This is a genomic window from Arthrobacter sp. 01T419, from assembly GCF_056398865.1.
In genome coordinates, this window is sequence record NZ_JBFTQF010000018.1 from 1 (window position 1) to 55646 (window position 55646).

The 55646-nt window shown below is 64.1% G+C and carries 58 protein-coding genes (1 of these 58 running past the window's edge); 34 read left to right on the forward strand and 24 right to left on the reverse strand.

Features of this window, described 5'->3' with window-relative positions:
- The 4 genes from AC1DLO_RS19925 to AC1DLO_RS19940 form a co-directional block, all read right to left on the reverse strand.
- On the reverse strand, positions 1 to 833 hold an 833-nt coding region (locus AC1DLO_RS19925; RefSeq protein ID WP_476914577.1), incomplete at its 3' end, for a DUF222 domain-containing protein.
- A 101-nt stretch (positions 834 to 934) separates the two neighbouring features.
- Entirely contained in the window at positions 935 to 1336 is a 402-nt protein-coding gene (locus AC1DLO_RS19930) for a VOC family protein (RefSeq protein WP_184740767.1), read from the reverse strand.
- A 9-nt stretch (positions 1337 to 1345) separates the two neighbouring features.
- A complete protein-coding gene (locus AC1DLO_RS19935) occupies positions 1346 to 2713 on the reverse strand; it encodes a sensor histidine kinase (RefSeq protein ID WP_476891508.1) in 1368 nt (455 codons plus the stop codon).
- Entirely contained in the window at positions 2710 to 3408 is a 699-nt protein-coding gene (locus tag AC1DLO_RS19940; RefSeq protein WP_476891509.1) for a response regulator transcription factor, read from the reverse strand. Before AC1DLO_RS19940 ends, AC1DLO_RS19935 begins: the two co-directional genes overlap by 4 nt.
- Positions 3409 to 3576: 168 nt before the next feature.
- On the opposite strand from AC1DLO_RS19940, the gene AC1DLO_RS19945 reads away from it, so the two are divergent.
- Positions 3577 to 4089 carry a hypothetical protein gene (locus tag AC1DLO_RS19945; RefSeq protein ID WP_476891510.1) on the forward strand — a complete coding sequence of 171 codons (513 nt, stop codon included), beginning with the start codon at positions 3577 to 3579 and terminating at the stop codon, positions 4087 to 4089.
- Positions 4090 to 4097: 8 nt separating this feature from the next.
- On the opposite strand, the gene AC1DLO_RS19950 is transcribed toward AC1DLO_RS19945, so the two are convergent.
- Positions 4098 to 5699, reverse strand: coding sequence for an MFS transporter (locus tag AC1DLO_RS19950; protein WP_476891511.1), 1602 nt, complete (start codon positions 5697 to 5699; stop codon positions 4098 to 4100).
- A gap of 270 nt (positions 5700 to 5969) precedes the next feature.
- The gene (locus AC1DLO_RS19955) at positions 5970 to 6758 is read right to left on the reverse strand and encodes a putative protein N(5)-glutamine methyltransferase (RefSeq protein ID WP_476891512.1); all 789 of its coding nucleotides are present in this window, start codon (positions 6756 to 6758) and stop codon (positions 5970 to 5972) included.
- A gap of 371 nt (positions 6759 to 7129) precedes the next feature.
- Between AC1DLO_RS19955 and AC1DLO_RS19960 the strand changes: the two genes are divergently transcribed.
- Positions 7130 to 7372, forward strand: coding sequence for a hypothetical protein (locus tag AC1DLO_RS19960; protein ID WP_221451586.1), 243 nt, complete (start codon positions 7130 to 7132; stop codon positions 7370 to 7372).
- An 87-nt stretch (positions 7373 to 7459) separates the two neighbouring features.
- Positions 7460 to 7720, forward strand: coding sequence for a hypothetical protein (locus tag AC1DLO_RS19965; RefSeq protein WP_184740773.1), 261 nt, complete (start codon positions 7460 to 7462; stop codon positions 7718 to 7720).
- A gap of 76 nt (positions 7721 to 7796) precedes the next feature.
- Here the strand turns inward: AC1DLO_RS19965 and AC1DLO_RS19970 are convergent, their stop codons facing one another.
- A complete protein-coding gene (locus AC1DLO_RS19970; protein WP_476891513.1) occupies positions 7797 to 10436 on the reverse strand; it encodes an ATP-dependent DNA ligase in 2640 nt (879 codons plus the stop codon).
- A gap of 38 nt (positions 10437 to 10474) precedes the next feature.
- Between AC1DLO_RS19970 and ku the strand changes: the two genes are divergently transcribed.
- The gene (ku, locus tag AC1DLO_RS19975) at positions 10475 to 11353 is read left to right on the forward strand and encodes a non-homologous end joining protein Ku (protein ID WP_476891514.1); all 879 of its coding nucleotides are present in this window, start codon (positions 10475 to 10477) and stop codon (positions 11351 to 11353) included.
- 314 nt (positions 11354 to 11667) lie between these two features.
- On the opposite strand, the gene AC1DLO_RS19980 is transcribed toward ku, so the two are convergent.
- The 4 genes from AC1DLO_RS19980 to AC1DLO_RS19995 form a co-directional block, all read right to left on the reverse strand.
- Entirely contained in the window at positions 11668 to 11934 is a 267-nt protein-coding gene (locus tag AC1DLO_RS19980) for a DUF7218 family protein (RefSeq protein WP_476891515.1), read from the reverse strand.
- 26 nt (positions 11935 to 11960) lie between these two features.
- Positions 11961 to 12296, reverse strand: a complete 336-nt coding sequence (locus tag AC1DLO_RS19985; RefSeq protein ID WP_476891516.1) for a hypothetical protein — start codon at positions 12294 to 12296, stop codon at positions 11961 to 11963.
- 158 nt (positions 12297 to 12454) lie between these two features.
- Entirely contained in the window at positions 12455 to 12631 is a 177-nt protein-coding gene (locus AC1DLO_RS19990; protein WP_476891517.1) for a CsbD family protein, read from the reverse strand.
- A gap of 84 nt (positions 12632 to 12715) precedes the next feature.
- Positions 12716 to 12886, reverse strand: a complete 171-nt coding sequence (locus tag AC1DLO_RS19995; RefSeq protein ID WP_184740779.1) for a hypothetical protein — start codon at positions 12884 to 12886, stop codon at positions 12716 to 12718.
- 339 nt (positions 12887 to 13225) lie between these two features.
- On the opposite strand from AC1DLO_RS19995, the gene AC1DLO_RS20000 reads away from it, so the two are divergent.
- Positions 13226 to 13705 (forward strand): Dps family protein, encoded by a 480-nt coding sequence (locus tag AC1DLO_RS20000; protein ID WP_476891518.1) that lies wholly within the window; start codon positions 13226 to 13228, stop codon positions 13703 to 13705.
- A gap of 16 nt (positions 13706 to 13721) precedes the next feature.
- Entirely contained in the window at positions 13722 to 14672 is a 951-nt protein-coding gene (locus AC1DLO_RS20005; protein WP_476891519.1) for a DNA topoisomerase IB, read from the forward strand.
- A 93-nt stretch (positions 14673 to 14765) separates the two neighbouring features.
- On the opposite strand, the gene AC1DLO_RS20010 is transcribed toward AC1DLO_RS20005, so the two are convergent.
- From AC1DLO_RS20010 to AC1DLO_RS20035, 6 genes are all read right to left on the reverse strand, one after another.
- Positions 14766 to 15044: an HPr family phosphocarrier protein gene (locus tag AC1DLO_RS20010; RefSeq protein ID WP_269994103.1), complete on the reverse strand. Its 279-nt coding sequence runs from the start codon at positions 15042 to 15044 to the stop codon at positions 14766 to 14768.
- Positions 15045 to 15077: 33 nt separating this feature from the next.
- Positions 15078 to 16787, reverse strand: a complete 1710-nt coding sequence (gene ptsP / locus AC1DLO_RS20015) for a phosphoenolpyruvate--protein phosphotransferase (protein ID WP_476891520.1) — start codon at positions 16785 to 16787, stop codon at positions 15078 to 15080.
- A gap of 35 nt (positions 16788 to 16822) precedes the next feature.
- Entirely contained in the window at positions 16823 to 18874 is a 2052-nt protein-coding gene (locus AC1DLO_RS20020; protein ID WP_476891521.1) for a PTS fructose transporter subunit IIABC, read from the reverse strand.
- A gap of 11 nt (positions 18875 to 18885) precedes the next feature.
- Positions 18886 to 19872 carry a 1-phosphofructokinase family hexose kinase gene (locus AC1DLO_RS20025; RefSeq protein ID WP_476891522.1) on the reverse strand — a complete coding sequence of 329 codons (987 nt, stop codon included), beginning with the start codon at positions 19870 to 19872 and terminating at the stop codon, positions 18886 to 18888.
- Positions 19869 to 20681 carry a DeoR/GlpR family DNA-binding transcription regulator gene (locus tag AC1DLO_RS20030; RefSeq protein WP_184740786.1) on the reverse strand — a complete coding sequence of 271 codons (813 nt, stop codon included), beginning with the start codon at positions 20679 to 20681 and terminating at the stop codon, positions 19869 to 19871. Before AC1DLO_RS20030 ends, AC1DLO_RS20025 begins: the two co-directional genes overlap by 4 nt.
- A gap of 301 nt (positions 20682 to 20982) precedes the next feature.
- Positions 20983 to 21171: a hypothetical protein gene (locus tag AC1DLO_RS20035; RefSeq protein WP_476891523.1), complete on the reverse strand. Its 189-nt coding sequence runs from the start codon at positions 21169 to 21171 to the stop codon at positions 20983 to 20985.
- A 625-nt stretch (positions 21172 to 21796) separates the two neighbouring features.
- Between AC1DLO_RS20035 and AC1DLO_RS20040 the strand changes: the two genes are divergently transcribed.
- A complete protein-coding gene (locus AC1DLO_RS20040; protein WP_476914578.1) occupies positions 21797 to 22534 on the forward strand; it encodes a GAF and ANTAR domain-containing protein in 738 nt (245 codons plus the stop codon).
- Between the two features lie 26 nt (positions 22535 to 22560).
- Here the strand turns inward: AC1DLO_RS20040 and AC1DLO_RS20045 are convergent, their stop codons facing one another.
- Complete coding sequence (locus AC1DLO_RS20045) at positions 22561 to 22992, reverse strand: SRPBCC domain-containing protein (protein WP_476891525.1); 432 nt, start codon at positions 22990 to 22992, stop codon at positions 22561 to 22563.
- Positions 22993 to 23310: 318 nt separating this feature from the next.
- Here AC1DLO_RS20045 and AC1DLO_RS20050 point away from each other — a divergent pair, with 318 nt between their 5' ends.
- The 15 genes from AC1DLO_RS20050 (at position 23311) to AC1DLO_RS20120 (ending at position 42460) form a co-directional block, all read left to right on the forward strand.
- Positions 23311 to 25362: a hydantoinase/oxoprolinase family protein gene (locus AC1DLO_RS20050; RefSeq protein ID WP_476914579.1), complete on the forward strand. Its 2052-nt coding sequence runs from the start codon at positions 23311 to 23313 to the stop codon at positions 25360 to 25362.
- Positions 25363 to 25372: 10 nt separating this feature from the next.
- Positions 25373 to 27046 (forward strand): hydantoinase B/oxoprolinase family protein, encoded by a 1674-nt coding sequence (locus AC1DLO_RS20055; protein WP_476891527.1) that lies wholly within the window; start codon positions 25373 to 25375, stop codon positions 27044 to 27046.
- Between the two features lie 24 nt (positions 27047 to 27070).
- Entirely contained in the window at positions 27071 to 28093 is a 1023-nt protein-coding gene (locus AC1DLO_RS20060) for a sugar ABC transporter substrate-binding protein (RefSeq protein ID WP_476891528.1), read from the forward strand.
- A gap of 89 nt (positions 28094 to 28182) precedes the next feature.
- A complete protein-coding gene (locus AC1DLO_RS20065) occupies positions 28183 to 29709 on the forward strand; it encodes a sugar ABC transporter ATP-binding protein (RefSeq protein ID WP_476891529.1) in 1527 nt (508 codons plus the stop codon).
- 9 nt (positions 29710 to 29718) lie between these two features.
- A complete protein-coding gene (locus tag AC1DLO_RS20070) occupies positions 29719 to 30702 on the forward strand; it encodes an ABC transporter permease (protein ID WP_476891530.1) in 984 nt (327 codons plus the stop codon).
- Between the two features lie 84 nt (positions 30703 to 30786).
- Positions 30787 to 32139 carry a hydantoinase/oxoprolinase N-terminal domain-containing protein gene (locus AC1DLO_RS20075; protein ID WP_476891531.1) on the forward strand — a complete coding sequence of 451 codons (1353 nt, stop codon included), beginning with the start codon at positions 30787 to 30789 and terminating at the stop codon, positions 32137 to 32139.
- Complete coding sequence (locus tag AC1DLO_RS20080) at positions 32136 to 33218, forward strand: DUF917 domain-containing protein (RefSeq protein ID WP_476891532.1); 1083 nt, start codon at positions 32136 to 32138, stop codon at positions 33216 to 33218. The genes AC1DLO_RS20075 and AC1DLO_RS20080 overlap by 4 nt, the downstream gene beginning before the upstream one ends.
- Positions 33211 to 34746: a helix-turn-helix domain-containing protein gene (locus tag AC1DLO_RS20085; protein ID WP_476891533.1), complete on the forward strand. Its 1536-nt coding sequence runs from the start codon at positions 33211 to 33213 to the stop codon at positions 34744 to 34746. The genes AC1DLO_RS20080 and AC1DLO_RS20085 overlap by 8 nt, the downstream gene beginning before the upstream one ends.
- Positions 34743 to 35198 (forward strand): GAF domain-containing protein, encoded by a 456-nt coding sequence (locus AC1DLO_RS20090; RefSeq protein ID WP_476891534.1) that lies wholly within the window; start codon positions 34743 to 34745, stop codon positions 35196 to 35198. The genes AC1DLO_RS20085 and AC1DLO_RS20090 overlap by 4 nt, the downstream gene beginning before the upstream one ends.
- 62 nt (positions 35199 to 35260) lie before the next feature.
- A complete protein-coding gene (locus tag AC1DLO_RS20095) occupies positions 35261 to 36469 on the forward strand; it encodes a metal-dependent hydrolase family protein (RefSeq protein ID WP_476891535.1) in 1209 nt (402 codons plus the stop codon).
- 76 nt (positions 36470 to 36545) lie between these two features.
- Complete coding sequence (locus AC1DLO_RS20100) at positions 36546 to 37160, forward strand: alpha/beta hydrolase (RefSeq protein ID WP_476891536.1); 615 nt, start codon at positions 36546 to 36548, stop codon at positions 37158 to 37160.
- A gap of 154 nt (positions 37161 to 37314) precedes the next feature.
- A complete protein-coding gene (locus AC1DLO_RS20105) occupies positions 37315 to 38325 on the forward strand; it encodes a LacI family DNA-binding transcriptional regulator (protein ID WP_311770596.1) in 1011 nt (336 codons plus the stop codon).
- 17 nt (positions 38326 to 38342) lie between these two features.
- Positions 38343 to 39080, forward strand: a complete 738-nt coding sequence (locus tag AC1DLO_RS20110) for an HAD family hydrolase (RefSeq protein ID WP_476914580.1) — start codon at positions 38343 to 38345, stop codon at positions 39078 to 39080.
- A gap of 39 nt (positions 39081 to 39119) precedes the next feature.
- On the forward strand, positions 39120 to 41537 hold the full coding sequence (locus tag AC1DLO_RS20115) for a glycoside hydrolase family 65 protein (RefSeq protein ID WP_476891538.1): 2418 nt from the start codon (positions 39120 to 39122) through the stop codon (positions 41535 to 41537).
- A 149-nt stretch (positions 41538 to 41686) separates the two neighbouring features.
- Positions 41687 to 42460, forward strand: a complete 774-nt coding sequence (locus AC1DLO_RS20120) for a hypothetical protein (protein ID WP_476914581.1) — start codon at positions 41687 to 41689, stop codon at positions 42458 to 42460.
- Positions 42461 to 42631: 171 nt separating this feature from the next.
- On the opposite strand, the gene AC1DLO_RS20125 is transcribed toward AC1DLO_RS20120, so the two are convergent.
- Complete coding sequence (locus AC1DLO_RS20125; protein WP_476891540.1) at positions 42632 to 43345, reverse strand: DNA alkylation repair protein; 714 nt, start codon at positions 43343 to 43345, stop codon at positions 42632 to 42634.
- Between the two features lie 33 nt (positions 43346 to 43378).
- Positions 43379 to 43525, reverse strand: a complete 147-nt coding sequence (locus tag AC1DLO_RS20130) for a hypothetical protein (RefSeq protein WP_476891541.1) — start codon at positions 43523 to 43525, stop codon at positions 43379 to 43381.
- A gap of 132 nt (positions 43526 to 43657) precedes the next feature.
- On the opposite strand from AC1DLO_RS20130, the gene AC1DLO_RS20135 reads away from it, so the two are divergent.
- The 4 genes from AC1DLO_RS20135 to AC1DLO_RS20150 are packed head-to-tail and all read left to right on the forward strand — an operon-like array spanning position 43658 to position 46706.
- Positions 43658 to 44461, forward strand: a complete 804-nt coding sequence (locus AC1DLO_RS20135) for a hypothetical protein (RefSeq protein WP_476914582.1) — start codon at positions 43658 to 43660, stop codon at positions 44459 to 44461.
- Positions 44445 to 45194 (forward strand): LamB/YcsF family protein, encoded by a 750-nt coding sequence (locus AC1DLO_RS20140; protein ID WP_476891543.1) that lies wholly within the window; start codon positions 44445 to 44447, stop codon positions 45192 to 45194. Before AC1DLO_RS20135 ends, AC1DLO_RS20140 begins: the two co-directional genes overlap by 17 nt.
- Complete coding sequence (gene pxpB / locus AC1DLO_RS20145; RefSeq protein ID WP_476891544.1) at positions 45178 to 45819, forward strand: 5-oxoprolinase subunit PxpB; 642 nt, start codon at positions 45178 to 45180, stop codon at positions 45817 to 45819. Before AC1DLO_RS20140 ends, pxpB begins: the two co-directional genes overlap by 17 nt.
- Positions 45819 to 46706, forward strand: coding sequence for a 5-oxoprolinase subunit C family protein (locus AC1DLO_RS20150; RefSeq protein WP_476891545.1), 888 nt, complete (start codon positions 45819 to 45821; stop codon positions 46704 to 46706). The genes pxpB and AC1DLO_RS20150 overlap by 1 nt, the downstream gene beginning before the upstream one ends.
- A gap of 353 nt (positions 46707 to 47059) precedes the next feature.
- Here the strand turns inward: AC1DLO_RS20150 and AC1DLO_RS20155 are convergent, their stop codons facing one another.
- On the reverse strand, positions 47060 to 48265 hold the full coding sequence (locus AC1DLO_RS20155; protein WP_476891564.1) for a DUF445 domain-containing protein: 1206 nt from the start codon (positions 48263 to 48265) through the stop codon (positions 47060 to 47062).
- Positions 48266 to 48471: 206 nt separating this feature from the next.
- Between AC1DLO_RS20155 and AC1DLO_RS20160 the strand changes: the two genes are divergently transcribed.
- Entirely contained in the window at positions 48472 to 49371 is a 900-nt protein-coding gene (locus AC1DLO_RS20160; protein ID WP_476914583.1) for a glycerophosphodiester phosphodiesterase, read from the forward strand.
- Positions 49372 to 49429: 58 nt separating this feature from the next.
- On the opposite strand, the gene AC1DLO_RS20165 is transcribed toward AC1DLO_RS20160, so the two are convergent.
- Entirely contained in the window at positions 49430 to 50167 is a 738-nt protein-coding gene (locus AC1DLO_RS20165) for a fumarylacetoacetate hydrolase family protein (RefSeq protein WP_476891547.1), read from the reverse strand.
- Positions 50168 to 50329: 162 nt separating this feature from the next.
- Between AC1DLO_RS20165 and AC1DLO_RS20170 the strand changes: the two genes are divergently transcribed.
- Genes AC1DLO_RS20170 through AC1DLO_RS20180 form a run of 3 tightly spaced genes read left to right on the forward strand, consistent with a single transcriptional unit; the run spans position 50330 to position 51872 of the window.
- On the forward strand, positions 50330 to 50806 hold the full coding sequence (locus AC1DLO_RS20170; protein WP_476891548.1) for a DoxX family protein: 477 nt from the start codon (positions 50330 to 50332) through the stop codon (positions 50804 to 50806).
- Positions 50803 to 51564: an AzlC family ABC transporter permease gene (locus tag AC1DLO_RS20175; RefSeq protein WP_476891549.1), complete on the forward strand. Its 762-nt coding sequence runs from the start codon at positions 50803 to 50805 to the stop codon at positions 51562 to 51564. The genes AC1DLO_RS20170 and AC1DLO_RS20175 overlap by 4 nt, the downstream gene beginning before the upstream one ends.
- A complete protein-coding gene (locus AC1DLO_RS20180) occupies positions 51561 to 51872 on the forward strand; it encodes an AzlD domain-containing protein (protein ID WP_184740813.1) in 312 nt (103 codons plus the stop codon). Before AC1DLO_RS20175 ends, AC1DLO_RS20180 begins: the two co-directional genes overlap by 4 nt.
- Before the next feature lie 15 nt (positions 51873 to 51887).
- Here the strand turns inward: AC1DLO_RS20180 and AC1DLO_RS20185 are convergent, their stop codons facing one another.
- A complete protein-coding gene (locus AC1DLO_RS20185) occupies positions 51888 to 52547 on the reverse strand; it encodes a TetR/AcrR family transcriptional regulator (protein WP_184740814.1) in 660 nt (219 codons plus the stop codon).
- Positions 52548 to 52617: 70 nt separating this feature from the next.
- Between AC1DLO_RS20185 and AC1DLO_RS20190 the strand changes: the two genes are divergently transcribed.
- The 4 genes from AC1DLO_RS20190 (at position 52618) to AC1DLO_RS20205 (ending at position 55167) form a co-directional block, all read left to right on the forward strand.
- Positions 52618 to 52941 (forward strand): thiamine-binding protein, encoded by a 324-nt coding sequence (locus AC1DLO_RS20190; RefSeq protein ID WP_184740815.1) that lies wholly within the window; start codon positions 52618 to 52620, stop codon positions 52939 to 52941.
- A 42-nt stretch (positions 52942 to 52983) separates the two neighbouring features.
- Positions 52984 to 53667, forward strand: coding sequence for an O-methyltransferase (locus AC1DLO_RS20195; protein ID WP_476891550.1), 684 nt, complete (start codon positions 52984 to 52986; stop codon positions 53665 to 53667).
- Positions 53668 to 53682: 15 nt separating this feature from the next.
- Positions 53683 to 54186 (forward strand): N-acetyltransferase family protein, encoded by a 504-nt coding sequence (locus AC1DLO_RS20200; RefSeq protein ID WP_476891551.1) that lies wholly within the window; start codon positions 53683 to 53685, stop codon positions 54184 to 54186.
- Between the two features lie 90 nt (positions 54187 to 54276).
- Positions 54277 to 55167 (forward strand): spermidine synthase, encoded by an 891-nt coding sequence (locus tag AC1DLO_RS20205; protein ID WP_476891552.1) that lies wholly within the window; start codon positions 54277 to 54279, stop codon positions 55165 to 55167.
- Between the two features lie 123 nt (positions 55168 to 55290).
- Here AC1DLO_RS20205 and AC1DLO_RS20210 read toward each other — a convergent pair whose 3' ends face one another.
- On the reverse strand, positions 55291 to 55646 hold the final stretch of the coding sequence (locus AC1DLO_RS20210) for a LysR family transcriptional regulator (RefSeq protein WP_476891553.1). It continues 541 nt past the right edge of the window; the window shows 356 of its 897 coding nt (coding positions 542-897); its start codon lies beyond the right edge, outside the window; the stop codon is at positions 55291 to 55293.

Here is a 55646-nt window from a genome sequence, read left to right on the forward strand (position 1 = left end):
CCGCTGATTCCGCCGGGGGTGCCGGTGGTGCGTTCGACGAGGGTGTCGGCCATGATCTGGGCCCGGGACCGGGTTTCCCCGGAAGAGGAGCGGAGGGTGTCGGCGTGCCGGGACAGGGCCGCGTGCACGGCCACGCCCTGCGCGACGGGGAGCAGGGCGGTCAGATATGTCATGGTGTCCGGTGCCGGGCGGAGGCTGACGTGCCGTTCCGCCGCCGCGTGGCTGGCGCGCTGGGTGACCGAGCGCGGGTCCCGGCGGTAGGCCGCGGTCCGGGCCGCGGCGATGATCGCCCGGTCCCCGGCGCCGTCGAAGGTCCCGGTGTCGGCGGCGAGTTCCTCGTCCACCGCGGAGCGGTCCTCGGCGGCCAGGCAGGCTGTTTCCTTCACGAGCAGGGTCGCGCGCCATTCGTTCAGCCGGCCGGTGTCSAGKGCGGCGAGGGTGTGCGGCATCTCGGTCACGAGGGCCTTCGCGAGGCCGAAGAGCCGGGATCCGCGGGCGGGGGATTCCCGCCGGGCCAAGGCGACCTGCGCTCCGACGCCGCGTCCCTGTTCGTCAGCCGGGACGCCCAGGTCTTTCTCGGCGCTGCGCTGGGCGGCATCGAACGCGACGGCGATCCGGGCCTGCGCGGCGGCGGCCGCCGACTTCAAATCCTCAAGGGCACGCAACTGGTTTATCAGTTCAGTATTGTCGGTGCTTGGCCGGAGGGACGTAACGGCGCCGAGTAGTTCCTGTATTTGGACGCGCGGGACGGCACCATCCGGGCCGGCCTCCGGACGCGCGCCGCCTGAAGGCGCGGCTGATCCGATCAGCTGTGTTCCCCGAATCCCGGCCATAACCAAAGCATTCCGGAGGGGTACGACAGTAAGAGGCCGAAGAACATCTGCCCGCCGATAGACCCGCAAATCGGCAGAACGCCCCCGGCCTCCAGCGAAAGCTATCCCGCCACCAACTCAACCTCGTAACCGTCGGTGTTCACCAGATAGGCGGCGTAGTGGTCGGGGCCGCCGGCGTGGGGGTATTTGCTTTCGAACATCTCGTACCAGCCGCAATCGGCGCCGAGCTCCCGGAGCCGGTCCACGTTCTCCTTCGTGCCTGCGTGGAAGGCGAGGTGGTTGAGGCCGGGTTCCGTCCTGCGGTGCGTGCTTCCGGTGATCGCCGCGGATTGTTCGATCACAATGTATGTGGCTCCGAGTTTCCAACTGCAGCCGTCTGGCCACTCTTGGAATTGTTCGTAGCCGAGTTCGGCCAGCAGCCAGCCCCATTCCTCTTGTGCACGGGCGATGTGCGGCACCCAAATCTCGACGTGGTGCAGCGAACCCACTGGAACTTCAGCCATGCCGTGAGTCTACGTTTGCCTGAGGCCCGCCGGAATGCCCGGCAACTCCACTACGAATGCCGCGCCTCCCTCAGCAGCCGTGCGAACGCTGATGCGCCCACCCAGCCGCTGCACGATCCTCGCGGCGATCGACAAGCCCAGTCCGCTGCCCACGGGCCGTTCGCCGCTGTACCTGGCAAAGAGCGCACCGCGTTCAAACGCGACGGCGGCATCCGCCTCCGTGAGCCCAGGTCCGCCGTCGCGCACTTCCACGGTGAGCCCGCCGCCGGAAGGATACGCCGCGAGCACCACGGGAGAGTCCTCCGGCGTCACGCGCAGCGCGTTTTCCAGCAAACCGTCCACCACTTGGCGCAGCCGTTGGCCATCGCTACGGATGGGCAATGCTCCAGCAGGCAGCTCGAGCCGCCCCACGATCCCGCTTTGAACGCACACGGCCTGCCAGGCCTGCCAGCTCTCCTGCAGGATCAAAGATGCATCCACGGGCTGAAGTTCTACGCGGAAATCGTCGGACTCAAGCCGCGCCAATTCCAAGAGATCGCGGACGAATCTGTCCAGCCGATTGGTTTCAGCCACGAGGGTCTGCCCGACGCCGCTCACCTCGGCTCCGCTGATCACGCCGTCGGCCAAGGCCTCGGCGTAGCCCCGCAGCGCCGTGAGGGGTGTCCGGATTTCGTGCGAAATGGAGAGCAGGAATTCGCGTTGGCGCCCTTCGCTGGTCCGGAGGGCGGCGTCGAGGGCGGCCAGCGCCTGCGAAACCTCCACCACCTCGGCTGGTCCGCCGGGCACCACCGCGACGGCTCGTTCTCCGGCCGCGAGCCGGTGCGCTGATTGCGCGGTGCGCACCAACGGCCGGCTGAGCCATTGCGCCAACAAGCCGCCAGCCACGATGGAGAACACGAGGCCGGCCGCGAGGGCGATCAGCATGCGGCTCAGCAGGGGAGCGGCGGCCGCGCGGATCTCGGACACAGGCTGCGCCAGCACCACGCCACCACCTGCCGCAACGGGCCGGGCTTCGAGGACCACCGTGTTTTGCGGACCGTCCACGGTCCTGGATACCGACTTTCCGGCCAACACATCCGCCACGGTCTTCGCATCCACCAACCTGGCGCCGCCACCTGTCACGCGGCCGTCAGCGCTGATCGCAGCGAGCCTCGCGCCGTGGGTCAGCAGATCGGCGCGGAGGTCCTGGAGGCTTCCGAGGCTGGTTTGTTTGCTGAGGGAATCGGCCTCGACTGCGAGATACTTCTTCGCTTCGTCAACCGCCGTGGCGTTCACCAGTTGGGCGGCCAAAAGGCCGGCGAGCACGACGGCGACAGTCGCGACGGCGGCAATCACCGCCGTCGTGCGCCCTGCCAGTGTGCCGAACCAGCGCCTCACGCTGAATCCCCGGAGGACGACGCAACCGCCGAGTACCCGACGCCGCGGCTCGTCGCGATGGGGGAGTGCTCGCCGAGTTTGGCGCGGAGCTGTGCGATGTGCACATCAACGGTCCGTCCCGCGGCATAACTTGCCTGGCCCCACACAGCCGAAAGCAGCTGCTCGCGCGAAAAGACGCGGCCAGGATGGGCCATGAGATAGGCGAGGAGGTCGAACTCGGTGGCGGTCAGCGTGATTTCGGCCGTGCCCGCGCATGCGGTGCGGTTCAGCGGATCCAGTTCGACGCTGCCCAGCACAAGCGGTTTGGGCCGCGGCGTCCCTTCGGTCCGGCGCAGCACCGCCTTGACCCGCGCGACCAGTTCAGAGGGCGAAAACGGCTTGGTGAGATAGTCGTCGGCGCCCAACTCCAAGCCAAGGACGCGGTCAACTTCCTCATCACGGGCAGTCACGAATAGGACAGGAGTCCAGTCCTCCGCCTGCCGCAATTGCCTGCAGAGTTCGATCCCATCCATGCCCGGCAATCCGACGTCGAGAATCACCGCGACCGGTTTGAGCCGCCTGATCTGTGCCAGCGCGGAAATCCCGTCGCGCTCCACATGTACGCCGAAACCGGCGCGGCTCAGGTACAGGCGCTGGATATCGGCGATTGCCTGTTCGTCCTCGGCAATCAGCACCAATCCGCGGCTGTCTTCCATGCGTCCATTCAACAGCAAGGACGGACGCCCCGGAGCATCCGTGGCCGGTGACAGGGACGGTTTTACATTCCTCGAACATTCGCCGAACAATCAGTTCATGCGGCCGGACGAGAGTGTTGTGAAGAGAGCTGGCGGACGGGCCGCCAGCCGGAACAAAGGACACTGACCATGGACAACACCGCCCCGAACTCCAGTACCCCAACTCAGCGGCGCAAGGGCAGCAAGGCCCGCACCGCCGTCGTCGGCGTTCTTGCCGCCAGCCTCCTGCTGGGCGGTGGGGTGCTTGCCGCCAATGCGGCGAGCTCGCCCAGCGCTACAAGTACGACGGCGGCTGCCACCTCCCAGCCCACGGCGACGGCTGCCGCGGCCAAGTCTGCCCTGGCACGGCATCCGCTCGCGGCCGCCCTGCGGTTCTTCGTGAACGGTGACAGCAGCAAGCCCAACTACGGCCAACGCGCCGCGAAGATCGCCACCTTCATCCTGGACAAGCGCCCGAAGCTGGCCGCAAAGCTTCCAGCGGCGTTGCAGGCCGACCTGAAGGCGCTGAAGGACGCGGCGGACGGCGACCGCGTGGCGAAAGCAACCCACATCAAGGACACCGCACTGAATGGCGGCTATGGGCCGAAGATCCAAGCGCAAGCCAAGCGGATGCAAGAGCAGAAAGCGGACCGCAAGGCCTGAGGCGCTGCCTAGGCCGGGACTTCCGAAAGGTCCCGGCTAGGCTCCGCTTCCGCAGGCGTGCCGAGAGGCTCGCTGTCGAACGGCATCTCGTCGAGGTCGATCAACGGGTTGGTGTCCTGGGTGGCCACCAGCTCGCGAGCCTCCGCCTGGGTGTCCACGCTGGGCATGGAACCCGGGAGCGGGCGCTGCGCGGATTCACGCAGGAAGTAGATGGCGACGGCGCCCACGATCGAGGTTGCCATGAGGTAATACGCGGGCATCATGTCGTTGCCGGTGCCCTGGATCAAGGCAGCGACGATGAACGGCGTGGTGCCGCCGAAGATCGCTACGGAGAAGTTGTAGGCGATCCCCATTCCCCCGTAACGGCTTGAGGTCGGGAAGAGTGCCGGCAGCGCAGAGGCGAGGTTGGCTATGTAGAACGTGACCGGGAAGGCGATCAGGGCCAAACCGGCAAGCGTGGACCAAATATCGCCGATGCCGATCAGCAGGAATGCCGGAATGGCGAACACAATGGTGCTGATGGCGCCGATCCACAGGACGGGCCGGCGGCCGATCCGGTCGGAGAGCTTGCCCGTCAGCGGGATGCAGACTGCCATGATGACCAACACGGGGATGGTCAGAAGGGTGCCGTGAACGGGGTCGTAGCCCTTGGACTCGGTGAGGTAGGTGGGCATGTAGGAAGTCAGCATATAGCCCACGGTGTTGGCGGCCGCAGCAAGGATCATGGCGAGGATGATCTGGCGCCAGTAAGCCTTGACGATGCCGATGGGGCCCTTGGCTACTGCGGCATCGCCCGCTGCGGCGTCCGCGGCGAGTGCTTCCTGGGCATCCAAAGTGGCCTGGAACTGGGGTGATTCCTCGATCTTGCTACGGAAGTACACGGCGATGACGCCGAGCGGCCCCGCGATGAGGAACGGCAGCCGCCAGCCCCAGTCCTCCATGGCCGATTGGCCGAGGGTGAGCTGCAGGATGGACACGAGGGCCGCACCAAGGGCAAAACCGATGTACGAGCCCATATCCAGGAAGCTCGCGAAGAAGCCGCGGCGCTTGTCCGGAGCGTATTCGCTCACAAACGTGGTGGCGCCGGCGTATTCACCGCCCGTGGAGAAACCCTGGATGAGTTTCAAAATGACCAGCAGTGCCGCCGCCCAGATGCCGATCTGTGCGTATCCCGGTAGGAGCCCGACGGCGAAGGTACTCGCCGCCATCAGCAGGAGTGTTGTGGCGAGCACCTTTTGGCGACCCACCTTGTCGCCCAGCCAGCCGAAGATTACACCGCCGAGCGGCCGTGCCACGAAGGTTGCGGCGAAGGTTCCCAGCATGAACAGGGTCTGCACGGACTTGTCGGCCTCGGGCAGGAAGACAGGACCCATCGTGGTGATGAGGTAGCCGAAAACGCCGACGTCGTACCATTCCATGGTGTTTCCGACGATCGTGCCGCCAAGGGCTTTTTTCAGCATGGGCTGGTCTACGACGTTGACGTCGGATACTTTGAGTCGACGGCGTGTTGGAAGTTTCAATTTTGAGGTACCGCGTGGTGCGGTTTTGCTCCTTCCAGCGGCGTTCCTAGCGCCTGCTGGAGAGTCAGTGATGCTTTGGTCTATGGGCATTTGGGCCGCTCCTAGGGGGGTCATTTGCTTGCGACGTTTAGCTGCCGCGCTCTGGGCAGGGTTTCAATTTTACGCGAGTTTCGCCGAAACTAAGAGTCGGACTCCCAATTTTGGGCGCTCGAAGGCGCCTTTCGGGCCCAAATGTCTGACATCCAAATGCCGCCCACAGCCCCGGAATCACGCGGATTTTGGGGCGTTTCGTGGCTGCGTTACCAAATTTTTTGGTTCAGGACCACGAAACGCACAGTTTGCTGATCATTTTCGGTGGGTTTACCGTAGTTTTCCGAGCACCATCGTGGCATCGAATTCTTCGGAATGGACCACCCTCGCGGAAAGCCCGGCGAGCTCGAACAAGGCGGCCGTCGTTGGGGCCTGGCGGACGCTCGTTTCGATCAGCAGATGACCCCCTGGAGCCAGCCATAACGGCGCCTCCCCAGCTATCCGGCGGTGCACGTCCAGGCCGTCCGCGCCGCCGTCGAGCGCTATGAGCGGTTCATGCAGACGCGCCTCCGGCGGCATCATTCCGATCGAGTCCGTGGGCACGTACGGGGCGTTGGCTACCAGTACTTCCACGCGGCCGCGAAGGGTCTCCGGGAGGGCCGAGTACAGATCGCCTTCATGCACTTGTCCGCCAGCAGGCCCGATGTTGCGAGCGGCGCAGCGGATCGCGACTGGATCGACGTCGGCAGCGTGCAGCTCGATGCCGCCCACTGCGGCCGCCAGTGCGGTGCCGACGGCACCCGAACCACAGCAAAGATCGACGACGACGGCGCCCGGCCGGGCGATGCGGGCCGCCTCCTGGACGAGGTACTCCGTGCGGCGGCGGGGGACGAACACACCCTGGTCTACGGCAATGTGCTGGCCGCAGAACTCAGCCCAGCCAAGGAGGTGTTCGAGGGGCAGCCCCGAGACGCGCAGTTCGACCATCCGGTCGAGTTCCCCGGGAGCGTGCGCCGCAGCGATCAGGAGCTCGGCCTCGTCTTCGGCGAAGACGCAACCGACCGAACGGAGCCGGGCCGTGATGGCGGAATGGGAAGGCTGGAACGTGCGTGCTGACATGGGAGAGCCTTTCGGGATACCGAGGGGTGCTCTCCGGGCCATGCTAGCCGAGAGCGGACGTGGAGGCGACGCCCGAAGCGCGCTCCGGGAAAGTCAGGGTTCACAAACACGGTCTGGAGTGTCTAGGGTGGGTTCATGGGAACACTGATTTTTGAATAGACCAGCGGGTCCTGGTTCGTCGCAGATGCTGGCTACGCCACTGCTGACGTTGATCCGACGCCGTTGAGTTTGAACCGACAAAAATCCATGCCTGTTGAGGCTTCGCCTCCGCGCTGTTCCTGTTGCTGCTATTTGGACCCTGGGTCTCGCAGAGGACGTCGCAGTCCCGAGGACCTCCTCCGGCAAATCAAGAACTTTAAGGAGTCCACTGCATGACACCGAACGCACCCGAAACCAACGCCGAGCAGGAACCCGCAGAGCAAGCGGCGGCCGTGCAGGAAACTGACGCCCTGGCTGCAGGCATCAAATCGAAACTGACTGACGCCCAGAAGGAAATGCTGGCCCGCAAGTCCAGGGGTGGCGCCGGGGCAGGCTGGCAAAGCACCGGAAAAGGACACAAGCCAACCCAAGCGAGTGGCAAGCAGGCCAAGTCCGAGAAGAAGGTCCGCTGGTAGATCCTGCTGAGGAAGTTCCTACAGACAAGCGGACCGCTCCCACCTAGTATGGAAAATCCCTTCGTTTCACTGCAGAAAGGAAGAACAATGGCTGCGAAGCACGTTGCGCAACAAATCGACTCCGAGGTCGCAAGCCACTTGGTCGAGTCCATGGATAAGACAACCATGCCGGCCCCGGAAACTGTGGCCATGACGCTGGCGTCGAACCAAGGACCATCCTGGCCGGACGGCAGCGGCAAGGCCAAACACCCCAAGGACCGCGGTGCCAATCATGGCCGCGTCGGGCAGCAGGCTGCGGTCACCGCGGTCCACCGCACCAGCCGTCCTCAGATGCCGCACTCGTCCTAGAAATATTCGACACAGAAAATGCCCTGCGCCCCGGGAATTCCGGGGTCGCAGGGCATTTTCCGTGTCGCAGGTCCGTTCAGGGAGCGCGCTCGACGTCGTCGGGGGACTTGTCCGGCCGCCACCCGCGCCAGACGGGATGGCGCATCCTCTCGGTGCCGGTCCAATCGCCGAACGTCACCTCTCCCACGAGCTCGGGGGAAACCCAGTGGGCGCCGCGCGCGTCCTCGGCGGGGATGTCGTGGAAGGGAGAGTCCGGGCGATCGAGCCCCTCCAGGCGCTTCAGGATGTCCCGCAGCTGCCAGTCCTTGAAGCCAGTGCCTACCCTGCCCGCATAGCGCAACTTGTCGCCGTCGGGGATCCCCACGAGCAACGCGCCAATGGTCCCGAGCCTCGCGCCGGAGCCCGGCCGCCAACCACCTACCACCACCTCCTGCATGCGTTCCAACTTGAGCTTGATCCAGGACCTGCTGCGCCGCCCCGGCTGGTACCGGCTGTCGGCGCGCTTGGCCATGACGCCCTCCAAGCCAAGCTCGGCGGCGCTGGCCAAGAGGTCGTCCAGATCATGCTCCAGCACTTCGGAGATATGAATGGGGGAGCCTTCGGCCGGCATATCGGCATGGAAGTCTGCCAGCCGGTCTCGGCGCTCGCTGAGGGGCAGGGAGGTGAGGTCGGCGCTGCCGTCTTTTTCGGTAGTGTGGCGGGATCCGGCGTCGTACAGGAGATCGAACAGCATCAGCTGCACGGGGACCCCGGCCCGGGCGCGCTCGACGTCGCCTGGCTTGTAGAGGTTCATCCGCTTCTGGAGCAACTCGAAGCTGGGCCGGCCGTTCTTGCTGAGCGCCACGATCTCGCCATCCGCCACAAAATCGTGGTGCGGCCAGTAACGCGGATCCGCCAGCTCGGGGTAGGTGGGCGTCATGTCGATCCCGGAGCGGCTCGTCAGCCTGATCTTGCCACGCGATCCTGAAACGATGGCCCGGAAGCCGTCCCACTTGAGCTCGAACAGCCAGTCCCCGTCCGCCACATCGGCGGTGGTCCCGGACGTCGCGAGCATGGGCGCGTAGCTGGGTGTCCCGTTCGATTGGTGCGCGGCCTCAGGCAACAGCACCGTCCTGTGGCCCGGTTTGTCCTTCATCAGGTGGATCAGCCACTGCGACGGCGACTCTCCCGTGTGGATGAGTGCGAAACGGCGGGTGCCGTGCAATCCGCCGCCGGGCTTGCCGGTGAGGGTGGCGATGACTTCCTTGCCGTCGCGCCATTTTTCGCACTCGAACTCTCCGCTGTCCCAGATGCTGACAGTCCCGGCGCCGTATTCGCCCTTCGGAATGATGCCAGTGAACTCCGCGTACTCCATCGGGTGGTCTTCGGTCCGTACGGCCAAGTGGTTCTTTGCCGGGGTGTCCGGCACTCCCCTGGGCAGCGCCCAGGACGCCAGGACGCCATTGTGCTCCAGCCTGAAATCAAGGTGGAATCGGCGGGCATGATGCTCCTGGATGACAAAGATTCCGCCGGGAGGGTTGGGCTCTGCATCAGGCTGGAGTGGGCGCGCACCGGGTTGATGCCCGATGGCGGGAAACGGTTCGGGCGTCCGTTGCGGGTCGCGCTTGTCCACATAGCTCGCCAGCCGCGGGTTCACGGCGGTGGCCTCGCCGCCCGAGGTGCCCCCGACGGCGGTGGCCTCGCCGCCCGAGGTGCCCCCGACGGCGGTGCTTCCGGCCGGGGTGCGCTGGCCTCCCGGGCCGGAGGCGCCGTCGTCGTTCTTGCTTTGCGTGCCGCCGGAGCGCTTGGAGCCGTTGCCTGTGTGCGCGGGCGTATGCCCGGACTGCCGGGCGGCCACCACGGCGAAGGGGTCTTTCCCGTCTTTGACGCGCTTCATGACGGCCGTGAAGTCCAGATGTTCAAGCTTGGGGGAGGCGAGTTCCCGCCACGTCCTGGGAGCAGCCACCATGGGGTGGGCGCGACCGCGAAGGGAGTACGGGACGATGGTGGTCTTGTTCCCGCTGTTCTGGCTCCAGTCCACCAAGACCTTGCCGTTGCGCAGGGTCTTCTTCATGTCGCTGACCACAAGGTCCGGGTGGTCAGCCTCGAGGGAGCGCGCCAATTCGTGGGCAAACGCGGAGACCTGCTCCCATTTGCGGGTGCCATCCAGCCCGGCGTAGAGGTGGATCCCCTTGCTGCCGCTTGTCACAGGGACGGGATCAAGGCCGATGTCCTGCAGAATGCTGCGCGCCAGCTTGGCGACTTCAACGCATTCGGGGAGGCCCGTGCCCGGGCCGGGGTCAAGGTCCAGGACCAAGCGGTCGGGCGGCAACATGGTTCCGTCGGCGTCCACTTGCCATTGCGGCACGTGGATTTCCAAGGCGGCGATCTGGGCCAACCAGGTGAGCGTAGCGAGGTTGTTGACGAGCGGGTAAACGTTGCTGTGGTCCCTGTGCTGGATGGTGACCCGGGGAACCCACGACGGCGTCGAGTCGTCCAGGTTCTTCTGGAAGAACATCTGCCCGGGACTCTCCGTGGTCCCTACTCCATGTACCCAACGCTTGCGGGTGGCGGGTCGGTTAGCGGCGGCCGGGATCAGGAATGGTGCCACGGCGGCATAGTACTCGAGCACTTCGGCCTTGGTGGTGCCAGTCTCCGGGTAGATGATTTTGCCCAGGTTGGTGAGCGTCAGCTCGTGGCCCTCGACGTTGACGCGTTCCTTTTGGCTGGTTGCCACCTCTTCACCTCCGCCTTGTTGTGATGTTCACTTAGTGCATGAGGGCCATATGGAAGGGTTCTATCGCGTTCGGGCTGGTCAACGTGCCTGTCAAGCTCTACAGCGCCACCGAGGACCACGATGTCAGTCTTCACCAGGTCCACAACAAAGACGGAGGCCGCATCCGCTATCAACGGAGGTGCGAAATCTGCGCCTCTGTTGTGGATTACGAGGATATCGACAAGGCCTACGAAGAGGAAGGCCGCACTGTGGTGCTGTCCGCCGCGGATTTGAAGTCGCTGCCCGCGGAGAACAGCCGTGAAATCGAGGTAGTGGAGTTCGTTCCGGCCGAGCAGTTGGACCCCATCATGTACGAGCGGCCCTACTACCTGGAGCCCGATTCCAAGTCGCCCAAGGCCTACATGCTGCTCCTGCGGACCCTGCAGGACACCGAGCGCGTGGCCATTGTGCAGTACGCCCTCCGGCAGAAGACCAGGCTCGCTGCGCTGCGGGTGCGGGGGGACGTGCTGATGCTGCAATCCCTGCTCTGGGACGACGAAGTCCGCGAGGCCAACTTCCCGTCGCTGGAGACCGACGTCAAGATTTCGGACAAGGAGCTCGAGATGTCCTCTGCGCTGGTGGACTCCATGGCGCGCGACTTCGAGCCCGAGCAATACACCGACAACTACCAAGTGCAGTTGCGCCAACTCATTGCGGCCAAGTTCGAAAAAGGCGACTCCATCGACACCGAGGAGACCTTCGGCGTCACGGCAAGCGAAGGCGAGGGCGGCGAGGTCATCGACCTCATGGAGGCCCTCAAGCGGAGCCTCGACAAGAAGCGCGGCAAAGCGTCTGCTGGATCGGCCGCTGAGGAGCCCGACGACGGCGCCACCGCCAAGGCGGCCAGCAAGCCCAGGGCGAGGGTCAAGAAAGCCTGACGCGCCGCCGTCGTGCTCCCCGAAAACTGGACATGTCCCTTGCACGAACRCCGTTCCCACGAACGCCGCTCCCACGAACAAGGGACATGTCCCTTGTTCTGGGCGAGGGGTGGGCATAATCCCAATATGTCCACTCGTGGGCCCGGGCGGAGGGCATGTCCCTCCGGGATTCCCGGAGCGAGGACTGGACATGTCCCTTGCACGAACGCCGCTCCCACGAACAAGGGACATGTTCCTTGTTCTGGGCRAGGGGTGGGCATAATCCCAATATGTCCACTCGTGGGCCCGGGCGGAGGGCATGTCCGGTGGGTGGTCTAGTGGTTTCGCAGCGCTGAGATCAGCTCGGCCTTCTTCTTGCTCGAATACCCTGTGACGCCCAGTTCCTTGGCTCTGGACTTGAGTTGCGGCACGGTCCAGTCCTCATAGTCGCCCGAGGTGCCGCCACGCCGGCCGATTTCCTTGCGGCCTTCCTTGGCAGCGGCATTCGAGATCCTGGCGGCCTTTTCCTTGGATGCGCCATCCTCGCGGAGGGTTTCGTAGAGCTCGGGATCTTTGAGGCTGGGATTTTTCTTATTTGGCATGGGTTCCTCCTTCGGTCTAGGTCCAACTATGAGGGGAGCTCCATCCGGAATCCGCAGCGGCACTGCAACACCTTTGTCGCCAGGTACACGTCGAGCAGATCCACTGCGGGGTCCTCGGTGGACATGGGCGCATACACGCTGTGGAATCCGGTTCCAGAAATTTTCATGGGTTCGCCGCAATGGATGTATTCGCCGCCGAATTGCAGCACACCCGATACTGTTCCACGCTGGTTCAGGATCGCAGCGACGTCCTGGAAAGTCGCAGCATGGGCATAAAAGGTATCGCATTCCACGCAGGTGTAGGCGATATCCACGAGTTCTGCCATCGGCGGCTTGAGGGGCTCGATGGAATCAAGAATCACGTGCTCATTGGTGCCGCAAAAGCCGCACCAGATTCGTTCAGCCCCGGGACGCGGTGCGCCGGCGGGGAGAATCGGGTCAGAGATAGTCGGCATTGACTTAACCCCTTGGACCGGGAAGTGCGGCTCCCGCCCACAGCAGAAGCCGCACTTCGAGTGGACTAGTCCTTCTTGAAAGCGTCCTTTACCTTTTCGCCGGCCGCTTTCAGGTCGCTCTTGGCTTGATCCGTCTTGCCTTCGGCTTCGAGCCTTTCGTTACCCGTCAGCTTTCCGGCCGCCTCCTTGGATTTGCCCGCAAGCTTTTCGCCGGCGTTCTGGATCTTGTCATCTGCACCCATGGACGTACTCCTTTGGTGGTAGTTGTTTTACTTCTTCTCGCCAAATGGTGGAAGGCAGGCCACTGTGGGGCCAGCTGCCGTCGCTCAGACTCCGTGCGATCTCCGGCCGGAAACAAAGCTGAGAAGCCAGCCGATGGCCGCGACGATCAGGAGGACCAAGCCGACCCAGAGGAGCCAGCTCACGGCCTGCGAGAACCCGCCAACGAGCAAAAGGACAATTGCCACAACGCCTGCAATGATCAGAAGAGTGTTCATCGTCACACATTCCTTACTTTGAGTGGGGCCGCCGGCAAGATGCCCGGCCCCTCGCGGTGTATTCGGTTGTCAGTTCGAGTGCGAACCGTGGTTCCTCACCGGCCCCCCGGATTCCATGCGAGGTCTTGCTGTAGCGGATGCCGCCCCGTTTTTCGGAGTTTTCGTCCGGGACGGGCTGCTTCCGACTTCCTCTATGGTACTACTAAGCACACTTATCAAATCAAGTGCTAAGTACGCTTACAAAAAATTCTGAGTATCGTCGTAGGGTGAATGCAGGGTCATGCGCCGGCTTCTGGGGCTGATCCAACCCATTGTCAGCAGTCGTCTTGGAGGGGAACCATGAAAGCATCGCAAACTCTGGCAGACAATCTTCAGCTTGTCCTGACGGACCTTATCGAACTCCAGTTACAGGGCAAACAGGCCCACTGGAACATTGTTGGCGCCAATTTCAGGGACCTGCATCTGCAACTCGATGAACTCGTGGCAGCGGCGCGTGAGTTCGCTGACGAAACAGCCGAAAGGATGCGGGCGCTTCATGCGCTCCCGGATGGCAGAAGCAGCACCATCGCTGCCTCAACCCGCCTAGAGCAGTTCCCCACGGGGCTGACGGAGACCAAGGACGCCGTGAAGTTGATCACCGATCGCCTCGAGCGGACTGTCCAGACCATGCGCGATGTCCACGACCAAGTGGACGAAGAAGACCCCACGACGGCGGACCTCCTGCATGCTTTCATCGCGCGTTTGGAGCAACTCGCGTGGATGATCAGTGCCGAGACCATGTCTGCCAGTGCGTCCGTGGCAGACCCACAGGAAGCCTAGGAGTCGGAGCCACGGCATGCCACGGCTCCGACGCAGTCATCCCGGCACGCCTGGTATTTCCCGGCGAAGGTCCGGCCGCGGTTTCAGCTATCACCGTCCGGACGGATCCCTTGTCGTGGGCGATGAACGAAGGCGTCTTGAGGCGCTCGCAATTCCCCCCGCGTGGGCCGAGGTCTGGATATGTCCCTTCGAAAACGGGCATATCCAGGCAATGGGAGTGGACGACGCCGGCCGGAGCCAATACATCTACCACCCCGGGTGGCGGGCCCGGCAGGACGCTGAAAAATTTATCCGGGCTGCGCGCCTCGGCGTCGCCTTGCCCAATGCGCGGCATACGGCCTCGCGCCATCTGCGCGAGTCACCTTCGGAAAAGACCGGAACCCTGGCCGCAGCCGTGCGGCTCATGGATCTGGGGGCCTTGCGCGTTGGATCGGAGGGCTATGCCCGGCGAAATGGATCGTACGGCCTCACGACCCTGAGGTGTAAGCACGTGACGGTCAGCGGAGACACCGTTTCCCTGCATTTCCCTGGGAAGAGCGGTCAAGCGTGGGAATCCGCTATCGAGGATCCCGTGCTGGCCCGGTTCCTCAAGCCCCTGGCGGACAGGCCCGGCAGGCAGCCCTTGTTGGCTTTCAACGAAGGCGATGGCTGGGTCTCCCTGAATGCCACGATGGTCAACGAGTACCTTCGCCACATCACAGGCGGCGGCTACACGGCCAAGGACTTCCGGACCTGGAAAGGGACCGCGGCGGCCGGCATGGCGCTCGCAGGCAGATCGAATGTACCGGCCCGCCAGCGAGTCCTTGCGGCCATCAAGCAAACCGCCGAACTCCTCGGCAACACGCCAACCGTGGCGAGGGCATCCTACGTTGATCCCCGCATCGTGGAGGGTTTCCTGGCCGGCGACCTCGAAAAGCTCAAGGCCACGGAGTCCGACATTGCGGACTATCTGGCATCTTTGCCGTGAACACAAAAGAGCATGCTCCCCGTTGGCTGCGAGGAACGGACATAGCGCCAATATGTCCATCCTTCAACGCCAAGGGAGAGCATGCTCGGTGGGTTACTCGGCGTCGTGGTCCGTTTCAAGAATCTTCACGAGGCGGTCCAGGGCTTCGTCGGCTCCGGCGCCCTCGGCGCGGAGCACCACGACATCGCCGAAGGAAGCTCCCAGGCTCATAAGGGACAGGATGCTCGCGGCGTCCATGGCGTCGTCGGCGGGCTCGCCTTCGCGGGCGATGGTGACCTCGAGGTCCAGTTCGCCGGCGGCTTCGGCAAAGATGGCTGCCGGGCGGGCGTGCAGGCCGACGCGGCTGGCGATGGTGGCGGTACGTTCGGACATTGTTGCTCCTTCGATTGTGGGCTTGGGGAAAGTCTAAAGACCCAGCTCGTCCAAAATGGGCAGTTGGGCGCGAACAGTTTGGCGTGCGGCTGATGCACTCGGAGCGGACAACGCCGCCGCTGCGAGCTTTTGGGCATGCGCCACGGTGACGGTTGCCAGCACGGCTGAAACGGCAGCCAGTGCGCGAGAACTCATCGAAAGCGTCGCGACGCCCAGTCCAACGAGTACGACGGCGAGGGCCGGGTCCGCTGCTGCCTCGCCGCAGACTCCCACCGGCCGAGCCGTGCCGCCCACGCTGGCGGCAGCAGCGCCGTCGGCGGTCAACTTCACGAGCTGCAGCACGGCAGGCTGCCACGGATCATTGAGCGTGGCGAGCGGACCGAGTTGGCGGTCCGCGGCCATGGCGTATTGGGTGAGGTCGTTGGTTCCGAGCGATGCGAAGCTGACTTCGCGCAGCACGGTGGCGGCGGTCAGGGCAGCAGACGGGACCTCCACCATGACGCCGGGCACTTTCAAGCCGGCTGCGGAACAGAGGGATGCGAAATGCGCGGCTTCCTCGGCCGTGGAGATCATGGGTGCCATGACCCACACCTCGGCTTGGTTGGCGGCCTCTGCAGCGGCGATCGCCTTGAGCTGGCGCTCGAGTACGCCCGGGGACGTCAAGTCGGTGCGGTAACCGCGGACGCCCAATGCGGGGTTGGGTTCATCCGCGTTGGTGAGGAACGGCAGGGGCTTGTCCGCGCCGGCGTCGAGGGTTCGGACCACCACCTTCTTGCCCGGGAACGCGGCAAACACGGCGCCGTAGGCGGCGATCTGCTCCTCGACGGTGGGTTCGTCGTCGCGATCCAGGAAACAGAATTCGGTGCGCAGCAACCCGACGCCCTCGGCACCGGCGTCGGCGGCTTTGACCGCGTCGGCGCCCGTACCGACGTTGGCGAGCAGCGGAACCCGGAACCCGTCGGCCATCATGTTGCTGCCGCTGAAGGCGGCAACGGTAGACGCCTGGGTAGCCCAAGCCTTGGCCGCAAGGCGCAGTTCCTCGCCCGGATCTACCGTGATGGTGCCGGCAGCGCCATCGACGTAGATCTCGGTGCCGTCCCCGATCTCGTCGACCCCCGGGGCCGCGACGATCGCCGGCAGGCCCAGGGCGCGGGCCAGGATGGCGGTGTGGGACTGCGGTCCGCCGCTCGAGGTGATCAGGGCGATCACCTTGGCGGGGTCCAAAGTGGCGGTGTCTGCCGGGGCAAGGTCCTCGGCGGCCAGGATGAACGGAACGTCCGACGCCGGGATGCCCGGCGCAGGCAGACCGCGCAGTTCTGAAACGATGCGGGCGCGGACGTCCAGGACGTCGGCCACGCGCTCTGCCATGTAGCCGCCGAGGGCCTTCAACGAGTCCGCAACCGTGGCACCTGCCTCCCAGATGGCCCGCTCGGCAGTACGTGCGCCGCCCGGGGCATCGGGGGAGAGGAGCTTGATGGCCGATTTCACCAGCATCGGATCGGCGGCCATCAAGGCGGTTGCTTCCAAGACCTCTTTGCCTTCGCCGGACGCGGTGGCGGCTCGGGCACGGAGTTCCGCCTGCACGGCCTTGGCGGCATCCTTGATGCGCTGGCCTTGCGATTCGACGGTAACGTCCGCAGGAATGTTGACGTTCGGGTGCGGTTCCTGCACCGGCTTCGGCATTTGCCGAACCGGCCCCAGAACGCGCCCTGGAGCAACGCCTACGCCTGAAAAGGTCTGCATGGATTTAGTCCTCTACTTGCTTGCTGGGGGCTGGTTCAGGCTGCTACGGCGACCGGAGCCTGCTCTGCCTCAACGGGCTTCCGGACTGCCCAGCGCTTGAGTGCGAGCAGGAGGAAAGCTGTGATGACAGCGCCGACTGCGATCGAGCCGAAGAACAACAGGAAGTTGTTCATTGCGAAGAAGACGAAGATTCCGCCGTGTGGAGCCTGCGAGGTGACCCCGAACGCCATGCTCAAGGCACCTGTCACTGCGCCGCCCACCATGCTGGCCGGGATCACGCGGAGCGGGTCGGCAGCTGCGAACGGGATAGCGCCTTCGGAGATGAAGGAGGCGCCCAGCAGCCAGGCGGCCTTGCCGTTTTCACGCTCGGCCAGGCTGAAGCCCTTCTTGTTGAGCACGGTTGCCAGTGCCATGGCCAGCGGCGGCACCATGCCGGCCGCCATAACGGCAGCCATGATCTGCCAAGGAGCCTGGTTGGCCGCACTTCCGGCCCCAAGGCCGGCCACGGCAAAGGAGTAGGCAACCTTGTTGACGGGACCGCCCAGGTCGAAGCACATCATGAGGCCCAGGATGATGCCGAGAACGATGGCAGAAACGCCGGTCATGCCAGAGAGCCATGTGTTGAGGCCCTTGGTGATGGCAGCGATGGGGCCGCCGAGAACCAGGAACATGAGCCCAGATGCAACGATCGAGGCCGCTAGCGGGATGATGACCACGGGCATGAGGCCGCGCAGCCAGCGGGGAACCTTGAAAGTGCCGATCCAATGTGCCGTGACGCCGGCCAGCAGACCGCCTACAAGGCCGCCCAGGAAGCCTGCGCCCATGTAGCCTGCAACAGCGCCGGAGACGAAGCCAGGAGCGATGCCGGGCCGGTCCGCGATGCCGTAGGCGATGTAGCCCGCCAAGGCAGGGACGAGGAAGCCAAGCGACAATGCGCCGATCTTGAACAGCACGGCGCCTAGGTAAGCGCCCAGTGGGCCCCAAGCGTGCGCGGGGAACTCGGTGGGCAGGCTGCCAAGGGTGTTGGCGCCAAGAATCTTGTCGGCCGCACCGGCGATCTCATAGCCGCCTAGCAGGAAGCCCAAAGCAATGAGCAGGCCGCCACCGGCGACGAACGGGATCATGTAGCTGACACCGGTCAGCAGGACCTTCTTGACCTTGGTGCCGAGGTGTTCGCTGGCGGCTTCGGATGCGTGTTCGGCGCTCTCTTCAGCGCCGAAGTGTGGAACCCGGTGGGCGTGGGGATCGGAGGCGGCGGCGATGGCTTCCTGCACCATCTTGGCCGGCTCGTCGATACCGCGCTTTACGGGCGCGTTGATGACCGGCTTGCCGGCGAAGCGCTCCTTGCCGCGTACATCGACGTCTACTGCGAAGATCACAGCGTCTGCGGCGGCAATGACAGCCGGGTCCAGCGCGGTGAATCCGCCCGAACCCTGCGTCTCCACCTGCAGGTCCACGCCGGCTTCCTTGCCCGCAGCCACGAGGGAGTCGGCTGCCATGTAGGTGTGGGCGATGCCGGTGGGGCAGGCCGTGACAGCGACGATGCGCTTGGGCGCCATCGCAGAAGCGGCACGGGCCGAAGCCGGCGCAGGCTCTGCAGCGGGCGCTGCCGAGTCGGCCGCGTGCGCAGCCGGCTTGTCGGCCAGTGCGCCGTCAACCAAGTCAACGATGTCCTGCTCAGTGGCGGCTGCGCGCAGCCCCGCAGTGAAGTCCTTCTTGATGAGGGAACGGGCCAGCTTGGAGAGCAGCTTCAAGTGCTCCTGGTCCGCTCCTTCCGGGGCTGCAATGAAGAAGATGATGTCCGCGGGGCCGTCCTTGGCACCGAAGTCCACCTTGTGTGAAAGCCGGGCCATTGCCAGGGTCGGCTCAGTCACAGCAGCGGAGCGGCAGTGCGGGATGGCGATGCCGCCGGGCACGCCCGTGGCAGTCTTTTGCTCGCGGGCGAAGGCGTCCGCGAAGAGCCCTTCAACCTCGGAGGCGCGTCCCGCTGCGGCAACTTTGCCTGCCAGGAAGCGGATGACGTCGGCGGGAGAATCGCCGAGGTTCTGGTCAAGGGAGACCAGTTGGGGGGTGATGAGCTGGGTCACTGTTAGTCCTTCTAGAGGGCCGTGATGGTTACGGCGTCGGGAGTTGTTTGGTGTACCGCCGGGACAGTGGAGCCCGGCAGCGAAGCAGCGGCGGCACCGTGTGCCACAGCCTGACGGAGGCAGTCCTGTGCGGAACCGCCGCGAGTGGCGGCCAGCAGATAGCCAGCAAGGGAAGAATCGCCGGCACCAACTGTGCTGACGGCTTGGATCGGCGGATGCGTGGCGAGCCACGCGCCGTCGGCGGTTACCAGGACGGCGCCCTTGGAACCGAGTGTTGCGAGTACTGCACCCACACCGCTGCCGACGACGGCGGCAGCAGCCCTGGCGGCGAGGCCCGGGTCCGCTTCCAGTTCGTCAGCCGTGTGGACGTCTGTGAAGCCGGCCGCGGCGGCCAATTCGGCCAGTTCTTCGGCGTTGGGCTTGAGGAGATCGGGCTTGCCGTTGATGGTGCCCTTTGAATCGCTACTGATAGCGGCCGCCAGCGGGGCGCCGGAGGAGTCAATCGCTATAAGAGGCGGTTCGCCGTCGTTCCCGGAACGGAGACGACGGGCGACAGTGGCGTAAAAATCTGCCGGAACTCCTGGTGGGAGCGATCCGGCCAGTACCACCCAGCTCGCGCCACGGGAGCGGTCAAGCAGCAGCCCGATCAGGGCTTCCTGCTCGTCCAGGCTCAACTTCGGGCCGGGTTCGTTGATCTTGGTGGTGACGCCGTCCGGTTCGGTGAGCGTCACATTGCTGCGCAGCGGCTCACTGATGGGGAGCGCCGCGTAGGGGACGCCGTCGTCGAGCAGTCCCGCGAGGACGGGATCGGAATCCGCGCCCGGCAGGACAGCAACGGTGTCCAGGCCCGAGGCCACAAGCGCCCGGGAGACATTGACGCCCTTGCCACCGGAGTGCTGGTGGACGGCGACGGCGCGTTGGACCTCACCGCGGGCCAAGGGGGCCGGGAGCTCCACGGTACGGTCCAGGCTCGGGTTGGCGGTCAGGGTGACGATCATGCGACCACCACGTCGACGCCGGCCTCGGCCAAAGCCGCGGAGAGCTCTTCAGAGGGTTCGTGGTCAGTAATCACGGTGTCCACATCTTTCAGGGCAGCGAACTGGACGAGGGTTTCCGCGTCCAGCTTGGAGGAGTCCGCGAGGACGACGACGCGCCGTGCGGACGTGACGAAGGCGGCCTTGACGGCGGCTTCTTCGGGGTCAGGGGTGCTGAGCCCGAACGTGGCGTGGATACCGTTGGCGCCGACGAAGGCGATGTCCGGGCGGAGCCGGGAAGCGGCTTCGACCGTGGACTGCCCCACCGCGGCCTGCGTGAGGCCGCGGACGCGGCCGCCCAGGATCTGGAGGGAGATGTTCGGGTTGCCGGAGAGCCGCCCGGCAATGGGGATGGCGTGGGTGATGACAACCAGTTCTTCACGGGCGGCGTTTCCGTTGGCGGAGGCCAGGTGTTGGGCCGTGCGTTGGCCCAGCAGGCGGGCCAGAGCCTCCGTGGTGGAGCCGGCGTCGATCAGGATGCTGCCGGCCGCGTTCTCGGGGATGAGCGCAAGGGCGGCCTCGGCGATACGAAGCTTTTCCGGTTGGCGCTGGATGGCGCGCTCAACGACGCTTTCCTCGCGGGTGCTGAGGCGGTCCGAGGGGACAGCCCCGCCGTGCACGCGGCGGAGGTTGCCGGCGGATTCGAGGGCAGCGAGGTCACGGCGAATGGTCTCCGTGGTGATGCTGAATCGGTCCGCGAGGTCTGTGACGCTGACCCGTCCGCGCTCGGCGACGAGCTCGGAGATCAGCTGTTGGCGCTCTTCAGCAAACACATACCCTCCATTGCGTACAAGCGATCTGGTACATCAGTGACAGTCATCACATGATGTGGAATTGCTTGACTCTATCTTTGTTCATGTTGGTCTGTCAACAGAAAACAACATAAACAAAGATTCGGGTGTATGTGGGCGTGTTTGGGAGCGTGCTGACAGTAGTCGCGGGGTGGCTACAAAACGGCGAAGAGCGCACCGGCGCGATGATGGACCGGACCGGCACAGGGCTGGCCAGCCCGGATGGGTTGGTCAAAGTGGCCGTAAGGCACTTTCCCGCCAGGCGATACGGCAGTCAGCCTTTTTACTCGATCCGGCTGGGGCCGGGGTAGTCGATGGGGAGGTTGTCAGGGTCGGGAGGGTCCGGCAAACGGAGCTGCGGAGAAGGATCCGCGGCTTTGCGCTGCTTGCTCCGGTATTTGTCCAGTTGGTCGGACTCTTGCCGGGGATCGCCTTCGAGGCGTCGATTCTGTGCACTTTCGAGCTTCATCATGCTTCCTTCGGGTAATGCTGCGATGCGGTTAAGTAGGTATTCCCAGCTCCAAGCCGCATCTGCATCTCAAGATCTTGGTAGGAGAAGGGGTCGCGGGGGAGAACTCCGATATCGGGGCCATCCTGAATCCCCCGACGATTCAGGATGGCCCCCGACTGCTGGACAGCGGCTGGGTGGCTGAGTGGCTTTAGGAAAACCCGCAGGACATCCACCTGTAGAACACAGCGAGCCGCCAGGAAGGCCGCGGAGTCTGGGCCTGGATGGATTCGATTGACAGGTGCGCGTCTGGGCCACAACCGCCACACCACAGGGGAAGGACGCCGGACTGACGAGGTTCGTGGGGTACCGGGGATTCGGAGACGGTCGACATCGACTAGCTCCGCGCCGGTATCAGGAATTTGCTCATGGGGCAGCACCTTTCACGTGAATGAAATGGCGCCCGGCTGCTTGAGCGAAAACAGGCCAAAGACTCGGCCCTTGTCCGGTGGTCTGCGCGGACTGTAGAAGAATTGTGCACTCCACATCTCCCGTGCGCAACCCCGTCGGAGAGTTTGTCCAAGTGGTGGACGCTAGATTGGGATGCTCTTTTTCCTCCGTTGCTGGCCTGCAGCTCTTAGACTGGGCCATGGACGAAATCGGCCTGAATGCTTCGGTGGCAGGGCAGCTTCAGGATTTGGTCATTGATAGCGAGGACGTCAGCGGTTTCTTGGAAGACCTTGCGGTGTTCGCTGYGTCGTCAGTGTCTGCTGCGCGCGGCCAAGACGTCCTGTGCGGTATTACTCTGAGCCGGCGACGCCGATCGATGACTGTCGCCGGAAGCAGTCACGAAGCCCGTCTCATTGACGAGGTGCAGCAAGCCTACGGAGATGGACCGTGTTTGGAGGCCATGAGAACCCTGAAGTCCGTCCTGGTTTCGGACACGTCCGCGGACCCTCGGTGGCCTGAATACTGCACCACCATCGCGGAGCGTGGACACCTGGCCGTCCTCTGCGTCCCCTTGGGTTTGGAAGAGGGTGCGACGGCGGCGATCAACCTGTTTGCCCCGCAGAGCGATGCTTTCGATGAGGCCTCCGTCCGAAGCTGCGAACAATTCGCGAGCCAAGCAGAAAAGGCCTTGCGGCTGGCTATTCGGATCGGTGCCTCGCAACAACGTGCGGAAGACCTTGAGCAGGCCATGCGTTCCCGGACGGCCATCGATCTGGCAACCGGCGTCATTATGGGCCAGAACAGGTGCAGCCAAGAGGAGGCCTTCAGGATCCTGACCAAGGCCTCAAACGGCAGGAACCAGAAACTGAGGGATGTTGCCGAATCCCTTCTCAAGTCCCTGTCGAGTGAAGCGCCGGTCTCGCACTTCGAACCGTAAGCGCCTCAGCTGGGTGGGTCCTGCCCCTAGCTGCGCTCAGCGATATTTTTGACGCTCTCCACGAGGCTGTCCCACATGCCCTTCGAATGTGCGGCTTCATCGGCACTGGCGTTGTTGTCCTGGGATAGGGTCAGCTTGGTGATCCCGCCTTCAGGCTCCAGCGTCCACGTCAGCGTGTGATAGTTCGCAGGCTCGTCGTCTTGGCCAGATAGTGGACTGAAATGGGTGTTTACCAGCCGCCTCCCGGGCTCGAACTCGAGGATGACACCCTTGTCTTCGTACTCTTTTCCCTGCCAAGTGCCGCGCCAAGCAATCGGTCCGCCGACCGTCCAATCGGTGACAACCTCGGTTCCGAACATGAACTCCTTGATGGCCTGGGGGTCGGTGAGCACTGACCACACCCGGTGGGCGCTTGCATGGATCGTGATGGTTGAACTCGCGATGAAGTTGCCCGCCATGTCCTTCTCCTCTTTCAAGTGGTCGGCGTCCGGAAGCTCGCGAAACAGAGTCTACGCCCGGGGGAGACGGCCAGCGGAGCCATGCCAAATTGCGCTCTCGATCACGTCAAGAGATTCGGGGTGTTTTCTCTTAGGCTCGCAGCACATCTCAGATATGTGTCTCTGAACTGGGGCGATAGTCAGAGTTCGACGGTCGTTAGGCAGTTTGCCTTCGAGGTGCATGCAGCATCGTGCAGTTTGACCACGTCCGGAAAAGCCGGGTCCGTAGCGTGATGTCTCACACATCGAGTTCCCATTCAGAACCATGAGGAGACATACATGCCGAACTACAGGGTGTCCATGGACATCGGCGGAACGTTTACCGACATTGTCGCTTACGATCAGCACGCCGGAACCTATACGGCCACCAAATCATCCACTACGCCGGGGAATCTGAGCGCGGGCGTCATCGCCGGCCTTGAGTCCATTGTCGACGACCTGTCCGACATCGAGTTCCTGGTCCACGGCACCACCCAGGGATTGAATGCCTTCCTTGAGCGCCGCGGCGTGCCGGTGCTGCTGCTGGCCACCGCCGGCGTCGAAGACACTTATCACATTGCCCGCGGCCCACGCCTTGAGCTCTACAACGCCCAGTACCGCAAGCCTTCCCCGCTGCTCGAGCGCAAGGATGTCATCGGTGTTGGGGGACGCCTTGATGGGCAGGGCCTCGAGATCAGGCCTTTGGACGAAGTTGCTGTCCGTCAGGCAGGCCGTCGGGCAGTTGCCGAAGGTTATGGCGCAGTCGCCGTCGCATTCCTGTTCAGCTACAAGAACCCCGCTCACGAGCTTCGGGCACGGGAAATCCTGCTCGAAGAACTAGGCGAAGACTTCACCGTTTCGCTTTCCCACGAGGCCGCGAAGGAATGGCGCGAATACGAGCGCACTTCATCCGCCGTCGTCGAGGCCTATACCGGACCAGTCGTCCGCAACTACCTCTTGGACCTCGAAGAGAAGCTCGCAGACCGCGGTGTGGAAGCTCCACTGCACATCATGCAGTCTTCCGGCGGGGTGCTCACCGCTGAGTCCGCACGGAAGCGCCCGCTCCAGACGCTGCTCTCGGGCCCGGTCGGGGGCGCCATGGGCGACGTCGAACTGGCCGGCGTTTCGGGAAACCGCAACCTGATCGGCGTCGACATGGGCGGAACGTCCTTCGATGTCTCCTTGGTAGTCGACGGCAAACCCGACGTCTCCACGGAGGCACATCTTGAAGGCCTTCCGATGCTCATGAGCGTGGTCAACATTCACACCGTGGGCGCTGGCGGTGGCTCGGTCGCCTGGCTCGAAGCCGGTGGCCTCCGGGTCGGGCCGCGTTCCGCGGGAGCCACGCCCGGACCTGCCTGCTACGGACGTGGAGGCACGGAACCCACGGTCACCGACGCCAACCTGGTGCTGGGGCGCGTGGACCCGGACTGGTTCGCAGGCGGACAAGTCTCCCTGAACCGCGAAGCGGCGATCGCCGCCCTGAAAACGGTTGGCGACCGGCTCGGCCTGGACCCCATTGCCATGGCCGAGGGGATCTGCGACGTCGCCAACTCCCAGATGGCCCAGGCGATCCGGACCATCACGATCTCCCGCGGGATCGAACCCCGGGACTTCGCGCTCGTGGCATTCGGGGGCGCTGGTCCCATGCACGCAGTCTTCCTCGCCAAGGAACTGGGCATCCCGGAAACTGTCGTCCCCCGGTTCCCCGGAGCGTTCTCGGCCTGGGGCATGCTGCAGACCAACATCCGCAAGGACTTCTCGGAGCCGTATTTCTACCTCGACGAGGATATTGACGTGGCCCACATGGCCGGTGTGCTGCGGTCGATGGAGTTTGACGGCCTGAGCTCCCTGGCCTCCGAGGGGGTACCGGAGGACAGCCGCCTCACCAATGCATCAGTGGATGTCCGCTACCAATCGCAGGAATTCTCCCTGAACGTTCCGCTCGCCTCCGCTGACGAACCGGAATCAACCGACTTCGTTGCCGCGTTGGCCACGCGTTTCTCCGCGATGTACCACGAGCGCTATGGGCATTCCAACCTCGGGGCGCCCATCGAAATCGTGGCGCTACGGACACAGGCCGTTGGTGACCTGGGCCGTCTTGACGCACCACGTTTCGCCACCGCACAGAGCGCTGAGTTCAAGCATGAAATCCGCCCAGTGGTGTTTGAGCAAGTCGAACACGAGACCACCGTGGTCCGTCGTGACGACTTGGCCGCCGGCCATGCCTTCGAAGGCCCCGCCATCATCGTGGAGCAGACCGCCACAACAGTGGTGCCTCCCGGCTTCGACGTCATCGTCGACGAATTCGGCTCCCTGATCATCCGCACTCAAGACGTCGAAGGAAACTGAGGTACCAGCAATGACAATCACTGCAGTCAAGACCCTGGATCCAGTCACCGTGGAGATCATCCGCAACGCTCTCACCAGCGCCGCGGACGACATGAACGCCACCCTCATCCGCTCCGCCTACTCACCCATCCTTTACGAAGGAGGGGACTGCGTCGTGGCGCTCCTGGACACCGAGCACCGCGTGCTCGGACAGTCCGCTGGGCTGCCACTATTCTTGGGCAACCTGGAAACCTGTTCCATCGCGGTGGAAGAACTGTACGGCCGCGACGTCTGGAAGGAAGGGGACGTCTGGATCCTCAACGATTCTTATCTTGGCGGAACCCACCTGAACGACGTCACCATTTTTGCCCCTATCTTCGAGGATGACGCGGTGGTCGGCTTCGCGGCCACCCGTGCGCACTGGATGGACATGGGCTCCAAGGACGTCGGCGGTTCCATGGATGCGACGGACATCTTCCAGGAGGGCTTCCGGATGGGCCCGGTCAAACTGATCGAGGCAGGCATTGAAACCTCCGTGGTGGATCTGATCCGAACCAATGTTCGCTTCCCCTACCAGACCATCGGTGACATGCACGCGATGATCGCCGCCCTTCGGATGGGTACTACCCGGATGAAGGAGCTCGTGGGCCGTTACGGGAGGGACCAACTGAATGCTGCCCGGGATGAGATCTTCCGTCAGACGGAGGAAATCGAGCGCGAGACCGTCCGCAACATTCCCGACGGCGTCTACGAAGCCGAAGGCGTCCTGGACAACGACGGCATCAACCTGGACACTCCGATTCCGATCAAGCTAAAGATCACCGTCTCTGGCGATACCGTTGATTTCGATGTCACCGGATCGGCTGACCAGACCATGGGGCCGGTCAACTGTGGCGCCGCCCAGGCTGTCTCGGCACTGCGGGTCGGCTACAAACTCCTTGTCAGCCCGGACTCCAACTCGAACGGCGGATCCTTCCGGCCGTTGACCACCCAGGTGCGTTCAGGTTCAGTCCTTGGCGCGGTGGCGCCAGCGCCGTGCCAGTGGTACTTCTCCCACCTAGGACTATTGATCGACCTGGTTTCCAAGGCCATGGCGCCGGCCATGCCCGAGCGGGTTGCCAGCGCCAGCCATGGCGACTCGATGATCATCACTGCAGCCGGTTTCGATCCGCGCTTCGGCCGGAACTTCGTGACCATGGAGGCCACACTGGGCGGTTGGGGAGCCTGGCAAGGCACCGACGGCGAGTCCGCCATGATCAACAACGTCAACGGCTCCCTCAAGGACCTACCCATCGAAATGATGGAGACCCGCTACCCATTCCGCATCAACGAGTACTCCATCCGCCCCAACTCCGGCGGCCCCGGCCAGTGGCGCGGCGGCAACGGAGTCATCCGTGAATACGAGTTCCTGGCCGACTGCGTCGTGGGGCTCTGGTTCGAAAGGTCCAAGACCCCGGCCTGGGGACTCTTCGGCGGCTCAGACGCCCAAGGGCCCGAGGTTGTGTTCAATCCAGGCCGCAGCGATGAGGTCCGCACCCTGAAAGCCAACGCCCGCAAGGTCAAGGCCGGCGACATCGTCCGGCTCGCCGTCGGTGGTGGCGGCGGCTTCGGGGACGTCTCCCAACGCTCCCGGGACGAGATCACCTACGACATCGTCAACGGCTTCATCACCGAGGACTTCGCCAAGACCCACTACGGATACTAAGCCCGCCCACAGAAAGACACCCCAATGAAAAACATCAAGCAATCGGCCGCAGCCGCGGCGCTCATCGGGCTAGCCCTCCTGACGTCAGCCTGCAGCCCACCCACGCAAGCGACCGCAGGACCAGCTTCGACGGCGGACACCGGTAAACCCCTCAATGTCGGATTCTTCGGCTTCGCCAAGTCCAACGGCTTCGCCCAAGGAACCTTCCTCGGCGTCCAGCAGGCAGCCAAGGCCAACAACGCCACCGCCACGTTCGTAGACCCCAACTTCAACGCCCAGACCCAGGTCCAGCAAATCCAGGACGCCGTCACCTCAAAACAGTTCGAGGTGATCGTTGTCCAGGCGAACGACAACCAGGCCCTCATCGCCCCACTGCAGCAGGCCGTCCAAGCTGGCATAACGGTGGTGGTCGAGTTCTCCGTTATCGGCCCGAAGTTCGACACTATCCAGCCCCAGGTCCCGGGTGCAATCAGCATCGTTGACCTTCCTACCAGCAACGGCAAGATGCTCGGCCAAATGGGCAAGGATGCCTGCGCCAAAGTCTCCAAAGACACCTGCAAAGTGGCCTACCTCGAGGGATTCAAGTCCCTGCCGCTGGATAACGCCCGGACCGAAGCAGTGAAAGCTGAGCTGGCCACTGATCCGAAGATCAAGCTGGTGGCCAGTGTCGAAGGCGGATACACCCAGGACAGCGGCCGGCAGGCGTTCCAGAACGTTTCCCAAGCTAACCCGGACGTCGATGTCGTCATCGGCGCATCCCAGGCGATCACGGGTGCGGCCGCCGCGGCTGGCAATAGCAACATCAAGTTCATTGGCAACGGCGCATCCACCTCGAATGTCGAGGCCGTCCGATCCGGTAAATGGTTCTCCATCTACGTCAGCGACGTGGTGGCGAACGGCGCCAAGGCCACGGAACTCGGCCTTGCCAAGGCCCGGGGACAGCAGGTGGAAACGGCAGTGGACGAGGCGAGCTTGGCTCCCAACAAGGCCAAGGGCACGAAGGAAGCCCTCGACGCCGTGAACTACGTCTCGAAGTACTCGGACTAGCCGACTTATCCCCCTCGTGGTCCTGTCCTGCCGGGGCTGAGGTCCCGGCAGGACCGGCCAAAACTTCCATTCCATCTCCCGAGGTCAAAATGGCTATACAACAGTTGGATTCACCAGAGCGAGTCAATCGGAGTGCCGCTCCGGAAATCACCGTCTCCGGAATCGGAAAGCGGTACGGTGCCAGCACTGTGCTGCGCGATATCACGTTGTCGGTGGCTCCCGGGGAAATCCACGGCATCATGGGGGAAAACGGTGCTGGCAAGAGCACGCTGCTGAAGATCCTCGGCGGCGCCATCGCGGCAGATTTCGGCGTCGTCAAGCTTGACGACCGGGAGGTGAAGATCACCGAGCCCCGGGACGCCATCGCACAAGGAATATCCCTCATATCCCAAGAGCTGGCGCTCATTCCTGGCCTTTCAGTGCTGGAGAACGTCTTCCTGGGCCGATGGGCCAACACGGGAAGTCTGCTCCGGTCGCGGCGGGACGCCGATCACTTGGAGCGCCTCCTGGCCGAGACCGGCTTTGAGCTTGACCCCCGGGCGATAGCAGGGGACCTCCCCATCGGTCAGCAGCAGCAGGTCGAAATCCTGAAAGCCCTCGCCCGTGGCGCCAAGGTGCTGTGCATGGACGAGCCGACGGCGGTCCTGAACGAGGCCGAGAAGGCGAAGCTGTTGAAGGTGATCAGGAGCCTCGCGCGTTCAGGCACCACCGTCATCCTCGTATCGCACTATCTGGAGGAAGTCCTGGGTTTAGTGGACCGCGTGACCATCCTCCGTGACGGACAGCACATCACCACTGAAGACGCCTCGGGGCACACGCCGGAGTCGCTCGTCGGCCTGATGGTCGGCAGGGAGGTCGATTTCCTCATCCCGGAGGTTCGGCCGGTGCCTCCGGAAGCAAAAACGGTGGTCCAGGTGGCGGGACTGAGCAGCTCAAAAGTGCAAGACGTCTCCTTCACAGTCCGCCAAGGCGAAATCCTGGGTATCGCAGGCCTGGTGGGCAGTGGCCGTAGCGAGACCCTGCTCGCCATGTTCGGTGCTGATCGAACCACCGGTGGACATGTCCAGATCAACGGCCGACGCCTCCGTGCCAACTCCATCCGGGAAGCCATCAAAGCCGGAATGGCCCTCGTCCCCGAGTCGCGGAAAGAACAGGGCCTGGTCATGTCCCGGCCGGTGGACGAAAACATCGCCCTCTCCACCTTGTCGGGCCGATCACTGGGCGGTTTCGTCAGGGTAGCCCGGGAAAAGGCAGCCGTGTCCGAGATCAGCCATTCCGTCGACCTGCGCGGCGCCCGCCGCGGCTCACTGATTGCCGATTTGTCCGGAGGAAACCAGCAGAAGGCGCTCTTCGCCAAGTGGCTGCTCAATCCTCCGGCGGTGCTGCTGGTGGACGAACCCACGCGTGGTGTCGACATCGCGGCCAAGGCGCGCATCCACGGCATGATCGCCGACCTCGCAGCAAAGGGCACGGCTGTCGTGGTTGTCAGCTCCGAGCTCGAGGAAGTCATCGGTCTGTCCCACCGTATCCATGTCATGAGGCAAGGCCGCATCGTTGCTGAATTCGACCGGAACGCCTCCCGCGATGAAGTCATGACTTCCGCATTTCTGAAATAGGTGAATCAAATGACCACAGTTACCGTTGCCGTGTCCGAGCCGGCCGAGAAGAAATTCAAGCTCAATGTCAGGGATTTCGGGATCGTCTTCGGACTGATCGCCATCATGCTGTTACTGACCCTCAATACCGGAACGTTCCTGACGGGCCGAAATTTCATCAACCTGTTCGACCAAGCTGCCATCGTGGGGCTGTTGGCCGCTGCCGCCACACTGTGTATCGTCAGCGGTGTCTTCGATCTCTCCTCCACCGCAAACTTGGCGGTCTCCGCCATCGCCGGAGTGATGATCACCCAGCACTTAGGGGTGATCGCGGGATTCGTCGGCGCATTGTTGGTGGGAGCCGCCCTGGGAACCGTCACCGGCCTGATCGTGGTCAGTACGAGGGTGAATTCCTTCATAGGCACGCTGGCGGTAAGCATCATTTATCGAGGCCTGGCCATCGTGATCACGGGCGGAGCCATCGTCGCCCCGCTGCCCGAGCAACTTGCCGCCTTCCAGACGTGGACCTGGCCCAGCCTCTTCGGCCTCACTGCTGGCTCTGTGCTCATGGTTGCCATGACGGTCGTCCTAGGCATCGTCCTCTGGCGCACTACGTTTGGACGCAGGATTTACGCCGTGGGCGGCAATAAGGAAGCGGCACGCCTTAGCGGTATCCGCACCGGTTCCATCCACGTCGCCGTCTTTGCCATCAGCGGTCTGTGCTCCGCGATGGCCGGCATGATTCTTGCTTCACGCGCAGGCTCAGCCCAGCCAGCCATGGCCATCGGCATCGAACTCACGGCCATTGCCGCCGTGGTCATCGGAGGCACCAGCATTCTCGGCGGGCACGGCGCTATGTGGCGGGCCTTCGTCGGAGTCATGATCCTGACCGTCATCGGCAACGGCTTCAACCTACTCCACTGGGACACCACCTACCAACAGGTTGTCACCGGCATCCTCATTCTGCTTGCAGTCGCCGCGGACGGATTGTTCTTCCGCAAGCGCACCGGATAGGCCCTCTTGGGGGGACGCTATATATATGGAGCATGGTCGTGACCTGTTGAGCGAACTGCAGCAGGCTGAACAGGAGGCCGAACAATGCGCATAGGGCTGCGGTTGCAGGGAACAAGCTGCCGGACCTTGGTGCTGGACGGGCACAACGTGGTGGCCGCCGCGGCTGCGATGCGATGCGGCACGCTTGCGGAGGCAGTCGACACCACCTTCGAAGAGCTTCGTCACGAGCTTGGTGCGGAAATTACGAAAGTCACGGACATTACCTCCGACGCCGGACGCGTCCTCGCAACACGGAAACTAGCCTCGGTCATCGCGATCCGGATTTCGCCCCGCCCGCCTGCGGACGCGTTCCACGTGACTGGGCTGCCGGCACTCGTCGAACCAGTGGTGGCCCGGACCGTCCACGTCGGCGGAGGCCACGACCTGAGGGGACGCCCCCTCGCTCCGCTAGGGTTGGAGGCTTTCCTGGCCGAACTTCCGGACATCCTCTCCCGAGAGGTACGGAACATTGCAATCACCTCCGTGGGGTCTACTGCGTCGAAGGATCACGAAACGCGCATTGCCGATGCCATCCTGTCCAGTGACAGCGAAATGCGTATCAGCATCTCCAGCGACTTCTATTCCAGTGTCTTCCGCGACCGTGACTACACAGCCATCCTGAACAGCGCCCTCATGGAAACAGGGGAGGGCCTGGCCGCGATGCTGGAAGCGTCGGGACGGCGGCATTTTCCCTTCGCCACGATGTGGTTCGCCAAGAACGACGGCGGCCGTGCGCCGCTTGCGCGGCTGGCGGTGATTCCGATTCACGGGTTGCGCCCCGAACCCGCTATGCAGATCCTCGGCGCGGCTACCTTGGCCGGCGCCCCGGATGGGGAGGTCGTCATCTGCACGGACTCCGGGGTCACTGTGGGCCAAATCCGCGGGGGCCTCCCTGCTACGCGAAGCGTCATCCGCCAAGGGTACGAGGCGAGCCTCGCCAGCAACGCCGCCGTCGTCGAACCGTACACGGCCGACCATCCGGTCCGCCCTGCGATCCCCTCGGTGATTGCCGACCTCCGAAGCGGGCAGGACACCCCGCTCCCGTTCGGGCTGGTTCCCACGCTGGCAGCTGCGCACGACGCCGCGCAGGTGGGGTCCGCCGTCGCGCCCCTGACCGCCTGGATCGACAGGTTGGAGACGGTAAGCGGGCGGGCGGACCTCCAGTTGGTGCAGCGTCGCGCGGAAGAAGATGCCGAGTCGGCGGCCGTTCAGTTGGGGGCGAGCCCCGGGCTCACGCGGATCATTGAATCGAACGTGTACGCCATGCCCTACGGCAACCCCGGCATCGTGCGGATCAGGGTCCAAGCTGCTGGTGAAGTCTCCGGGGACACGATTGAAGATGCCGCCGAAATTCAGGTTCGGGCACCTTTCGGGGCGGAAGAGGGTGCCATCCGATGAGCGCCCTGCTGACGGCGCAGGATGTCCGGCACCTGCGAACCGGCGCCCATTTCCTGGCCTGCACCATCGACCCCACAGCCATCTACGTTTACGCGGAGATGATCGAAAAGGCCATGGAAAACCGTGCTTTGGAACTCATCTCGATTGACGAGCTGGCCCCCGATGACCTCGTGGTCGCGATCGGAATGGTCACTCAGGGTCTCTTGATCGCGGATATGCCTCCGGTAGGCGATGAGTTCATCGGGTGCATCCGTGCCATCGAGGCCACGCTCGGCCGGCAGGTACGGGCGATCTATTCGCTAGCCGCCGCCAACATCAACGGAATTGTTCCCCTCATGGTCGGGCTGCAGTCCTCGCTGCCGGTGATTGATTCCGACCCCATGGGCCGTGTTTTTCCCTTGATCAGCCAAACAACGCTGAACATCGGCCACGTCCCCATCAGTCCGATCGCCCTCATGGGAGTTACCGGCGAACGGGCCGTGGTGGAGGCTGAGAACCCGCGGCGGGCCGAAACTCTGGTGCGGGCCCTCGTTACGGAGATGGGTGGGTGGGCCGCTACAGCCATGTATCCGTGCTCAGCGGGCCAAATGCGCGAGCACGGAGTCCACGGCTCCATCAGTCGGATGATCCGAATCGGGGAGATTCTCGACGCTGAAACCTCGGTCGCCCGGAAGTTCCAGCAGCTCGCTGAATTTCTGGGTGCCACCCGGATTGCCCGTGCCCGGGTGAGTCACGTCGAAAGCCTGTCGCGCCCTTCGGACCTAGGCCTTCCGGCGCTGCCGTCGAGTGTCACGCTCTTGGACGAACGATCCGGGCAGATCATCCGCTTGGAGATCCAGAACGAAATCCTGCTGGTCCTCGTCGACGGCGCCATCGCTGCGGCCGTCCCGGACATCGTCTCGCTGCTCAACTCCGAGCACGGCACAGTCGTCAACATCGACGATGTGCGGGTGGGCGATGTCATCGACGTCCTGAAAATCACGGCTGCAGCGCAGTGGTACTCGGAGGCTGGCCTTGATCTTGCTGAACCAAAGGCCTTTGGTATTCCGATCGAGCACCCAAGGCGGCAACATGCGTAGATCGAAAAGCGAGAACCATCTGGATGTCGCCGGACTCCTGGCGCACGGCTCCCTCCGCGGTACCACCCCGCTGTATCTCACTCCGTCCAGCGCGGCAATCGACGGCGTCGCTCTTGTCTCCCAGCTTGATGCCATCCAGCGGGTGCGGCCCAACACCGTCATCGTCCTGGCAGCGGAGATGGGCTCCGGCGGCTGGCTGGTGTCCGCAGCCCTACGGCACGCCTGGGAGCGGAAGGCCAGCGCCGTCGTCGTCGCTGGAAGTACCTACTCCAGCGCGGTGGTCGGCCTCGCCGAGCGGCTGGGTATCACCTTGCTGGCCGCCGAGGGCGACACGTCGGGCATCGCCCTCGCACTGGCCGCTGAAATCGGCGCTGCCCTGTCTGTGGTGGACGCTGAGCTGGCGCGGTTTGCCCGAGCGGTCGCGAAGGACACTACCTTGGGAGCTGTCCTGAAGACCATCTCCAGGGAGCTGGACGGTATTGAAATCTTGCTGGAGTACGACGCCGTGAGCCTGGCGTCCGCGGGAACGCCCACCCGGGAGGCCGTCGAAATCATTACCGTGGATGTTCGCGGGTCGAATACCTCCATCCCGTCCAGGCTCACCGCGCGAGTGCCAAGATCCGGAGTCCACAACCTGCAGCTCGTCCGGTCGATCCTCGAGGTGGCCACGCCGTCGGTAAACGCTGCGTGGCTGTTGGGAGATGTCCTCGACACCGCGCGTGCAGTACCCACGGCGGCCCTGGTCGGCTTAAACCACGAGCCCGATTCCTCCTGGACCACGTTCGTGGAACGTCACCGGCATTTGCTCTTCCAGCTGGGCTGGCGTGGGGAGGAGCAATATGTGGCCGTGTGGATCCGCAGGGCGTCGTTGGAAGCCCATCGTCCGGAGCTTACAGCGGTGCTGCGGCTGCTCTGGCGGAAAGTCACAGTCCGCAGCCCCTTGGCCGAAGTCCACGGTGGCTGGCTCGCCCTTGTTCCCGCCGGATACCAAGAGGCGGCGGATCAGCTCGAAGCGCGGATCCGGGTCCGTCTCGGGAAGTCTTTGGGGGAACTTGGTCTGGGGGCGGGACTCTCCCGCTGGCGCGAGGAACCAGCGGTACTGCCGAATATCGTCCGTGAATCCCGTTTGGCCGCTGAATCCGCTCTCTCGACCGGACCTGGCACGGTGGCAGGCTTTGCCAATCTTGACGTCGCGGCGGCCGCGACGTTCGTCGATGAGGACTCGGTCCTGCTCGTGGCCGAACTGACGCTGCCGCTGCTCATGGTCAGCCCGGACAGGGACCTCGTCATTGCGGCTGCAGGGGCCTTCCTCGACCACCACGGCTCCGTAAGCCTCGCAGCAAGCTCCCTTGACCTGCACCGGAACACGCTGCAGACCAGGCTCAACCGTGCCCGCGAACTGGGCGTCCCCCTCGACATCCCAGCCAAGCTTCTGTCCGTCCATCTCATTCTCAGCGCACTTCGCCGCTCAATCCACAGTAAGACGAGTTCCGCCAATCCCGGCTCAAACCAGAAAGGACTCCCATGAGTTCCCAGTTCGACAACTTTGACGATGTCTATGCCGCCGCGCAGGAAGGGCCCGGCGTCATCCTGTTCACCGCTTCCGTCATCGCCGACGCAGGCACCAGCATGGCGCGCATCTATACGAGCCACCCAGGGGTCTACCCCGTCGGCGGAAGGAAGACCCTGGGCGGGGACACCAACCCGGTGTGGCTCGAGCAGGTCCTCAAGGGCCAGCAGCCGTTCCTTGCGGCGGACAAGGAAGCAGTCCGGGCATTCTTCTTCGACTCCGCAACCATTGAGTCGCTGGGTTGCGGTGCCATCGTCAACGTTCCAGTGGTAAGCAACGGAGAGACCATCGGATCCATGAACTTCCTTGCCCCTGAGGGTAGCTATGGGCAGACATCGGTGGATGCGGCCGTGGACATCGCCCAGCGCGCCGTCCCGCTGTTCGAACAAGCGCTCACCAGCACCAACTAGTCCTTCGCGGGCGGCCGCCAAGGAGCGACGCCCGCGAAAACAGCTGAAAGGAACTTTCACACGTGACCAACACGGGAACACTGACCATCCGTAACGCCCTCATCTTCGATGGCGAGACCCGGAACCTGCTCGAAGGCTCCATCACCGTCCGCGAAGGCCGGATCACGGAAGTGGGGCGAGACGTGGAAGAGGCCGGAACAATCGTTGACGCCGACGGCCGGACCGTGATTCCCGGGCTCATCGATGCGCATTTCCATGCCTACGCGCTCAGCTTGACTGCCGCCAAGAACGAAACAGGGCCATTGAGCTACTCTGCGCTCGCAGGGGCCAGGCGACTTGAGGCGGCCTTGAACCGGGGCTTCACGAGCGTCCGTGACGTGGCCGGGGGAGACATAGGCCTTGCCAATGCCATCGACGAAGGCTTGTACGCAGGTTCGAGGTACTTCTTTACCGGACCGGCGCTGAGCCAGACAGGTGGCCACGGTGACATCCGGGCCGCGGACGACGGCGGTTGCTTCCATGGCGGCCACATGTGCGAAGTGGTGGACGGCGCGGATGAGCTGTTGCGGGCCGTGCGCAACCGCTTCCGCACCGGAGCCACGGCCATCAAGCTCATGACGTCCGGCGGAGTCATTTCCCCCGTCGACCCCATCAGGGTTCCGCAATACAGCTCGGCCGAAATCCGCACGGTAACGGAAGAGGCGTCCCGCCGGGGCAGCTATGCGACGGCCCACGCTTACTCGCCCGAGGCCATCCGTCATTCGGTGCTCAACGGGGTGCGCTGTATTGAGCACGGCAATCTGCTGGACGCTGAAACTGCCCGCTTGATGGCTGACAATGAGGTCTACCTGGTACCAACTTTGGCGACCTACGACGCGATGGCCAGGCGCGGCGAAGAAGTCGGTCTCACGGAGGTAGGGGCGGCCAAGAACCGGGAAGTGCTGAATGCCGGCCGGAACGCCGTCGAGCTGGCCCGCGACGCGGGAGTCCGGATTGGATTTGGTACGGACCTCATGGGGGAGTTGGAGGATGAGCAACTGGCCGGGCTCCGCCTGCAATGCGAAGCACTGGGTGTCTACGATGCGCTCCGCTCGGCAACTTCGACCAACGCAGCCCTGTTGCGTCGCGATGACCTGGGCCGTATAGCCGAAGGAGCCTTTGGAGACCTGGTCATCCTGGACGGAAACCCCGTCGACGACCCGTCGGTGCTCTGGGACGAAAGTCGCATGCGTACAGTCATCAAGGCTGGACAGGTCATCACAAGGCAGTAGCCAGCCGCGCTCCGGGCTCTGAGACCCGTGCGGTCCAACAGGCCACGGTCCTACCCGCCCCACTAAGCTGTGGCCCATGGAAACAGTGGTGTGGTCCAAACCGGAAAATGAGCGTGCCGGGACGCCGCTGCTTGTGATGATGCACGGATACGGTACGGACGAGCAACGGATGGTGGATCTCTTCCCACAGCTTCCCCGGGAATTCACCTGCGCTGCGCTCCGTGGGCCCATGCCGATCGGGGACCACTACGGCTGGTTCCTGCTGGACTACTTCCTGGCCAACGACTTTGCGGACGTCATCACCGCGACCAACAAGGTGTTCGCCTGGATTGACTCGGTCAAACGCAACCACAGCAGCGTGAGCCTCCTGGGCTATTCCCAGGGCATGGCCATGGCCAGCACCCTCCTGCGGCTCCGCCCGGAAGGCTTCAAGGCGACGGTCGGCCTCTCCGGATTCGTGCTGGAAAACGATCTTCTGGCGCTCAGTGAATCCTTCGAATCGCCACCGTTCTTCTGGGGGAGGGACAAAGCTGACCCGGTGATCTTCAGGGATGCGATTGAGCACACCGAGGAATGGCTCAACAAGAATATGGCTCTCACTGCGAGAACCTATCCCGGCATGGGCCACCGGATCGAGGCGCGGGAAATGGCGGATGTCAGCGCGTTTCTGACGTACTACGTCCTCCACTGAGGTGAGGTCCGCGTCACATTCGGTGATGCTGGAAAGCAACTCTTGATTGCCAAAATTGTAAGCGCTTACACTCTTCTTCGGCGGTGCAAGGATGTGCCGTCTAATCCAGAAGATGAAAGGGTTGAGGCCGTGTTGAATGGTTAAGGCTCAACGCGTGACAATTCAGGACGTCGCAGTCCTCTCAGGCTTGTCCATCTGCACCGTTTCACGCGCCCTGCGGAACCTGCCGAACGTGTCCGAAAAAGCACAGGCGAAAGTGGCCGACGCCGCCGCCAAGCTCGGCTACAAGGCATCCTCCGCCGCGGCCCGGTTGGCCGGCGGAAGCACCGGCTCCATCGCGATCATCGCCCCCACCGCCACCGCCTGGTTTTTCGCCCAGGCCGTCGAAGCGGCCGAGGAAGTGTTCGGAGACAGCGGTTTCGACACAGTTTTGATCAGCCTGCGTGGCAAGTCGAGCGTCAAGCGGAAGATCTTCGGCGACCTTCTTGGCCTGTCCCAGCGCGTAGACGGCGTGCTGCTCCTCAACGTTGATTTGAGCGAATACGAGGTTGCCCTTCTGGCCGCGTCCGGCCTCGCAGTTGCAAGCGTGGGGATGACTTCCGTACCGTGGGACAACGTAGGGATCGACGACGAACTTGCGGCTTGGCAGGCCACCTCGCACCTTTTGGGGCTGGGTCATTGGGATCTGGCGGTACTTTCCGGGCGCGAAACCCAGGAGAATTCCGTACTGACGTCCAGCGACCGGCTCAAGGGGTTCGGCCGGGCATTGAAAGACCATCACCTGACCGTTCATCCGGATTTGGTCATCAACTCGGATTCCACGATCGACGGCGGACGCAAAGCCATGAACGAGCTCATTGCCCACCGAAGCCTTCCCACGGCGGTCTTTGCGGACTGTGATGAGGCGGCCTTCGGAGCCCTGATGGCCATGCGCGAGCATGGACTGTCTGCGCCGAAGAATGTCTCCGTGATTGGAATCGACGACCACCCCATGAGTTGGTTCCTTGGCTTGAGCACAGTGGCGCAGCCGGTGGCGGACCAGGGTGCCTTCGCCGCCAACCTGCTGGTCGACCGCCTCCAGAACGCCGACGCTCCCAACGAACCCTCCAACCACTTCCTCGACACCAAGCTCATTGAACGCAAAACCACGCGCCGCCAGCGCTGAACGGACCACTCCACACGATGACTGATACCCGAGCAACCCAGAAAACTGCCTGGACGGGCGCGGCCGCGCTCCTTTTCGACCTCGACGGCGTGCTGACGCCCACCGCCGTGGTGCATGAGCAGGCCTGGCAGGAGCTCTTCGACGGCTACCTGGCGGAAACCGGCCATCCGGACGGCTACCAGGAGAGCGACTACTTCGACCACATCGACGGCAAGCCGCGCTTCGATGGTGTGCGGGATTTCCTCACCTCCCGTGGAATTACTTTGCCGGAAGGACCCACCGACGACGATCCCGCCAAAACCAGCGTGCAGGGCTTGGGCAACCGCAAGAACCGGATCTTCAACGAGATTGTGGATTCACGCGGCGTCGAGCCCTACGCGGGCTCTGTCCGCTTCATCCACGCTGCGCTGGAGTTGGGACTCAAGCTCGCCGTCGTGTCCTCTTCGCGCAACGCGCCGGCCGTCCTGAAGGCGGCCGGACTGGATGGCTACTTCCCTGTGGTGGTGGACGGCCAGGTGGCTGCCGCCGTCGGGCTTCCCGGCAAACCGGATCCGGCCACGTTCCGCTACGCGGCCGAGCTGCTGGACGTTCCCGCCGCGGGCTGCGTCGTCGTCGAGGACGCTGTCTCCGGCGTCCAGGCCGGTAATGCCGGGAACTTCCGCGCGGTGATCGGGGTGGACCGCGGGGCGGGCCACCAGACCCTGCTCGACGCCGGTGCAACTTTCGTGGTCGACGACCTCGACGATCTCCTCTAATCACGCCGTTTCACCAGAAACAGAAGGAACCAACAGTCCATGGCACTCATCAGCTCCGATCGGCTGCGCTTCCCTTGTGAACCGTGGAAGCTCGTGGAGAGCATCCACGTTCCCGGTGACGCGGGTACGCTCGAAACCCTCTTCAGCCTCGGCAACGGCCACTTGGGCATCCGCGGCGCCCACTGGGCGGGGGCGGACGCCGAACTTCCCGGTACGTTCATCAACGGTTTCCACGAAACCTGGGACATCAAGCACGCCGAAAACGCCTACGGCTTTGCCCGCACGGGCCAACGGATCGTCTACGTTCCGGATGCCAACAATTTCAACGTTGTGGTCGACGGCGAGCAGCTGAGTCTCGCCGAGTCCGCGGTGCAGAACTACCGCCGAACCATCGACTTCGCCACGGGCGTGTACGAATGCGCCATCACGTGGGAGTGCCGTTCCGGGGCCACCGTCACCACGGTGGAGCGCCGCGCCGTCGGGATCGAATCCAGGGGTGCCCTTGGCATCGAGCTGAGCCTCACCGCCGATCGCCAGGTGTCCGCAGACATCACGTCCCTGGTGATCAACCGGCAGGACCAGCCTGTGGAGGACCACTCGGCCCACGACCCCCGCCGCTCCGGCCGCCACGCCGGCCGGGTGCTGCTCCCGCTCCACCTCCAGGGCTCGGACGGATCCCTGCGCCTGGCCTGGGAAACCGCGGAATCGCGGCAGCGCATCGGCATGGCCGTGGACCACTGGATTTCCGCGGAAGGCCAGCCTTTCGAAACACTGGTGGGGGAAGACGAGTCCTCGGTCCGGTACGTCATGGCCGTGAATGAGGGCGAGACCTTCCGCCTGGAGAAGAGCGTCAGCTACGTGGTGAACAGCGCCGACGCAAACGCAGAGGAGCCCGGCGAGATCCTGGCATCGGATGCCGAGCTGGGGCTCGTCCCGTTCAGCACGATCCTGGCCGAAGGCGCCGGGCACTATCGCGACTACTGGTCCTCCGCGGACATCGTCATCGGTGGTCAGCCGGAACAGCAGCAGGCCGTGCGCTGGAGCCTGTTCCAGCTCGCCCAGGCCACCGCGCGCGCCGGCGTTGCAGGCATCCCGGCCAAGGGAGTGTCCGGTTCCGGCTATGAGGGCCACTACTTCTGGGACCAGGAGGTGTACCTGCTGCCGTACTTGACGTACACCAACCCGGGAGCTGCCCGGCAGGTCCTGGAGTCGCGCCATGCCATGCTTCCCGACGCCCGGATCCGGGCCAAGGAGCTGAGCGTGGACGGTGCACTGTTCCCGTGGCGCACCATCAACGGGCTCGAAGCCAGCGCCTACTACGCCGCCGGCACCGCGCAGTTCCACATCGCCGCAGCCATCTCCTTCGCCGCCAACCGCTACCAGTGGGCCAGCGGCGACGCCAGCTTCCGCGCTGAACTGGGCGCCGATCTGTTGATCGAGACGGCGCGCATGTGGGCTTCGCTGGGCTTCTTCGGCAAGGACGGGATGTTCCACATCCACGGGGTCACCGGCCCGGACGAATACACGGCCGTGGTCAACGACAACCTCTACACCAACGTCATGGCCCGCTTTAACCTGCGTGCCGCCGCGGCCTTGGAACATCCGGATGTCCCGGAAACCGAGCGGATGGTGTGGCACCAGGCAGCCGAGCGGATGTCCCTTCCCTACGATCCGCACATGGAGATCTACAGCCAGGACAACGACTTCATGACCCTGGAGCCTTGGGACTGGTCGACCCCGCGATCCAAATACCCACTGCTGCTCAACTTCCACCCGCTGGTGATCTACCGGCACCAAGTCCTCAAGCAGGCGGACACGGTGCTGGCGATGTTCCTGCAGTGGCAGGACTTCACGGCCGAGGAAAAGCAGCGCGCGTTCGACTTCTACGATCCCATCACCACCGGCGACTCCACCTTGTCCGCCTGCGTGCAAGGGATTATGGCAGCCGAGGTGGGCTATTCCGACGTCGCGCTCAAGCACTTCACCGAGGCACTGTTCATCGACCTGGACAACACGCACAACAACACCGTGGACGGCGTGCACATCGCATCCACCGGCGGGATCTGGAGCTCCTTGGTGTGTGGTTTCGCGGGCATGCGGGACCAGGGCCAGGTCCTGCACTTCGATCCGAGGCTGCCGGCCGAATGGGACAGCCTGTCCTTCCGGCTCACGATCCGCGGGCGGCTGTTGTCCGTCGAAGTGCGCCCGGGGACCATCAGCCTGGCGCTCGTTGCGGATGCAGGTTCGGCGCCCGACGCCGGTGCCACACCTTTGGAGGTCACCACACCTTTGGAGGTCACCGCGCCTTTTGAGCTCAGCGTGCGCGGGGAGCGGGTCGTCGTCGGCGTCGAGCCTGTCACTGTGCCGCTTGACGCGGTGCCTGTCCCTGCGCCGTCGGTCTTCCCGAGCCTCTTCCCGACGGCAGGACTCCCGGTGATTGGAAGCGCGCGGGTCTAATCCATCGATTGATCCCACTCACCGGCCTTCGCAGCTAGGCCGGTGAGTGGTGGGGAGCAGCGGTTTCGGAGTTATTCGGGAGCGGTTCATTCCTGATTCACGGGTCGCCGATACGGTCTCCGGAGACCTCTCTGGAAAGGACCCATCTCATGGATCGACGTACATTCGCCTCCGCTGCCTTGCTAACCGCGGCGGCACCGCTGCTCACCACTACTCCAGCCCTCGCGGACCCTTCCGAGAGGGGAAAGGATGCCAAGCTCACACGCGCCATGTTGGACGCTTTGGAACGCGAACTAGACGACCGCGCCACCGCCGCCGTCGTGGAGCCGCATGTTGAAGACGTCGGATTCAACTGGCATCCGCCAACCACGCCGATCGAAAGCATTGATTTCATCATTGCCTATGGCTTCGGCAACCGCCGTCCAGCAGGAGGCGGAGATCCCAGCCGCGTGCTCTACGAGCCTGGCCCGGTCAACGAGGTCCTTGCGGACACGGTCGCGAAGCTGCGGGCGAGCCGCAACGTTCCCGTCTACGCCCAGTGGGAAATCGCCAGGTTCCTTGAGTCGAAATACCGCATGAGCGGGGTGACGTCGATTGAACCGGTCATTTCGGCGGACGGCACCATTGTGTACCTGAGCACGGACGGTGTTGCAGCCCGGGTCAAGGAGTTGCGGGCCGCTCAGCCTGCGGGGACCGCCGGCATTGTTGGATTCAGGGACCATATCAAGCGCTGCGTCCAGACCACCCAGGACCGCGGGATGGACGCTTTCGCTCCCCAAGGCATCGACATGCCCAGCGCCTACGATCCCGAGTCCGGCCAGCCGTGGACCCGGCGTCGTGATCTCTATCTGGTGCACGACATGTACGCCCAGCTGGCCGTCCTCCGCGGGAAGCTGATCGCGCAGGCTTATCCCAACGGCTGATTCGCCGGCCGCTCAGGCCGAGGTGTGGTCAATCCGTCCAAAGCCGCGCGGATCCAACAGGATGCGGCGGGGCGGCTGGGTGCGGCGCCCGGCGGGAACGCGCACGACGACGGCGGCCGCGCGCCGTCGTCGAACCCCGCCTGAGGTGCTCCCTACGCGGCAATGGATGCTTCATTTGGAAAGATCAGTGCCATGGACGCTGCGTCGGCGCGATTTCAGTCCAGTCTCGAGCTTGGTCCGCACCTCGCGCTTCACGCGGGCGGCAAGCTCGGTCTCATGCGATTCCAAGAAGGTTCGTACGGCATGCGGATCCCACGGCACCAAGGAACGCAACGCCCAGCTGGCTGCCTTGACCACCGTGTCGTCGCGATCGTGGATCAAAATCCCGACGACGGCGAGCGTGCGTTGCGTGTCGCCGGTTCCCCACCGCGACCTGGTGTTGAGCACGGTGGTGGAGACGAGGGCAATACGACGCCACCAGTGGTCCGGGCTCCGTGCCCAGCCGTCGACGTCGGAGTCCGAGATGAGCCCTTCGCGCCACGCGGGACCCACCAGGATGGTCGCGAAGGCATCGGCCTGGCCCCAGGAAGCGATGCCTCCCCCCAGCTCTTTCAAGCGGGCCGGTGTGAGGGCCGCAAAAGCCGCCTGATGGGAATTGATGAACTCCCATCCTTCCCACTCAAACCCGGCTTCCACCAGACCTTCGGCGAGAGCGAAGACCACGGACGCATCCATCGTGGCGATTTCCGCGGAGACTTTGCGGCGGACGGCGCGGAAGCTCGCGGCGTCGTGCTTCTCCAAAGCGCGCAGTTCGTCGAGGACGCGCGCCAACAATTGCCCCGGTTGGGTGTCCCCCGGAGAGACGAGCACTCCGTGCGAAGCCACTTCTAGCCCCAGGATTGCGTGGGCTGAGCGCTATTATTCCGGGGCGTCGTCGGTGTCCGGCCCTTCGGCGGGTTCCTGGCTATGCAGCCCGGTCTCGTGGAGGACCCAGCCCTCAGTTTCCCCTTCGGCAGGGGCGTCGCTGTGGTGGCGGACGTCGTTGGGCTCTGCTGACTTCTTCATTCCGGATACTTCCTGTCCTTCGTTGGACTGCTCCCGTGAACGCCTTAAAGTCTACGCCGGGGAGCGGGTGAGTGGCCTAGGCTAGGCCAAGGAACTACACACGAATCCAACGGCTGAATGCAGAGGTGAAAAATGGCCAAGCGACCCAACCCGGCAGTGAAGATTGCGCAGGAAACCGCCCATAACGCCATGTTCGACGCCAACGGCAAAGCCAAGCCCGGTGTCCACAACGTGCTGCTCCGCGCCGTCGACGTACAGCGTCCCCTTGTCTTGGCGAACCTGCGCCGCCTCCAGCGTAAACACCCACATGCCACGGCAGCGCAGCTCGYCGCCAAACTGGAGCGCGACTACCTCGCCGCGGTGACAGGTGGGGGTGCCGCCGTCGGGGCAACCGCCGTCGTGCCCGGAATCGGCACAGCGGCCTCGCTGGGCCTGTCCGCGGTCGCGACGATCGGCTTCCTGGAGGGCACCGCGCTCTACGCCGCTTCCTTGGCCGAGCTCCACGGCATCCGACTGACCGATCCGGACCGTGCACGCACCATGGTCATGGCCATCATGCTCGGCGAAGAGGGCACCGCCCTGCTGGGTTCACTCAGCGGACAATCGCTCGGCAAGGGCAAAGGCGTGACCCAGGCTTGGGGCAAGACCCTCACCAAGAAGCTGCCTGGCGGAGGATTCGGAGTGGTTCGCGACGCCATCCAGCGCGCCTTCCTCAAGAGGTTGCTGAGGCGGCAGGGCACCGCTTTCCTTGGCCGCGCCCTGCCCTTCGGCGTAGGGGCAGTGGTGGGCGGGGTCGGGAACCGCATCATGGGCCGTGCCGTGGCAGCCGCAGCACGAGAAGCTTTCGGTCCTATGCCGGACATCATCCCGGGCGAGCTGCTCCCAGCCGTCCGCCAGAACGCGCTGGAAGGCGGAAATAGTGGACCTCAACGCTGATTCGGGGGAGTCGTTCGGCTCCTGGACCATGGGGAACGACGCCTCGATGTTCCGGATTGTCAGCAGCGCCAACGTTGCTTGCGGGTTCCATGCCGGGGATCCGGTGACAATGCTGGACAGTTGCCGCGCGGCCTTCGAGCTCGACGTCCGGGTCGGCGCCCACGTGGGCTATCGGGACCTGCACGGCTTCGGGCGCCGATCGATGGACATGTCCTTCGATGAGCTCTTCGGCGACGTCCTCTATCAGCTCGGTGCCCTGGACGGCATGGCCCATGCGGTGGGCGCCTCGGTGGACTACGTCAAACCCCACGGTGCCCTGTACAACAGGATCGTCCACGATGTCGATCAGGCCGAAGCCGTGGTTGCGGCGATTCACGCCTACGATCCCGGGCTTCCCGTCCTTGGCCTGCCCGGTTCGGCGTTCCTGCGCCTCGCCGAAGAATCCGGGCACCCGGTGTTCCGGGAGGCTTTCGTGGACCGCGGGTATTTGCCGGACGGGACCCTGGTGCCGCGCTCGCAGGAAGGCGCGGTGGTGCACGACGCCGCCGCAGTAGTCGAGCGGGCCGTGCGCTTTGCCGTGCGGGGCGAGGTTCTGGCCGTAGACGGCACTGTGGTGCGAGTGAAGCCCGACTCCCTGTGCATCCATGGCGACACCCCTGGTGCTGTTGAGCTGGCTGCGGCGGTGCGCGCTGGCCTTGAGGAAGCTGGTGTGGAGATTGAATCCTTCGCCTGAGGTTCTGCCCTGTGGGGACAGCGCGTTCTTGGTGGAACTGCCGGACCTCAATGCCGTAGTGGCGTACTACCGCGGGCTGACCGGGGCCGGCACGTCGGCGAGCCTGTCAGTGCCCGTGGGGATCATCGACGTCGTGCCCGCTGCCCGGACTGTTCTGGTCACCTTCGATCCCGGGGCGATCCGTCCGGCCGAGGTCCGCGACTGGCTGGAATCCGCCGAGCCGGCGCGTGCCGGGGTAAGCTCGGGCCGCGAAGTGATTATCGAGGTGTCCTATGGAGGACCCGACCTTGCCGAAACGGCACAGTTCCTAGGCATGAGCGAGGCCGAGGTTGTCAATCTTCATACGAACTCGGAGTGGACGGCCGCCTTTTCCGGCTTTGCGCCCGGCTTCGTGTATCTGGTGACTACGCATGAGCGGCTCCGCGTCCCGCGCCGGAACACCCCGCGCACCGCTGTGCCGGCCGGGGCTGTCGGTCTCGCGGGCGAGTTCAGCGGCGTCTACCCACGCTCTTCGCCGGGCGGCTGGCAGCTGATCGGAACCACGACGGCGGCACTCTGGGATGCATCGAAAGCGGACCCTGCGCTGATCAGGCCGGGCGACGTGGTGCGGTTCGTGGAGGCCTGATGGCGATTGTGGTGGTGAACCCGGGCCCACTCACCTTGGTGGAAGACCTCGGCAGGCAGGGCTGGGCCTCGTTGGGGCTGAGCCCTTCCGGTGCCTTGGACCGGCAATCTCTTCGCCTCGCCAATCTGCTGGTGGGAAATCCCGTGGAGGCGGCCGGGCTGGAAATCTTGCTAGGCGGGCTGCGCCTGCGGTTCGTCACGGCGTCGGCGGTCGCGGTAGCTGGAGCGGAGGGAATCGTGACACTCAACGGTGCCGAGATTCCGCTCAACCAAGCCGTGCGGGTGGCTCCGGGCGCGGTGCTGGACTTCGGGGTGCCGCCGTTCGGACTGCGATACTACCTGGCTGTGCAGGGCGGGATCGATGCGTCCAAGCTTCTCGGTTCAAGCAGCACGGACATGCTCTCCGGTGAGGGCCCGGCGCCGTTGAAATCGGGGGAACAGCTGGGGATCGGCCGTGTTTCCAATGGTTCGTCTGCGGGAACCGGGGCTGGGCATCTCAACAATGTAGCGACCCTCCCAGCCATCCGCCGTGCCCCCGATCCAGGGCGAGCCATCACGGCCCGGGTAGACCGCGGCCCCCGTGCAGACTGGTTCGACCACGACTCCTGGCGCCGCCTTGTCAGCCAGGACTGGACCCTCTCGCCCGATTCCAACAGGATCGGCGCCCGGCTCGTGGGCCGCCCGCTCAACCAGACCCGGCGCGAGGAACTGCCCAGCGAAGGGATGGTTCTCGGAGCACTGCAGGTCCCGCCGTCGGGCCTTCCCACCGTTTTCCTCGCTGATCATCCCGTGACGGGCGGCTACCCCGTAATAGCCGTGGTGCGCCGCGCGGATCTGGACTTGCTGGGCCAAGCCCGCCCCGGCCAGCGGATCCGCTTCCTGGGCTGAGGGTCCCTCTCCACTGGACATGCCCCTCCGAGCCACTCAAAAGTGGACATGCCCCTTTCTAGTGCCCGCGCCCCGTTGGACATGCCCCTTGTTGGATGCGTGGAGTGGACATATTGGGATTATGTCCATTGGTGGGCGGCAGAGGTGAGCATGTCCCTTTCCCGCTTCTGAGCGCCGGCGTTGGACATGTCCCTTGTTCCCTGTGACGAGTGGACATATTGGGACTATGTCCACTGGCTGAACACAAAAGTGGGCATGTCCCTCCGAGCTATTCAAATGTGGGCATGTCCCTCAGGGTTGGTCGAACCGTGCTGGTCGAACCGTGCTGGTCGAACCGGGAAGGGCCGAGCGCGTCAGCCGAACACCAAGTGCGCCACCGTGAAGATCGCGAGTCCGGCCAACGACCCCACAACAGTGCCGTTGATGCGGATGAACTGCAGGTCCTTGCCGACTTGGAGCTCGATCTTTTGCGACGTTTCCTCGGCGTCCCAGCGGGCCACAGTATCCGTGATGACGCCGGCGATGTCGGAACGGTACGTCTTGACGAGGTACCCGGCTGCATCCCCGATCCAAGCATTGACCTTGCCCGCCAGTTCGTCGTCGCTGACAAGCCGCGAACCGAAGTCCCGTACGGCGCTCTTGAAACGCTGCGTCAACTCGCTGTCGGGATCGTCGACGGCGGTGAGCAGCGCGTTTTTGATGGTGCCCCACGTGCGGGAGGCAAGTTCGCGGACCTCGGGATCACCAAGGATCTGGGTCTTGATGCCTTCGGCCCGTTCAATCATCGCAGGATCGTGCTGAAGATCTTGGGCGAGATCGCCCAAGTATGTGTCAATCGACTGCCGCACCTGATGGTCCGGATCTTGCTGCACCGCCCGGACGAACTTGGCGATCTCGTTATAGACCCTGTGTCCAACGATGTCGTCCACGAAGGACGGAACCCACAGGGGAGAACGGTCGGACACCAGCCGGTTCACCGTGGAGTGGTTCGCTTCCACCCAATCCGCCGCGCGGTCAACCAGCAGGTCGACGAGCTTGTGGTGGTGGCCCTCTGCGAAGATCCGCTCGGCCATCCGTCCCACAGGCGGTCCCCACGGCGGAGTCAGCAAGTGCTTGCGGACCATGCCCTCGATCACTGCCTGGACGTCGTCGTCGTTCAGCACGGTGAACGCTCCGCGGATCAGCGCCGATCCCTCCTTGGCGACCCGCTCGGCGCCCCCCGGAGAAGTGAGCCACGCGCCGGCCTTCCGGGCGAGGTCCACGCTCGCAAGCTTCTCCTGGACCACCTGCTCAGAGAGGAAATTTGTCTCCACGAACTCCCCGAGCGAGGCACCGATCTGGTCCTTGCGCCGGGGGATGATGGCCGTGTGCGGGATTTTGATGCCCATCGGGTACTTGAACAGCGCAGTGACGGCGAACCAGTCGGCCAGCGCTCCCACCATGCCGCCCTCGGCAGCCGCCCGCACATATTCCATCCACGGGTACTGCTTTTGCAAGGCGAAGGCGGCGGTGAAAACTACCGCCATGACGATCAAGAGCGCCAGCGCCACCGACTTCATCCGACGCAGGGCAGCCGCCTTTTCGGCGTCACCGTTTCGTTGCCCGACGCCGGGCGCAACCGTAGAGCTGTTCGCGGCACCTGCGTGCCGGGTGGCCTCCCCGGTCGGGTCACTATTGCTGTCCGTCACCGGGATTTGTTCAGAGTTCACCTGCATGTGCCCAGCGTAGCCCCGTCGCTGTCATGGGCGTGGGCTACCGTATCCCCATGACGAATGACGAGCCCGGTCGCTCAGACCAAAGCATGGAGCAAAACACGCGGCCCATGGTCTACGCCCACCGCGGAGCCAGTGCCGCATTTGCGGAGCACACGCGTGCCGCATACCTGAAGGCAATCGCCGACGGCGCCGACGGCGTCGAGTGCGACGTTCACCTGACCCGGGACCAGCACGTCGTCTTGCTTCACGACGCAAATTTGGACCGTACCTCGGACGGCACCGGTCCCGTGGCTGAGAAGACGCTCGAAGAGCTTCGGCAGCTGGATTTCTCCTCCTGGAAAGGCGCCCGGATTCCGGACCAGTACGGCGCAAAGTCGGACCAGCTCCTGACGCTCCCGGAGTTGCTGGAGATCCTGCGCGGCGCTGGCAGGGAGATCGGTTTGGCCATTGAACTCAAGCATCCCAGCCCGTACCAGCTCAAGCTCGAAGACCGCGTATTGGAACTCCTGGGCGGCGAAGGGTGGAACGCGGAGACCTCCATGCTGGACAACATCCGGATTTCTTTCATGAGCTTCAGCCCGGATTCCATCAAGCACCTCCTCCAGTTCGTTCCGGCGGAACATATTTGCCAACTGGTGGACGACGTCACGGTGGAAGAAGTCCGCGATGAGCTTGGCTTGGGCGTCATCACCGGGGGAGCTGTGGCCAATGTGATGAAGGCTGCCCAGCAGGAAGGCGAACGAATCCTGGATGACTGCGAAGTTGGACTCGCGGGCCCGGGCATCGACTACGTCCGGAAACACGCGCGCACCGTTCAGCGCTGGATGGAATCGGGCCGACGCTTCCGGGTGTGGACCGTTGATTCGGAGAACGATGTTGCCCTGTGCCAAGGCCTGGGCATCCACGAGATCACTACCAACAAGCCGGCGCAGGTCCTTGCGCAGCTTTAGGGCAGCGCAGCTAGGGCAGCGCAGCTTTAGGGCAGCGCAGCTTTAGGGCAACCGCCAGTCAGATGACCGTGTTGCTGAGGGTTCCGATGCCGCCCAGCGTGATGTCCACACGGTCGCCGGGTTGCACTGCCACGAAGGTGTTCGGAGCTCCCGTCATGATGATGTCGCCGGGCTCCAGGGTCAGCCATTCGGTGACGTAGACGAGGCAATCCGTGATGGAGGACGGCAGGTTGAAGGAACCGGAGCTGGCCTTGACCTGGCCGTTGACTGCTACCTCGGTGCTGACGTTGTCCGGGTCCTGGATTTCGGTTTCGATCCACGGCCCCAGCGGCGTGTAGTTGGTGCCGGACTTGCCTTGGAACAATTTTTCGTCGATCTGATTCTGGTCCACGTTGGTGACGTCGTTGACCACCGTGTAGCCGAGGACGTGGCTCAAGGCGTTCTCGGGAGTGAGTTTCTCCGCCCGTTTCCCGATGACCGCGGCGAGTTCGCCCTCTATGTTCACCGTGCCTGCGCCCCGCACGGCCACAATCTCATCGCCGGGTCCCGCAATGCTGTGGACGGACTTGTGCCAAGCCTGGATAGGCAGCACGTGGTTGTTGTTGCCCAGGTTGTGCCCGATTCCGAGCACCACGGAAGGCTTGACTGGGGCGAGGAACACGGCGTCGTCCGCGGAACTGGACCCTCCGGTGAAGGAAAGAACCGCGGCAAAAGGATCTTCGATGTGGTCCCAGTTTCCGTTGCGTAGGACTGCGTGCTGGGGGCCGGAAGGGGTCTGAACTCGGGCGATGCGCATGGAACTCCTCGTTGAATTTCAGGACAGGGCCGGGAAACGGCCACCAAGAGAAATTTACATCATACTGAACTAAGTTCAATACTCTGAACGCGTGGGGTCGCATGCACCATTCGGGGACCTTTCCGTTTATCGCACCCGGCGGGGCTGTGGTTGCATGAATACATGCCTTTTTCGTGGTCCGCCCGGACAGCCCAGACAATCTCCGCGGCGGCCATGAGCGCGCTATTGCTCGCCAGCGCCAGGAAGCACTTCCAGGTGCCTAAGTTCTTCTCGCCGGTGGTTCCGGACTATCTGTGCCGCTACGACCACATAGGCGAGGATGAACCGAAGGCCCACGCAGCCGCACCCAGGAACGGTGCCCTGGCGGTCATGTCCCGGGAGGAATGGATTGCGGTGAGCGGATTGCTCGAGGCGGCTGCCGCCGTCGGGCTCCTGATTCCTGCCACCCGCAAGGCCGCAGCGTGTGGCACTACACTGATGTTCGCCGCGTTCCTGGCCGGCCATGTGGACGCGCTCCGCCGTGCGTACTCTCCTGGTGGAACTGCGTCCGAGCGTCGGATTCATAGCCTGCGTCTGCCTCTGCAGCTTCCCTTGATCCTGTGGGCATGGAGCTTGGCTGGAGCGAAACGGCGCGTATGAAACTCCTTGAATCCCCGGCCGTGAAGGTCGGCCTCTCCATCAGCATCGCAACGGGCCTCTACGGCGTTTCGTTCGGGGCGCTGGCCTCGGCCTCCGGGTTCAATTTCTGGCAGACCATGACGTTCAGCCTGCTCATGTTCAGCGGCGGCTCGCAATTCGCATTCATCGGCGTCGTGGCCGGTGGCGGTTCCGGCATTGCCGCCATGACTGCAGCGGCGCTATTAGGACTGCGTAACGGCATCTACGGGATGCAGATGAACGCGCTGTTGCGCCCCGGCGGCTGGCTCAAGTACCCGCAAGCCCACATCACCATCGACGAATCCACGGCCACCGCGTCGGGCCAAAGCGATCCAGATGAACAACGCCGTGGCTTCTGGACCGCCGGCATCGGCATCTTCGTGCTGTGGAACATTTTCACGGCCGTCGGAGCCTTGGCAGGCGATGCCTTGGGCGACCCCAAGCAATGGGGGCTCGATGGCGCCGCCGTTGCTGCGTTCCTTGGGTTGCTGTGGCCACGACTCAAAGGCCGCGAGCCCTGGGCGATTGCCGCGGCTGCTTCTCTGGCAACCATCATTGCAGTGCCATTAGTTCCTGCGGGCGTGCCCATTTTGGTGGCTGCGGTAGTGGCCGGAGCCATCGGCTGGTTCAGCCACGGACGAAGCGACGAAGGCATGGAGCCCGACGTCGATCCCTACCCGCACGAGCGTTTACGGGCCGACCAGGCGGACCAAGCCAGCAAGCAAAGGAACGCCGAATGAACCTCTGGGTCTGGATCCTCATCGCCTGCGGACTGGCGTACCTCACCAAGCTCTCCGGCTATTTTGTGCCAGCGAAGTTGCTGCGCAGTCCCCGGATGATGCGTGTGGCCGGGACCATGACTATCGGCCTGCTGGCGTCCCTGACCGTGGTCAACGCGGTGGCGTCGGGGCAATCCCTCGCCTTCGACGCCCGGCTTGGTGCCCTGGTTGCAGGAGCCATCGCGCTGTGGCTCCGCGCGCCGTTCCTCGTGGTGGTCATCGTCGGGTCAGCGGCGGCCGCTTGCCTCCGGTTGCTCGGCTGGCACTGACGCCACGCGGCGGTTCTAACGGGCGCTGTGGTACGCGCCGCCGTCGGGCGCTGATTCCTCGAAAGTCATCCCCGGGATGGGAGTTTGAGGCGGCAAGGGTCGGGACGGACGCTCGGTGCGGATGGCGTCCTCAAGCAGGGCGACCGGCCGTTCCCAGGCGCGGGATCCCGGCTCCATGGTGTCCACTGCGCCGATCAGCATGGCAACAAGGCGCACCATGTCCTCGATCGAGATATCCCGCCGCAGCGAACCTTGGCCTTGGCCGCGGACGAGCAGCTCAGCCATCGAATCGATCAATCCACCTGTGATGCCCACCAGGAGCCCCCGACGGCCAGCGACGGCGCCCAGCAGGTTCGCGTCTTCACTGGCAACCTCCACCACGGCGTCGATCACCCGAATGAGCCCGACGGCGGCGTCCATGCCCGCCAGGGCGTCTTCCGCGATCGGGTCCACATTCAGCCTGAGCTGCCGCGAAAGTGCGGCCAGGACGAGTTGTTCTTTGTCAGCGAAGTTGCGAAACAGGGTAGCCGGTCCGACACCTGCGGTGGCGGCGATCGTCTGCAGCGGAACCTCGGGACCCAACTCACGGAAGCACTGGCGTGCTGCTGTGATGATCTTGTCTACGTTACGTGCTGCATCAGCTCTGAGTGGCTTGCGTTCTGAGGGCCGGTCCATGCTGCTCACAGTAGCAACGGAGGGGCTCCCAATAGTTTTGTGACATTCTTGCCCATGAAAGACTGGATTCATGTTGCTTGCCTTCTCAGTTGCCCCGTCCGGCCAGCCCGCTGCTGGCACCGTATCGGTTGATGGCTCGGTGCACGACGCCGTTGCCGAGGCCGTGAAGATCGTCCGCGAATCGGGACTCCCCAACCAGACGGACTCGATGTTCACCACCATCGAGGGCGAGTGGGACGAGGTGTTCGACGTCGTCAAGCGCGCCACCGAGGCGGTCGGCAAATACGGGAACCGGGTTTCCCTGGTGATCAAGGCGGATATCCGTCCTGGGTACACGGGGGAGCTCACAGGCAAAGTGGAGCGGCTGGAAAACGCAATCGCGAAAGGGGAGTAGCCAGTCCTTCCCTCCGCCTTGGCCCGGTGCCAGACTGGGGCCATGTTTGAACACAAGGCCCAGCCTGCCTGGGCGGCCGTCGAGGAATACTTGTCCACCGCCGTCGTTCGGCCCAATGCGGCGCTTAAGCAGGCGCTGCAGTCCGCGATCGACGCCGGGATGCCGCCCATCGAAGTGGCGCCCAACGCGGGCAAGCTGCTCAAGATGCTGGTGCAGATGTCCGGTGCTCGTCGCGTGCTGGAAATCGGCACCTTGGCCGGCTTCAGCACCATTTGGATGGCTCAAGGACTGCCCGACGACGGCCGGCTGGTCACGTGCGAATACCTCCCGAAACACGCCGAGGTGGCCCGTGCGAACGTGGATGCCGCCGGGGTGGGCCACAAGGTGGACATCCGGATTGGACCGGCCTTGGAGACGCTCGCCGCGCTGGCCGAAGATCCCGCACGGGATAAACCGTTCGACTTCGTCTTCATTGACGCGGACAAAGAGAACGATTCCAATTACCTGGATTGGGCCATCCGGCTCGGCAGGCCGGGAACGGTGATCGTGATGGACAACGTCATCTGGGAGGGCGCCATCCTGGATCCTTCCATGGACGAGGTGAATGCTCCGGGAATCGTGGGTGCCTTGGAGATGATGGGCAGCGACCCGCGCCTCGATGCAACGGCTATCCAAACGGTCGGAACCAAAGGCTGGGACGGGTTCGCGATAGCCCGGGTGGCATGAAGCTAGGCTGTGCCCATGGAATTTACCCTCCGTCCAGCCACGGTGGACGATGCCGAGTCCCTGACCCGCATGCATTTGGCCGCTTGGCGTGAAAGTTACCGGCGTCTCCTGCCCGAGGAATTCTTCGCCTTCCGGGAAGCCACTATCAACGCCCGGATCGAGAGGCAGCGGGAGGCTTTGGCGAGTTCCTACCAGCCGATGCTGGCACATGACGTCAACGGCGCTTTGGTGGGTATAGCCTCTGCTGGTCAGTCCCGGGATGAGGACAGGCCCTGCGAGTTGGAACTGCAGATGATCTACACGCTGCGTCGTGTGCACGGTTTGGGGGTGGGGCACGCGTTGGTGGATGCGGTGATCGGCGATGCTGCCGCTTACCTTTGGGTGCTTGAAGACAACCCGCGCGCCCAGGCCTTCTACCGCAAGATCGGGTTCCAAGCCGACGGCACACGCCAGCTCTTGCCGCCTGATTGGCACGAACTGCCGGAGATCCGGATGGTGCGCGCCGCCGTCGGGGGCTGACGGCGCTTGGTGCGCGCCGCCGTCGGGGGCTGACCGCAAAGGCGACTGCGTCAACTAGGGTTGAGGCATGACCGGAAGAGGGCGGCCGTAGTGGCGAAGCGTGGCAAAAGCAGGGGCGCCGGGCAGGTTGCCGGAGTCATCGAGGTGCCGGCCGGCACCCGGCCGGACGGTCCCGTGGAAGGCGTTTACTACATCGACACCGGCGACTGCGAACTGGTTGCCGACCCGGACAACTCCAACGGCTGGCTCCTGAAGATCAACGGGGTCATGAGCTCGCACATTGATGTCGCGGAGCCCTTGTTCCTCGACTTCGAGTACATGCGCTGGATTGCCGCCCTGGTCGAATCCAAGTGGCCACCCGAGTCGAAACCGAAGCTGCGTGCGCTGCATCTCGGCGGCGGAGCGTGCTCCCTGGCGCGGTACTTCCACGCCGCCTACCCGGACGCGCGCCAAGTGGTGGTGGAGCTCGACGGCAAGCTGGCTGAATACGTGCGCGGCTGGTTCGATCTCCCCAAGGCTCCACTGCTTCGAATCCGCGTGGGCGACGCCAGACAGGTCACCGAGAGCCTCACCCCGGACACTCGCGACCTCATCATCCGGGATGTCTTTGCCGGCGCCTTCACCCCAAGGGCGCTCACAACCCGGGAATTCAACGATCATGCACAGAAGGTGCTGGCTCCGGGCGGGCTCTATGTAGTGAATTCCGGAGACGCCCCGGACCTCAAGAACGCCCGCGAGGATGCCGCCACCATCGCGGACACCTTTGCGCACACCATGATCATCGCCGACCCCGCCATGCTCAAGGGGCGCAGATACGGCAACATGATCATGGCTGGCAGCCACGAGCCCTTCGGCGACGATCCCCAACTGGCCCGGAAGCTGCTCGGTGGGGCTGTTCCCGCGCATATCTGGAACGATGCCAAGGTCCGGGCATTCGCCGTCGGAGCCCAGATCCGGCACGACCCCCAGCCAGCCGCCTGACGCTCGCTCACCTTTGAGCCGGTTTCCCGGGGCGCTCGTTCACCTTTGAGGTAAAACAGACGCTTCCTCCTGCAGATGATCTGCAGGAGGGTTCCTCGATTTGGGCTTATATGTGAGCGAGGATCAGTGGCGCGCCAGGAGGAGCTCGCGGTGGGCGGCGGTTTCCTCCTGCAGGGCCTGCACGACGGCGGCAACAGCCGGGCGGCGCATCGAGTCGGGGCGCAGGACCATCCAGTAGGGGAGTAGCTCCGCGAAGTCCGAGGGCAGCAGCCGCACCAGGTCCGGGTGCCTGTCGGCCATGAAGCACGGCAGGAAGCCGATTCCGGCCCCGGCACGTGTCGCTTCCACATGGACGAAGACGTTGGTTGAGCTCAAGCCGTCGCGCATTGAGGGGACCAGCCGGCGAGGGGCGTCGAGATCGTCCACTTGCAGCATGGAATCCACGAAATAGACCAGCTGATGCTGCGTCAGCTCCTCCA

Bases quoted from the DNA above. Each gene is read 5' to 3' on its own strand.
- AC1DLO_RS19930 (WP_184740767.1), bottom strand. From the start codon at position 1,336: ATGGCTGAAGTTCCAGTGGGTTCGCTGCACCACGTCGAGATTTGGGTG.
- AC1DLO_RS19940 (WP_476891509.1), bottom strand. From the start codon at position 3,408: ATGGAAGACAGCCGCGGATTGGTGCTGATTGCCGAGGACGAACAGGCA.
- AC1DLO_RS19945 (WP_476891510.1), top strand. From the start codon at position 3,577: ATGGACAACACCGCCCCGAACTCCAGTACCCCAACTCAGCGGCGCAAG.
- AC1DLO_RS19950 (WP_476891511.1), bottom strand. From the start codon at position 5,699: ATGCCCATAGACCAAAGCATCACTGACTCTCCAGCAGGCGCTAGGAAC.
- AC1DLO_RS19955 (WP_476891512.1), bottom strand. From the start codon at position 6,758: ATGTCAGCACGCACGTTCCAGCCTTCCCATTCCGCCATCACGGCCCGG.
- AC1DLO_RS19960 (WP_221451586.1), top strand. From the start codon at position 7,130: ATGACACCGAACGCACCCGAAACCAACGCCGAGCAGGAACCCGCAGAG.
- AC1DLO_RS19965 (WP_184740773.1), top strand. From the start codon at position 7,460: ATGGCTGCGAAGCACGTTGCGCAACAAATCGACTCCGAGGTCGCAAGC.
- ku (WP_476891514.1), top strand. From the start codon at position 10,475: ATGAGGGCCATATGGAAGGGTTCTATCGCGTTCGGGCTGGTCAACGTG.
- AC1DLO_RS19980 (WP_476891515.1), bottom strand. From the start codon at position 11,934: ATGCCAAATAAGAAAAATCCCAGCCTCAAAGATCCCGAGCTCTACGAA.
- AC1DLO_RS19990 (WP_476891517.1), bottom strand. From the start codon at position 12,631: ATGGGTGCAGATGACAAGATCCAGAACGCCGGCGAAAAGCTTGCGGGC.
- AC1DLO_RS19995 (WP_184740779.1), bottom strand. From the start codon at position 12,886: ATGAACACTCTTCTGATCATTGCAGGCGTTGTGGCAATTGTCCTTTTG.
- AC1DLO_RS20000 (WP_476891518.1), top strand. From the start codon at position 13,226: ATGAAAGCATCGCAAACTCTGGCAGACAATCTTCAGCTTGTCCTGACG.
- AC1DLO_RS20005 (WP_476891519.1), top strand. From the start codon at position 13,722: ATGCCACGGCTCCGACGCAGTCATCCCGGCACGCCTGGTATTTCCCGG.
- AC1DLO_RS20010 (WP_269994103.1), bottom strand. From the start codon at position 15,044: ATGTCCGAACGTACCGCCACCATCGCCAGCCGCGTCGGCCTGCACGCC.
- ptsP (WP_476891520.1), bottom strand. From the start codon at position 16,787: ATGCAGACCTTTTCAGGCGTAGGCGTTGCTCCAGGGCGCGTTCTGGGG.
- AC1DLO_RS20025 (WP_476891522.1), bottom strand. From the start codon at position 19,872: ATGATCGTCACCCTGACCGCCAACCCGAGCCTGGACCGTACCGTGGAG.
- AC1DLO_RS20035 (WP_476891523.1), bottom strand. From the start codon at position 21,171: ATGATGAAGCTCGAAAGTGCACAGAATCGACGCCTCGAAGGCGATCCC.
- AC1DLO_RS20045 (WP_476891525.1), bottom strand. From the start codon at position 22,992: ATGGCGGGCAACTTCATCGCGAGTTCAACCATCACGATCCATGCAAGC.
- AC1DLO_RS20050 (WP_476914579.1), top strand. From the start codon at position 23,311: ATGCCGAACTACAGGGTGTCCATGGACATCGGCGGAACGTTTACCGAC.
- AC1DLO_RS20055 (WP_476891527.1), top strand. From the start codon at position 25,373: ATGACAATCACTGCAGTCAAGACCCTGGATCCAGTCACCGTGGAGATC.
- AC1DLO_RS20060 (WP_476891528.1), top strand. From the start codon at position 27,071: ATGAAAAACATCAAGCAATCGGCCGCAGCCGCGGCGCTCATCGGGCTA.
- AC1DLO_RS20065 (WP_476891529.1), top strand. From the start codon at position 28,183: ATGGCTATACAACAGTTGGATTCACCAGAGCGAGTCAATCGGAGTGCC.
- AC1DLO_RS20070 (WP_476891530.1), top strand. From the start codon at position 29,719: ATGACCACAGTTACCGTTGCCGTGTCCGAGCCGGCCGAGAAGAAATTC.
- AC1DLO_RS20075 (WP_476891531.1), top strand. From the start codon at position 30,787: ATGCGCATAGGGCTGCGGTTGCAGGGAACAAGCTGCCGGACCTTGGTG.
- AC1DLO_RS20080 (WP_476891532.1), top strand. From the start codon at position 32,136: ATGAGCGCCCTGCTGACGGCGCAGGATGTCCGGCACCTGCGAACCGGC.
- AC1DLO_RS20085 (WP_476891533.1), top strand. From the start codon at position 33,211: ATGCGTAGATCGAAAAGCGAGAACCATCTGGATGTCGCCGGACTCCTG.
- AC1DLO_RS20090 (WP_476891534.1), top strand. From the start codon at position 34,743: ATGAGTTCCCAGTTCGACAACTTTGACGATGTCTATGCCGCCGCGCAG.
- AC1DLO_RS20100 (WP_476891536.1), top strand. From the start codon at position 36,546: ATGGAAACAGTGGTGTGGTCCAAACCGGAAAATGAGCGTGCCGGGACG.
- AC1DLO_RS20110 (WP_476914580.1), top strand. From the start codon at position 38,343: ATGACTGATACCCGAGCAACCCAGAAAACTGCCTGGACGGGCGCGGCC.
- AC1DLO_RS20115 (WP_476891538.1), top strand. From the start codon at position 39,120: ATGGCACTCATCAGCTCCGATCGGCTGCGCTTCCCTTGTGAACCGTGG.
- AC1DLO_RS20120 (WP_476914581.1), top strand. From the start codon at position 41,687: ATGGATCGACGTACATTCGCCTCCGCTGCCTTGCTAACCGCGGCGGCA.
- AC1DLO_RS20130 (WP_476891541.1), bottom strand. From the start codon at position 43,525: ATGAAGAAGTCAGCAGAGCCCAACGACGTCCGCCACCACAGCGACGCC.
- AC1DLO_RS20150 (WP_476891545.1), top strand. From the start codon at position 45,819: ATGGCGATTGTGGTGGTGAACCCGGGCCCACTCACCTTGGTGGAAGAC.
- AC1DLO_RS20155 (WP_476891564.1), bottom strand. From the start codon at position 48,265: ATGAAGTCGGTGGCGCTGGCGCTCTTGATCGTCATGGCGGTAGTTTTC.
- AC1DLO_RS20160 (WP_476914583.1), top strand. From the start codon at position 48,472: ATGACGAATGACGAGCCCGGTCGCTCAGACCAAAGCATGGAGCAAAAC.
- AC1DLO_RS20165 (WP_476891547.1), bottom strand. From the start codon at position 50,167: ATGCGCATCGCCCGAGTTCAGACCCCTTCCGGCCCCCAGCACGCAGTC.
- AC1DLO_RS20170 (WP_476891548.1), top strand. From the start codon at position 50,330: ATGCCTTTTTCGTGGTCCGCCCGGACAGCCCAGACAATCTCCGCGGCG.
- AC1DLO_RS20175 (WP_476891549.1), top strand. From the start codon at position 50,803: ATGAAACTCCTTGAATCCCCGGCCGTGAAGGTCGGCCTCTCCATCAGC.
- AC1DLO_RS20180 (WP_184740813.1), top strand. From the start codon at position 51,561: ATGAACCTCTGGGTCTGGATCCTCATCGCCTGCGGACTGGCGTACCTC.
- AC1DLO_RS20185 (WP_184740814.1), bottom strand. From the start codon at position 52,547: ATGGACCGGCCCTCAGAACGCAAGCCACTCAGAGCTGATGCAGCACGT.
- AC1DLO_RS20190 (WP_184740815.1), top strand. From the start codon at position 52,618: ATGTTGCTTGCCTTCTCAGTTGCCCCGTCCGGCCAGCCCGCTGCTGGC.
- AC1DLO_RS20195 (WP_476891550.1), top strand. From the start codon at position 52,984: ATGTTTGAACACAAGGCCCAGCCTGCCTGGGCGGCCGTCGAGGAATAC.
- AC1DLO_RS20200 (WP_476891551.1), top strand. From the start codon at position 53,683: ATGGAATTTACCCTCCGTCCAGCCACGGTGGACGATGCCGAGTCCCTG.